Below are 57214 nucleotides of genomic sequence, written 5' to 3'. Positions count from 1 at the left end.
AGGGCGCCGGCCCAGGCGGGGAGGACGCTGGTACGGGCGGGGAGGGCGCTGGCACCGCGGGGAAGGCGCCGGCCCAGGCGGGGAGGACGCCGGCCCAGGCGGGGAGGACGCCGGCTTAGGCGGGGAAGGGTCGCCGGCACGTGGCGGGAAGGCCGTGCTGTGGATACGCGGAATCGCGCCAGGGGGAGCCTGGCGCGATTCCGGATGAGACTCAGGAGGCGGCGGGCGCCTTTGTGGTCGTCGAAGACGAAGACGAAGACGAGGACGACGACGTCGAAGATGACGACGACGAGGTCGAGGTCGAGCTTGCGGACGAGTCGCTCGAGGAAGCCGGCGTGTCGGACTTCTTCGTGGCCTCGCCGTTGCTGGTGGAGGACTTCTCGGCGCTCACGTTGCCGGAGCGGGAGTCGTTGCGGTAGAAGCCCGAACCCTTGAAGACGATGCCGACCGAGTTGAACACCTTGCGCAGCTTGCCGTCGCAGTCGGGGCACTCGGTCAAAGCCGGGTCGGAGAACGACTGCACGGCCTCGAGCTGGTGGCCGCATTCGGTGCAGGCGTACTGGTAGGTAGGCACGGCTCCTCCGGATCTTTCGGCTGTTGGCACTCGCCAACTCCGAGTGCCAATGTTGCGCCATCGGAGGTCATTTCGTCCACTCGAACGGCGGGTTGAGCGTTGGGCGGACGTCACTTCCGGGTCAGGAATAGACCGCCGTGTGGCGTGATGACCCCGTGCACCGGCCGATCGTGCGGCTCCGCCGGCACCTCGTCCAGCAGTTCGCCGTCGTGCAGCAGCGCCACGATCAGCGGCCCCGGGGAGATGCGAGCCAGGGCCCGGTCGTACGACCCTCCGCCGCGCCCCAATCGCAGGCCCTGGCGATCCACCGCCAGCGCGGGCACCAGCACCAGGTCGGCCTGCCGGATGCCCTCCACGCCCAGCCGGGGGCCGGTCGGCGCGAGGAGGCCGCGTGGCCCCCGTTCGAGCGAACCGGAGTGCAGGGCCCAGTCCAGATCTCCGTCCGGCAGCAGCACCGGGAGCAGGACGCGCGCGTGCGCCGCCAGCGCGGTGATCAGTTCCGGTCCGCCGGGTTCCGTGCCGATCGGGACGTAGGCGGCGATGGTGGCCGGTTGCTCACGCCGTACCAAAGCAAGCACTTGATCGTGGAGAAGAGGGGCCGCCGAGGCGGGCGCCTGACGCCGGGCGGTGAGCAGGCGACTGCGGAGTGCGATCTTGGCGGCGCGAGATCCTTCCGCGTCACCGGTTAAATCGGGCATGCAACACCCCCTTTTGAAAAGCGGCAAACGGTGCACACTATGTCAGCATCGCTCCAAAGAGGGCCACTTCCGGGAGGATGCGTGACGCTACGTGGCCGACTCACTACCGCCTTCTTGGTGGTCGTGCTCGGTCCGGTCCTGCTCGGGTCCATCTTCGTCGCCCTGACCGTCACCACGGTGAACCGGGATCGGACGGCCGAGCGGCTCGACCGGGCCGCGACCACCGTGCGTACCAGTGTCTCCGCCGCCTGCCGGCAACTTCAGACGGCGGCCGACGCCGTGGCCGTGGTGCCCGAAAGTGATCGGGCCGCGGTGGCCGGCCAGCTGATCGCGCGCGGTCTGGCCACCGGCATCGACATCGGCGCCCCGGAGACCACCGGGCCGAGCTGCTCGGCGAACGGGCGCGGCGCCCTCACCGCCGCGTCGGTCGTCGGCGACACCACCATCGCCGCCTCGCAGACCGTCGACGGCATGTTCCTCGACCGGCTCAGCGCCGCCAGCCGCACCCGCGTGACGCTGACCGGCCCGAACGAGACCGGGCAGACCCGGCGCGTCGCTCCGGAGCCGGGCCAGCCCCTGCCGCTCACGATCACCGTGCCGACGAACCGGCCCACTTTCCTGTACGCCGTACTCCCGGCCCTCGTGCTGGCCGCGGCCCTGGCCGCCGTCCTGGTCGCGCGCTGGCTCGCCCGCACCACCACCCGCCCGCTCGGCGACCTGGCCTGGGCCGCCGACCGGGTGGCCGACGGCGACCTGGACACCCGGGTGCCGATCCCGCGCCCGGACGAGCTCGGCCGGCTCGCCGCCACCTTCAACCGCATGACCCGCGAGCTGCAGGCCTACGTCCAGGCCCTCACCGCCAGCCGCGACCAGCTCCGCGGGCACCTGGCGATCCTCGGCGAGACGCTTTCCAGCACCCATGACCTCCAGCGGATACTGCAGGTCATCCTGCGCACGGCGCTCGCCGCCACCGGCGCCCGGGCCGGTCTCGTCCTGCTCATCGACCCGGTGAGCGGGCAGCTCGTCCCGCAGTGCGGGGTCGGCCTGGCCGGCACCTGGGACCTGCCCGACGCCGACCTGCCCAAGCAGCGCCTGCCGGTCGGCGAGGGTGTGCTGGGCGGGGTCGCCGCCAGCGGGGAGTCACGCCGCGGGCGGGGCGAGCTCGCCACGGCCGAACCGCCCTGCCTGAGCTACGTCGCCGTGCCGATCCGCGCGCCCGCCGACGCCGAGGACGGACCCGGCACCCTCGGCGTCCTCGCCCTCTACGACCGGGTCGGCGGTGACTGTTTCGACGACGCCGACCTGAGCACCCTGCGGACCTTCGCCGGACAGGCCGGGGTGGCCGTGCACAACGTGCGGATGCACGAGGAGGCGCAACGGCTCTCGTTGACCGATCCGCTCACCGGCCTGTGGAATTACCGTTACCTGCGTGAATCGTTGCGCCGGGAGGTGGAGCGGGCCAGCCGCTTCGGGCGGATGTTCACGGTTCTCGTGCTCGACCTGGACCACTTCAAGGACGTGAACGACACGTACGGGCACGCGGCCGGCGACGCGGTGCTGAGCGAGTTCGCCCGGCGCATCCGGATCGGGCTCCGCGAGGTGGACGTGGCGTTCCGGCAGGGCGGGGAGGAGTTCGTGGTGCTGCTGCCGGAGACCGACGCGTACGGCGGGGCGATCGTGGCCGAACGCCTCGGCGCCGCCGTGCGGGACCGGCCCGTGCCGATCGATCCCCTGCGACCCGACGACATGCTCATCCCGGTCACCGTGTCGATCGGCGTCGCCGTCTTTCCCGAGCATGGCGCCGCCGCGCCGCAGGTGCTGGCCGCGGCCGACGCCGCCCTGTACGCCGCCAAGCGGGCCGGCCGGGACACGTATCGCCTGGCCGAGGCCGCAGATGTGACCAATTCGCGGGTTTCCCCCACAGTTCATGAAGGAAACTTGGATCCCCAGACGGCCGTGCCGACCGGGCCACGGCCGCCGGGGCACAGACATGGCCGATAGTCTCGCTGCATGTCACGGGCTCGATCGACTTGAAGGTGCGGTGATTCGATGACCTCGAACGCGCAAGCGTCCGGCCGCCGGGCGGTGAAGGCTGTCATCCCCGCGGCGGGTCTGGCTACGCGATTCCTGCCCGCCACCAAGGCCGTACCCAAGGAATTGCTGCCCGTCGTCGACCGTCCCGTCCTTCAGTACATCGTGGAGGAGGCGGCCGCCGCCGGCATCACCGACGTCCTGCTGGTCACCGGCCGTGGCAAGACCTCGATGGTCGACCACTTCGACCGCCGGCCCGACGTCGAGGCGCGTCTCGAGGAAAAGGGCGACAAAGAGAGGCTTGCGGCCGTACGCCGTACGAGTGAGCTCGCGGACATCTACACCGTCCGTCAGGGCGAGCCGCTGGGTCTCGGCCACGCGGTCGGCACCGCCGCCTCGCACGTCGGCGACAACGCGTTCGCCGTCCTGCTGGGCGACGAGTTCCTGGAGGAGGACAAGCCGCTCCTGCCCGCCATGCTCGACCTGCAGGCCCGCACCGGCGGCATCGTGCTCGCCCTGGGCGAGGTCAAACCCTCAGAGACTTCGCGGTACGGCATCGCCTCCGTGCAGCCGTCGGACGAGGGCGACGACGTCGTACGGATCACCGGCCTGGTCGAGAAGCCCGCGCCGGACGAGGCGCCCAGCAACCTGGCCGTCCTCGGCCGCTACGTCCTGCCCGCCTCGATCTTCGAGGCGATCGCCGACACCAAGCCCGGCAGCGGCGGCGAGATCCAGCTGACCGACGCCATGGCCCAGCTGCTGGCCGACGGCACCCCGGTGCACGGCATCGTCTACCGCGGCCACCGGTACGACACCGGCATGCCGCTCGGCTACCTCCAGACGGTCGTCATGCTGGCGGCCAAGCGCGACGACCTGGGCGAGGAGTTCCGGAGCTGGCTGGCCGAGTTCGTCGCCGGCGGTGCGAGGGGATGACGGCCACGGCCGATGCCGAGGCGGCCGCCAACGAGCTGAAGCCTCTCGCCGAATACCTGGGCAGCGTGCTGCGCAGGCTCCGGCCGCTGCCTCCGCTCGACCTCGACCTCACCCAGGCACACGGCAACACCCTGGCCACCGACGTGCTGGCGCCGCACCCGTACCCGGCGTTCGACCAGGCGGCGATCGACGGGTACGCGGCGCGCTGGGAAGACCTCGGCGGCGCGGGCCGGGTCGGCTCGCACCCCTCCTCCTTCGGCCGGGTCGAGGGCCGGCCGGTCCGGCTCAACGTGGTCGGCGACCTCGGCGCGTCCAGCTGGCGCCCGGTCCGGCTCTCCCCGGGCACGTGTTTCTCGGTGGCGGCCGGCGCGCCGCTGCCGATCGGCGCCGACGTGGTGGTGCCGGTGCACTGGACCGACCAGGGCATGGCCGCCGTGGAGATCCTGCACGCGCCGAAAAGGGGCTCGGGTGTACGCCGGGCCGGCGACGAGATCGCCGTCGGCCAGGTGCTCGCCCCCAAGGGCGCGTACGTCACCCCGGCCATGGTGGCGACGTTCGCCGCCTCCGGCATCGGGCACGTCGTCGTCCGGCCCAGCCCCCGCGTGGTGGTCGTGGCCACCGGCGACGAACTGGTCGACGTGGGCCGCCCCAGCCAGCCCGGGCAGATCGTCGACGCGAACTCGCACGCGCTGACCGCCGCCGCGGTCGAGGCCGGCGCCCTGGCGTACCGCATCGGCATCTGTGACGACGACCCGGAAGGCCTCCGCGGCCTCCTGGAAGACCAGACCCTGCGGGCCGACCTGATCATCACCACCGGCGGGACCGGCACCGGCCCGGGCGACATGCTGCGCCGGGTGCTCTCCCGCCGCGATCCCGGCCGCGGCGCCGTCGAGTTCACCGACGTGGCCCTCTGCCCCGGCAGCACCCTCGGCTTCGGCACGGTCGGCGGCGAGGAGGTGCCGGTGATCTGCCTGCCGGGCGAGCCCGGCTCCGCCCTGATCGGCTTCGAAGTGCTGGCCCACCCGGTGATTCAGCTGCTGGCGGGGGCCGAGCCGGTGTTCCGCCCGAGCGTCAAGGCCCACCTGCTGGAGACCATCTCCTCGCCCGGTGGCCTGCGCGAGTTCCGCCCCGCGTTCGTCACCGAACGGCGCGGCGGGGGACACACGGTACAGCCACTGGCCGGTGGGCCGTACACTCTCTCCGGCCTTGCCGAGGCCAACGGCCTGCTGGTCCTCGGTGAGCGCGTCACCACGGCGGCCGCCGGCTCGACCGTGGACGTGTTGCTCCTCGACCGGAGGCGATGATGCTGGGGTCCACGCCCGGATGGCCTGCCGTCCTGGCGGACGGACCCGTCGTGCTGCGCCCCTACAAGCGCAGCGACGGCCGCGCCTGGTCCGAAGTGCGCACGGCCAACCAGAAGTGGCTGGCGCCCTGGGAGTCCGCCCCGCCCGGCCCGTGGGCCGAGATGAACTCGGCGCGCGCCTTCGGCTACGTCTACCAGGACATGAAACGCTCGGCCCGGCGCGGTGAGAGCATGCCGTTCGCGGTCTGCCTGCAGGAGAACGGCCGGGAAAGCCTGGTCGGCCACCTCAACCTCGGCAACATCGTCCGGCGGGCGTTCAGCTCGGCCTACGCCGGCTACTGGGTCGACCACCGCGTCGCCGGCCGCGGCGTCATCCCGACCGCGCTGGCCCTCGCGGTCGACCACGCCTTCGGCCCCGGCGGACTGCACCGCATCGAGGTCAACATCCGGCCGGAGAACAAGCCCTCCCGCCGCGTCGTCGAAAAGCTCGGCTTCCGCGAGGAGGCCTACCATGAGCGCTACATGCACATCGACGGCAGCTGGCGAGACCATCTCGGATATGCCCTGACCAGCGAGGAAGTGGCCGCCGAGGGCGGTCTGCTGGCCCGCTGGCGCCGCGTGCGCGCCTGAGGAGGCCCCTGACACGCCCGGCGCGCCGTGACCATTTCCGCAGCTCGCGCCCGTAGCCTCGGGGAGATTGGGTCTTGCGGTCCGTGGCCGGGAGTTGTAAAGCGGACCGCCCGTAGCTGACGGGAGGGGTGAGGGTGCCGACCTCGGTGCTCCTCGCCGTCCTCACCGCGGCCGGTCTGCTCGCCCTCGCGCCCGCGCTCGTGCGCCGGTACGACGCCACCGAGCGACTGGCCGCGGAGCGGGCGTCGTCGACGGCGAGGGTGCTCCAGCGCCACCGCCGTCGCCGCACCGTGCCCGGACGCCGACCGATCAACCCGGGCCGGCTGGTCTCGGTTACGGTCTCGCCCTCCTCTTCGCCCCAGAAACCCAAGCTGCGCCTGGTCAAGCCGGGCCGCCGCCCGGTCCGGCGCCCGCCGGCCCGCCGGCACACCCCAGCGGTCGTCCGCCGCCGCCGGGTCTTCGCGGCGCTGATCCTGCTCAACCTGATCGAGCTGATCGGCGTGCTCGCGGTCGGCCCCGGCTTCTGGATCGGCTTCGCGGTCACCTTCACGCTCCTGGTGATCGACCTGTTCCACCTGCGCAACCGAGCGATAGCGGACCGCCGACGCCGCCGCGAGGAGGCCCGCGAGGCAGCGTGGCTGGCGGCCCGCCAGGCCGAGGTACGCCGCGAACAGGCCCGCCGCCAGGCGGCCCGCCGCGAGGCCCAGCGCCGCTTGGCGGCCCAGAAGGAGGCGGTACGCCGCGCGGCGATGGGCCTGGACCAGGACCTTCCCCCGGCCGCGACAGCGTCGGTCTCCTACCGCCGAACGGGCGGCCTGCGGGGCCGGGCCTACGAGGCGGGCGGCCGCCACCACACCGCCTGAGCGGCGTTGTGGGGGTCGGTTCGCGGGAAGCCTGCGCAACCTGTTAGCCTTGCTGCGGTTCCACGGACAGCTGTCCGAGGGATCGGTAAGGGGCTGTGGCGCAGTCTGGTAGCGCACCTCGTTCGCATCGAGGGGGTCTGGGGTTCAAATCCCCACAGCTCCACGAGACGCTGGGCGCCCTCTGTCCGCTGAAAAGCGCGGACCGGGGGCGTCTCGTCATATCTGCTCCGGGGCCGAGCCCCGGAAACCCCACGGTGTCGGCGTTGCGGTTACCGGTTTCGTCGCGGTTCTGTTCGTGAAGGCTTCCGCTGGTTCTCGGCCGGGTTGCGCGGTCGGGTTGCGCTTCCTTTGCCCCTGGCTCTGCGGATGGCTCGGCGTCGTCGCCAGTCCCGATAGAGCGGCTGCACGGATGGGGCCAATCTCCGCCATGGCGCCAACTCCAGGGCGAGGATCATGAGGGAGCCGGCCAGACCGGCCGCGATCCCCGCGATGAAGAACGAACCCTGGTCGGTGACCGCGAGCGCGTCCGCCGTGAAGATGGCGCGTGCTGCCAGACGATCGTTCGCCTCCCACTGAAGTGTTGCCGTGTCCTCGAACTCGGGGACCGCCTCTTCGGTTCTGGCCCCTTCCAAGCGGGTCCCCTCGGTGCCGGTGATCCGCAGTCGTTTAGGCCCGGACCCCTTCAGGTCCACGCACGATCCACAGTCCCGTTCCCGACTGCGTTCGAGCTCCTTGAGGTCGACCTGACCTTCGAGAAGCCGAACGTCGACGGTACGGATTCCGGAGTCAGTACGAGGGCGGACCGGCTCTTGCCGTATGACCAGATGCTGTCGACATCCGATCCCTCAGCGGAGACTTCCCCAGGTCGACCACGGCGTCGGCGGTGACATTGCCGATGAGGGAGCTGGTGATGACCGAGATGACCGGTGGGTCGGAGGGAAGTGAGTAGTTGGCGGCGCTCGACTGGGAATAGACCGCCGCGCTGTACCAGAAGAGGATCAGCGCCGCGGTGAAGGCAGCCGTTGCCGCAGCCGCTCGTCCTCGCCAGTTGCCCGACTCGCGGGCGCGTCGCGGTTGCTTTGCTCCCCGACCCGGCAAGGGCTCCCCCTGTCGCGTGGCGCGTCCACACTGGTGTGCTCTTCGCCAGTCTCCGCGGCAGTGACTCTGCGGGAAGGCGGTCGGGGCACTGGGCCGAAGTGGCCGGCTGTCAGGCGGCGGGGGCGTTGGTCCTGGGGCAGATGATCAGTAGGCAGGGGTCCACCCGGACGTCGTCGATGACGGGGCCGTAGCCGGCTGGGGTGGTTGTGCTGGCGAACTCCAGGGTGAAGGACGTGCCTTTGGCCAGGACGTACGCCGTACGTCGGACGAAGCCCATGTTTGTCGCCGTTTTGCCTGTCGTGTCGAAGGACAGGGGCTGGATGAGCTTGCCGTTGACGCGGAGTTCGCCGGTCTTGACCGCCGGTGGGCCCGCGTAGTTGCCGGCCAGGTCGTAGGAGATGCGGTAGGTCAGCAACGGCTCGGTGGGGAAGGTGGTGGCCACCGCGCCGTGCTGGCCGCCGTCCAGGTCGAGGTTCTGGCGGCCCTCGGTGACCTGCCAGAGGGCGTTGCTCGCCAGGTCGACGTCGCCTCTGGTCACCGTCCACGGGCCTAGTTGGGTGCCCGCGGCGTACCGGTAGTAGGCGCCGTCGACGTACGGCTGCTCGAAGCCGCCTGCGAAAGTCGCCGCCAGCAGGACGGCCAGGAGAGTGTGCACAATCATTCAACGGGCATATCGGACAAAAGGTGTGTTACCAGGCAGTCCAGCCGCCGTCGACCACGACGTTGGTTCCGGTGGTGAAGCTGGAGCGCGGGGAGGCCAGGTACAGCACGGTGGTCGCGATCTCGGCGGCGTCGCCGACGCGGCCCAGCGGGGTCTGCTGAGCCAGGCGTGCCACCAGTTCCCGGTCGCCGCCCTCGCCGGGGAACGGGCCGGGCGTCACGCAGTTGACCCGGATGCCGGCCGGGCCGAGCTCGACCGCGGCGTAGCGCGTGAGCTGCACGATCCCGGCCTTCACGGCGCCGTAGTACGGCGGGTTGCCCGCCTCCGGGTTGGCGTAGAGATGCGGCTTGGGGCTGACCACGCCGTACATCGAAGCGACCGTGATCACCGAGGGTGAGCTGTCGGCGGCCGCCGTCTCCAGCAGGTCGCGGGTCGAGCCGAGCAGGCGCTGGAACGCGCCGAGGGCCAGGTCGGCGGCCTCGATGTAGTCGGACGGGCGGGCGGTGCGCAGCGAGCCGCCGCGGCCCACGTGGGCGTTGTGCACCAGCACGTCGAGCCGGCCGCCGGCCTCGCGCAGCCGGTCGCCGAGCGCCGCCACGTCGTCGTCGGAGGTGACGTCGCAGCGGGCCGGCACGCACTCGCCGTCCAGACTCGACGCCAGCGCGTCGAGCCGGCCCTGGTCGCGGCCCACCAGCCAGGTCGTCGCGCCGGCGCCGGCCAGCGCCGCCGCCATGACCTGGCCGAGGCGCCCGGTCGCGCCGGTCAACACGGCCACCTTGCCGGTCAGTCCGAAGAGGTCGTTCGGCGTGATCACGCGGACCACCGGCTCGGGTCGAGCAGATCCACCGGCATCTCGGGCAGCTCGCGCAGCACCTGGTCGCGCTCGTCGCCGGTCAGCGGCTTGCGGGCGATCAGGTCGGCGTTGCGCCGCAGCTGCTCCTCGGTCTCGGCACCGACCACCAGCGAGGTCACCCACGGCAGCGACAGCAGGTAGGCCAGGCAGAGGTCGGCGCGGTCCTCGCGCACGAGGTCGGTCGCCAGCCGGTCCAGAAGGGACACCACCGCGTCCCGCCGGTCGTCGGAACAGTGCGGCCAGCGCACGCCGCTTCCGGCGGCGAGCAGACCTTGGAGGTACGCACTGCGCACGGTCACCACGAGCTCGGGCCGCTCGGCGAGGGCCGCGGCGAGGTCGCCGGCCAGCCAGCGCCGGTCGAGGATGTTGCAGGGCAGCTGCACGTAGCCGAGGTCGGGAAGCGTGAGCACCTGGCGCAGTTCGTCGGGGGACTGCACCGACACGCCGACCCGGTCGGCCTCGCCCGTCTCCAGGCAGCGGCGCAGGTCGTCCCAGCCGGCCGGAGCGTCGGCCGCGCGGTGCAGCAGGATCGTCAGCGGGCCGGCGACACGCAGGGCGGCCCGGCTCGCCTCGACGCTCTCCGGGACCGCGCCACCGGGCGCGATCTTGGTGATGACGGCCAGATCAAGGTCGCCCAGCGCCGCGCCGATCCGCCGCTCGCTCTCGCCGTAGGCGCGCGCGGTGTCCAGGTGGGTGACGCCCAGGTCGCGGGCCGTGGCCAGCATGCGGGCCGTGGCGTCGTCGTCCGGCACACCGGTGCGGTTGGCGATGCCGTACGCCCCGCCGAGCTGTGCCGTGCCCAGCACCAGCGCCGATTGGCGGTACGCGCCGCGCCGGCGGACCGGCACGACCGGTCCCGCGTGGTCCTTCATCGGTTGCCCTTCGTCGCTTGTGGCGGTGCTAGGCTTGCGCCCCGACCGACCGTATTAGATCCGTCGTCGCGCGAAATCACAGGGTGGACATGCACCACGCCAATTACTACTACGGCCACGCTCACGTGCTTGCCCGTTACGCCCAGCTCGACGACTGGATGCACCCCCCGCGCATGCAGGGATACCTCCAGCACGGCTGGAACATCGGCGACGGCCTGGCCCCCGGTGTGCCGTTCGTCGAGGGCAGTCGCCTGTGGGTCTGGTCCGAGCAGGTGCGGCGCCGGGCGTGGTCGCAGGGCCGCCGTGACGTGGTCGCCATCGGCTCCCCGTTCGCGTACCTGCTCGAGATGAACGAGGCTCCGGTCGACGAGTCGAAGCGCGAGGGCACCATCTTCTACCCCTTCCACGGCTGGGAGGGGCAGCAGGTGATGGGCGACCACCAGCGCCTGATCGACGAGCTCAAGGCGCACGAGACCGGCCCGATCACCGCGTGTCTGTACTTCAACGAGCACAAGGTCCGCAAGATCCGCAAGCTGTACGAGGACGCCGGCTTCCGGGTCATCTGCCACGGCTACCGCGGCTTCTGGTGGCGTGACCACGACCGTGACTTCCTGGTCCGCCAGCTGGCCGAGCTGCGCCGCCACAAGCGCGTGGTCTCCAACCGCCTGTGCAGCGCGATCTGGTACGGCCTGCTGGCCGGCTGCCAGGGCGCCGTCTACGGCGACCCGATGGTGCTCGAGGGCGCCGACCCCACCTTCGGCGGCGAGCCGCGGCTGCGGCGCCAGTGGCCCGAGGTGTACGGCTACGACCCCGACCCGGTGGCCGCCCGCGAGATCGCCACCATCGAGCTCGGCGCGGACATCCTGGCCACCCCCGAGGAACTGCGGACGCACCTGGGCTGGCCGGTCGCGACCAAGCCGCTCCGGTCATGGAAAAAGTCCGAAACGGTCGGGTAGCTACTTTCGGGTGGTACCTCTGAAGCAAGTCTTCGGAGGTGACGGCATGAAAGCTCCCCTGCCCGACAACGAGATCGACCGGCTCACCGCGCTCTACGCGCTCGACATCCTCGACAGCGCGCCCGAGCAGGATTTCGACGACATCGTCGCGCTCGCCTCGAACGTGTGCGGCACGCCGATGTCGCTCGTGACCCTGGTCGACACCGACCGTCAGTGGTTCAAGGCGAAGATCGGCACCGAGGCGACCGAGACGGACCGGGAGATCTCGTTCTGCTCACACGCGATCCTCGGCCGTGACCTGCTCGTGGTGCCGGACGCGACCAAGGACCCGCGGTTCGCCGACAACCCGACGGTGACCTGCGACGACGGCGTCCGCTTCTACGCCGGGGCGCCGCTGGTCACCACCGACGGCTTCGCGCTGGGCACGCTCTGCGTGGTCGACAACGAGCCCCGCAAGCTCGACGTGGAGCAATTGCAGGCCCTGCGCGCGCTGGCCCGGCAGGTCACCTCGCAGATGGAGCTGCGCCGGCACGCGATCGCGCTGGCCAACACCACGGCCCGGCTCCAGGAGCTGGAGCGCCGCAAGGACGACCTGGCCGGCCTGGTCGGCGGGGATCTGCGGGCGCCGCTGCGGCTGATCTCGCAGTACCTGGGCAAGCTCGGCAAGACCGGGTACCACGACGCCGAGTTGGCCGACCTGGTCGGTCACGCCGTGTCCGGTCACATCCGCGGCTTCATCGACCTGCTGCACCACCTGACGACGATGGCCGACGCCGGGTTCGGCAGCGAGAGCCTGCACATGCGGCAGATCGACCTGACCCGGATCACGCAGCGGGCGGTCGAGGCGGTACGCCCGATCGCCGCCACCAAGCAGATCTGGATCCTCAACCAGGCCGGCGGGCCGGCTCTGCCGATCATCGCCGACCCGGTGCGGCTCGAGCAGGTGCTCACCCACCTGCTGTTCGCGGCCGTGAAGTACACGCCGTCGGGCGGGCGGGTCCGCGTCGGCACCGAGATCGAGTCGGGCCCGACGGTGCGCCTCGACGACATGGACATGCCCGACGGCATGCGCCCCGACCTGTTCCCGCACCTGTACTACGGCGCGATCGCCAACCCGTCGACCTCGCCCGGCCCCGACCGCGGGCTCGCCGTCGCCAAGAAGATCCTGGACGCGCACCACGCCACCGTGGCGCTGTCGGACCGGCCCGGCGACGGCACTTCCCTGCACGTGGTGTTCCCGTTCGCCGACCTCACCCCGACCGACACGATCGAGGATCTGATCGCGGCGTAGAGGTCAGCCCTTCAGCTTCTTCTTCACCGCGCGGGCGAACTGCTTCGGGTGGCGGATCTTCGCGACCTTGCGGGCCGTGTCGTGCAGCTTGAGCACCGGCGAGTTGCGGTACTGCCGCAGCTCGTCGCGGAGCTTGCGCAGCTGCGCCTCGCGGGTCTTGAGGCTCTGGTCGCGGAAGCGCAGCGTCCGCTCGAGGCCGAAGACCTTGCCGGCCAGCTCCTTGATCCGCTTCTTGTCCTCGTCGACGTCGGCCAGCGCGGTGGCCACGTCGGGACCCTCGGCGGCGGGCGGTGCGAACCCGTCGGCCAGCTCCCGTCCCCGCGCCAGCAGCTCGGGGGTGGCCTCGACGCCGGACATGCCGAGCCAGGTGGTCACCAGGTCGTCGCTCTCGACCATCCACGGCGGCCACGGGTGGCGGCGGTGCGCGGCGATGAGGCGGTCGCGGAACCGGAACCAGGAGGCGGCCAGCAGCTCCTCGCGGCTCGCACCCTCCGGCGCCTCGGTGAGGCCCCGGACGAAACCGTCGGCCGCCGGGTAGAGGTCGTCCAGCGGGAAGCTGTCGACCCGGGCCGCGTACTGCCGGAAGCCGGGCACGTCCTCCGCCGCGGCCAGCCGGAACAGCTCGGCCTCGGCCGAGACCGAGTCGGGGATGACCCGGTCGCCGACGGTCCAGCCGGCGTCGCCGAGCTCGAGGCTGTGGGTGGCCGTGTACGCCGTGCGGGTCGCGCCGGCCGGGCCGAGCACGGCCAGCCAGCCGGGAGCCACCGCGCCGAGCAGGCCGGCCCGGGCCGCGGCGTCGGCGCCGGTGGCGATCGGGGCGACCAGCGGGGTGTGCGCGGCCGTGGCGGCCAGGCCCTCCAGGGCCAGGCGGGCGCCGGGCCGGCCGGGGCGGGTGCCCGCGGCGGCGGCCGCGTCGAGCAGCGTGTGGGTCTCGCCGGCGGCGTCGAACGAGGCGTACAGGCGAGCGCCCGGAAGGGCGGCCAGCACCTGGTCGGGCGAGGTCGGCCGCTCGGGGTCGTCGTGCAGCGGGCGCCACTCGTCGTCGCCGTGCCGGGCGTCGACCGGGCGCCGGTCGTAGAGGCCGGTCAGCCCGAACTCGTTCTCGACGCCGATCAGCACCACCGCGTCCGGGCCGGCGAGCCCGGTGACCAGGGCGGCCCGCTGCGGCCAGTCGAGCGCCGGCGAGTCGTAGCCGAGGACCCGGTCGAGGCCGTCGGCCGCCACCACCAGGTCGTACGGCCCGTTGGCCAGGCCGTCCAGCGCGCCGGCGATCACGGTGATCTCGGCGCCCGGGAACGCCTCACGCAGGTCGGTGGCGTCGCTGACCGAGCGGATCAGCACGGTGACGTGCTCGCTGCGGGCCGCCACCAGCTGGATCAGCTCGCGGCTGTGCGGGCCGGCGACCAGCGCGCGCGCCGCCTTCGCGGGCAGCGCGTCGGCGAGGAAGGCCAGCAGCGCGTCACCGCCCGCGGGCTTGCGGTAGCTGGCGTAGTCGGTCCAGGGCTGGATCTCGCCGCGGACGACCTCGATGTCAGTCATGGTGGTTCCAATCGAAGAGAGACCGCATCTCGGCGGGCGACATCATCCAGGCTTTGCCGAGTTCGTCGTCGGTGATCGCGCGGGCGGTGGCGAGATCGATGTCCTTGCCCAGCATGTCGGGCCAGAGCCGGGCGATGCGGGACTGGCCGCCGAACAGCGGGTTGTCACCCTCGAGCGCCATCGCGTCGCCGTAGACGGCCGGCTCGCACCCGGCCGCGACACCGTAGAAGATCGCCGTGGCGAGCCGGTTGGAGGCCACCCGCTTGAACCGGCGGAACGCGGCCAGCTGCTTGTAGAGGAACTTGCGGTCGGTGCCCTCGTAGTTCCATCCGCGCTTGCCGAAGCAGATGACCTTGAAGCCGGCCTCCTCGTACGCGCGGCGCACGTCCGGCCGCTCGTACTCGGTGTAGTACAGGCTGATCGTGACCGGCTCGGTCTCGGTCTCCTTGATCTCGCTGATCAGGCGGGCGTGATCGCCCTCGATCTTGGCGCCGAGGCCGCCCGGCGCGTCCCAGCCGTGGAACAGGAACCAGAGCGTGCCCTCGCGGTCCTCCTCCTTCACCTTGCCCAGGTCGGGCTCGAGATCCATGAGGTAGAGCATCGGGGCGCCGGTGACCGCGTAGTTGCGGCGGCTCAGCGCGTGGCCGCGCCGCCGGGGGGCGTCGCTCCAGACGAACCGCCAGGCGCCGTCGAAGAACTCGTGCACCGGGTTCCAGCCACAGCCCACGTTCCAGCCGTGCTGAAGGTAGCCCGGGATGCGCGGCGGGAACTCGTCGTCCAGGCCGCAGTGCCGGGCCAGGATGTGCGTCAACCCGTAGTAGTGGTTGTGGTGATGCATGGGATCAGTCCATCTCCAGGTGCAGGATGCCACTGCGGGCCCGCAGGATCAGCTTGCCCAGCCGGCGGGGGAGCCGGCTCACCAGGAAGCTGTCGGCCTGTACGGCGTACGGCGTACCGCCCTCCGGCGAGGCGAACAGGGCCCAGTTCAGATCCTCACCCTCGGACAGGTCGTCCAGTCTCGTCGACACCGTCCATCGCTCGTCATCGAGGGTGACCTGTGCCGGCGCGTCGATCCCGTCGTCCGAGTTCGGCAGGAAGCGGCGCCAGGTGATCCGGCTGTAGTCGGTGCCGGCCCAGCGCGGACCGGACACGCTCAGATAGGTGGCGTCCGGAACCGCCACGACGTCGTCGGCGAAGACCTGCGCCGGCGCCTCGATCAGGTTGAGGTACATGCCGGGGGAGCGGCTCACCGCGACCACCCGGCCCCCGCGCTCGGCCAGCACACCCCGGTCGAGGCCGGTGATCGACATCATGAACTGGTTCTTGCCGTCGTGCATGCGGGGCACCAGGACCGTACGCAGCAGGAACGGGTCATCGGGCTCGGTCACGCCGATCAGCTCGTCCAGCGGCACCCGGGCCGTGAAGTCGTCCATGGCGCTCTGCCGGACCCGCTGGATCGGCACGTTGATGGCGCCGAGCGAGTGGCTCAGGCGCAGCTCGGGCTCCTCCAGGCGGGAGGCCAGCCGGCCGGTCAGCACCAGCTCGTCGTCCTCGACCTCGGCCGTGGTCAGCTCGACCGTGTTGCGCCGGAACTCGAGGAAGACCCGGCCGTCGCCGCCGTTGAGCGGCTGCACCCACACATCGCCGACCCAGTCGCCGACCGGGTACTGGAGGCCGCCGGCGGACAGGGCGCCGCGGCGCTTGAGGCCGTGCGAGCGGACCTCGACCGTGATCTGCGCTTTCTTGACCGAATCGGCGAGCGAGGCGAGCAGCTTGCGGGGGATCTGGGTGATGAAACCGACGGGGCGGTCGTCGCCGTGGGTGTCGTGCTCGACGAGCCGCTCCACCGGCAGGTCCCGCGAGTTCCGGCCCCAGGTCAGCGCGACCCGGATCTCCGACTTGGCCGTGCTGGGCAGGTGGGCGATCTCGGCCGTGCCGTGCAGCACCAGCGCGTCGTCGGTCCAGGAGAGGTCGCGCACCGCGGTGCGGACGTCGAGCTCGGCCCGGGGCAGCGTGTAGAGCGACGGGTCGACCTTGGAACCGTCGCGCAGGCCCGGGTACTGACCCTCGTACCGCCAGGGGAGCCGGGGGTGCCGGCGGGCCCGGACACCGCCGCGCAGGCCGCCGTCGGCCCGGAAGCGGGCCAGGCTCTGGAGCAGTTCGGCGTCGCCGGCCTGCAGGGCCTCGTACTCCAGCCGGGCGAAGGTCGACGACTCGGCCAGCACCGCCGGGTCGAGCCGGCCGCTGAGCCGCTTGCCCAGGGCGAGCAGCGGGGTCATCTCGTGGTCGGCCGCCGAGGCGAACGACTGCACGATGGTGGTCAGGTCGACCGTGGCCAGGTGACGGTGCACCTCGCCGCGCAGTTCGGGAGCGCGCTTGTCGACCAGGTCGAGCACCATCTCGGCCGAGACGACCCGGTCCTCGATGTTGGCGAACTGGAACTTGAGCTGGGTGATCGACTCGCCCGACTCGCGCTCGCGCCAGTAGTAGACCGGCACGGCGAGGCAGTCGACGGTCACGGCGTCGAGGTGGGCGCGCAGGGTGACCGGGTAGTCCTCGTAGCGGATCGCCGGGAACTCGTACTTGAACTGGTCCCAGAAGCTGCGGCGGTAGACCTTGTTCCACACCATGCGGTCGATGGCCAGGCCGGGGTGGTCGAAGATGTGCGTGGCCGGGCGCAGCTTGCCGTAGCCGGCGCGGTGCACGTACGACTGGCGTACGCCGTAGGTGTTGTTGAACCGCCGCGCGTTTCCGCCGGCCAGCGACGAGGCGGTCTCGTCGAGGGAGCGGACCATGATCTCGTACGCGTAGCGGGGGATCAGGTCGTCGCTGTCGACGAACGTCAGGTACTCGCCCTGCGCGTGCTTGACGCCCGTGTTGCGCGCCGGGCCGAGACCCTGGTTCTCCTGGGTGACGATCCGGAATCGGGGGTCAGCCTCGCAGTGTGCCCGCGCGATCTCGGCGCTACCGTCCGGTGAGCCGTCGTCGACGAGGATGACCTCGAAGTCGGTGAAAGTCTGCCGGGACAGCGAGTCCAGGCAGTCCCCTATGTACCGCTCGACGTTGTAGAACGGGACGACGATGCTCAGCCGCGGAGTCACCTCGCTCCCTCACCGGGACGTGACAGAGACGGTGAGCAGAGGAGCGGCAGCATGACACCAGTTCCTGCGAGGAGCGCGGGGGACTTGGCGATGTTGCCTGGCCCAGCCGGACAGAAACAGGGCCTGAAGATGAATTCTGAATGAACTTGTACCGTACGGCAGGCGAAGTGAGGCGTACATATCCATAAACATCCGATACGTCTGGTTTGTGGATCAGCGAACCCCCCGTCTGATTCGGTCGTTCTGTGAGCACATCGGCTCGTGCCCCGCCCGGCTGCAGATCCAGCGGGGCACGAGCCGACGATCACCCGGTGCGTACCGGGCCCGAGCCGCCACCCGGGGGCGAGCCGGCTGACGGAAGATCGCGGGGGTCGAGCTCGGCCGTACGGGCCGGCTGCGACGGGACCACCGGACGGGCGAGCGCGCGGCCCGACGCCGGATGCTGGTCGCCGCGACCCTGGCCGAGCGTGGACGGCCAGGTGTCCACGACCGGGGCGACGTCCCGGCCGGCCGGCACCACCACCGCGTCGGCCCGGGCGCCGAGCCCGGCCCGGTGCAGCTTGTGCCAGCGCAGCCGGCCGCCGGTCAGCGCGGTGGTCGCCGACTGCATCAACACCAGATACATCAGCTGCCGGTAGGCGAACTGCTGAAGGGGCAGCCGCCATAGCGGTTTGAGCGACTCCCGGTCGAAGCGGAACGCCACCGCCGCGGTGAACAGCTGGAGGGCGAGCATGCCGAGCCAGGCGACCACGGTCTCCTCGAGCTCCCAGAAGACCAGGCCGTAGACGAGCATGATGTCGACGACCGGGGCCAACATCGGCAGAGCCACCCCGAACAGCGCCAGGAACGGCAGGCCGACCCGCCCGAAGCGGCCCGACGGGCCGGAGTCCCACAGCGCCCGGCGGTGCTTCCACATCGCCTGCATGGTCCCGTAGCTCCACCGGTAGCGCTGGCGGTAGAGCTGCTCCAGCGTGGCCGGGGCCTCGGTCCAGGCCTTGGCCTTCTCGGCGTAGACGACCTTCCAGCCGGCCCGCAGCAGCGCGATGGTGACGTCGGTGTCCTCGGCCAGCGTCTCGTCGCTGATCCCGCCGACCTGGGCCAGCGCCTCGCGGCGGAACGCGCCGATCGCGCCCGGCACGGTCGGCATGCAGCCCAGCACCTCGTACAGCCGCCGGTCCAGGTTGAAGCCGATCACGTACTCGATGTGCTGCCAGGCCGCGACCATCCGCTCCCGGTTGCCGACCTTGACGTTGCCGGCGATCGCGCCCACCTTCGGGTCGGCGAACGCCTGGACCAGCTCGCGGATCGAGTCCGGCTCGAAGATCGTGTCCCCGTCGACGGTCACGATCAGGTCGTGCTTGGCCAGTGCCACGCCGGTGTTCAGGGCGTTCGACTTGCCGCCGTTGGGCACCCGGACGACCCGGACGTTGGGCAGCCGCATCTGCTCGACCAGGGCGGCGGTGCCGTCGGTCGAGCCGTCGTCGACGACCACCACCTCGATGTCCGGGTAGTCGCCACCGGCCAGCGAGCGGACGGCGGCCTCGATGCCCTCCTTCTCGTTGTACGCGGGCACGATCACCGACACCGGCTCGACGACCGGCGGGCCCCAGCTCCAGCCGGGCTTGCGGCGCTGCCGGGCATGCCGGGTCGCAAGCAGCAACAACAACGCCGTACGGCCGATGGTCAGCGTCCCGACCAGCAGGAACAGACCCGCGATGACCCAGACCAGCCCGTCCGCGAGGCGGACCGTCCAGATCACCGCCAGGCCGCGCCAGACGTCGGTGCCGGGGGCCTCGGGGTTCTCGGCCAGCAACGGCACCGGAGCGGCCTTGGCGGCGGCGGACTTGTTGCTCTCGGCGATGGTCCCGTTGAGGCCCTCGGTGACAGTGGTGAAGCGGTAGCCCCGGGCCTGCATCATCGGGATGTAGCGCTCCAGCGCCTGAACGGTCTGCGAGCGGTCGCCGCCGGCGTCGTGGAAGAGCACGATCGCCGACGCGCCGCCGCTCGGCGTCGCGTTCTTGACGATCGCCGGCACGCCCGGCCGCTGCCAGTCCTCGCTGTCCAGGTCGTTGACGACCACCAGGTAGCCCTGCCGGCCGGCGTCCTTGACGATCCTCCAGTTGGTCTCGTCGATCGCCGCCGTCTTCGACGAGTAGGGGAAACGGGCCAGGTTGGTGTGCACGCCGGTGGCGCGGGCGATCGCGACCTGCGTCTGCGACAGCTCCAGGGTGCGCCGCCACGGCGCGATCAGCTGCAGGTTGGGGTGGGTGAACGTGTGCAGGCCGAGTTCGTTGCCCTCGTCGGTGACCCGCTTGGCCAGCGCCGGATGGCGGGACACCTCGGAACCGACCACGAAGAACGTGCCGTGCGCGTCGTACCGCTTCAGCACGTCGAGGACCCGGGGCGTCCAGGTCGGGTCGGGGCCGTCGTCGAAGGTCAGCGCGATGGTCTTGGCCGGCATGCGGCTGGTGCTCTCCTGGCCGCCGGTGGTGTTGATGACCGGCCCGCCGCCGAGGATCTCCCGGGGTACGCCGGCCTGGTCGCCGACCTCGGACTCGGCGTGGTCGCCCTTGAACTCGGCGTTCACGTACGCCTGCACGATGAGCACCGCGATGAAGACGCCGAGCAGCAGCGTGCCGAGCAGGACGCGGGGCGCGGGCAGCAGCCGGCGGCGGACGGGGCCGCGAGCGCGGCCGCGGCCGCGCCGGGTGGGCATGGCGGGAGGGGTCACGAAGGCACCTTGGGAGTGAGTACGTCGGAGGGGGGTTCCGGCGCCGAGGTCGTGGCGCCGCCCGAGGAGGTGCCGGATCCGCCACCGCTCGTGCCCGACCCCCCTCCGCTGCCGCCCGAAGTCGAGCCGCCGGAAGTGGAGCCACCGGAAGCGGAGCCGCCCGAGGACGAGCCGCCCGAGGATGAGCCGCCCGAGGATGAGCCGCCGGAAGTGGAGCCGCCGGAAGTGGAGCCGCCGGAAGTGGAGCCGCCGGACGACGAGCCGGAACCGGAGCCGGAGTTGGACGAGCCCGAGCCGGTCTGGCTCGGGCTCGGGTCGTCCTTGACGGCGCTTCCGCCGCCGCCACCGCCGGTCCCGCCGCCCCCGGTGCCCGTGCCGCCCCCGGTGCCCGTGCCGCCACCGGTTCCGCCGCCGGCGCCTGTGCCGCCGCCGGTGTTCGGGGCGGGGGGCTCGGGCGCGGCCGGCGGCTTGGTGGACGGCGGCGGAGTGGTGGGGCCGGGGCCGGTGGTGGTCGGCGTCGTCGGCGGGGTCGTCACGACGCCCGACTCGAGCGGCCGCGAGGTCGTCGGCTTCGGCTTCGGCGCCGGCTTGGTGGTCCGGGCCGGCTTCGAGGTGGCCGACGGCGGCCGGGACGACGCCGTCGGCACCCGGGCCGACTCGAGTCGCGGCGCGAGGCGGCGCTCGGGGGTCCGGCGGGCCTCGGCCACGAAGACGGCCGTCGCCTTCGGGCTCGGCGTCGGGCTGGGCGCCGGTGGCGCCGGGGCCGGCGCCTTGGTCTCCTTCTCCTCGGGTTCCAGGCCGGGAAGGGGCAGCACCGCGCTGGAGCGGACCGGACCGCCGGCCAGGCTCACGCTGATCAGGCCGCCGTACACCATGACCAGCGCGCCGAAGGCGTAGGCGAGCCGCCGCAAGAACCTGCTGCGGCGCCCGGTGCTGTCCACGAACACCGGGGCGGGCTGCGAAACAGAGATCACCTCGGTGTCGGGGATTTCGTTCGCGGCGAATTGCGGGTTTTCTGGCTCGTGCGAAGTCACGCGGCGAGCTTAAAAATATTTATGGCGATCTTGAGGGCCCTCACTCTTGAGGGTGACGGATGATCGCCGTACAAGAATCAGCCGAAATGATGAGCGTCTACGTTTGACCAGATGGGGGCTGGTATGTGCCGCTGGAAAAGGCAACGCTCTGAGCAGCGGTGCAATGGCGAATGAATTGAGGTTACGCGAGTTCGGACAACTGTTAACTGTCGCTTTGACGACAGTGAAAGAGGCTAAAAGCCGAAGCCTATTCGCGAGTCGATATGCCGTACTAAATAAGCTTATTGGCCTTTGTCCGGTTTGTCCAAACGGCTTGATCGAAATTTGAAAGTTCGGCACGCGACCCGTTGTGCCTGACATCGGAGGTCGTTAAGCTTTGAGGTGCGCGCCCCTATCGCCCGCTTCCCCCGTGGCAGGCGATCGGGGCGCGCTCTTGCTTTCTCTCTGTTCCGGCGCTTGAGACGACTCGCGCCGGCAGTGTCGAGCACTACCGGCGCGGTGGCGAGGTCCGGACGACCGCCTAGATCCAGCGGCCGCCCAGCCACATTCGTTGCGACCAGCTGTCGTACGGAAGAATGTGGCCCACGAAGATCGGATAGAAGTAGGCGAAGCAGACCGCCACCAGGACCACGTACGCCGTGACCGCGATCGTGCCGATCAGCTGCCGGTCCGTGCGGCCCCGACCGGTCGCTATGCCCTCCCGTGGCGTCATGATGGCGCCGAGCACGTAGACGACCGCCAGGATCAGGAACGGCAGGGCGGGCAGGACGTAGAACGAGAACATCGTCCGGCCGTCCTTGATGGCGTAGTAGAACCAGGGCAGGATGCCGGCCACCGCGCCGGTGCCGATCGCCCAGGCCCGCCAGTCGCGGCGGGCGAAACCGAACCAGACCAGGGCGGCCAGCGCCGGCAGGAACGACCACCACAGGATCGGCGTGCCCAGCAGCAGCACCTCGCGGGCGCAGCTCGGCGCACCGCAGTCGCCGCCGTTGTTCCAGTAGAAGGCGACCGGCCGGCCCAGCAGCAGCCACTGCCACGGCCACGACTGGTAGACGTGCCGCTCGGTGAGCCCACTGTGGAACTTGTACGCCTCGGAGTGGTAGTGCCACAGGTTCATCAGCGCGCCCAGGAACGGTGGTTCGCTGAGCCCGTTCGCCTCCCGGTAATGCCGGAAGTAGCCGTCGTCGGTGACGAACCAGCCGGTCCAGGCGGCCAGGTAGATCACGAAGCTGATGACCAGGCTCAGGAGCAGCCAGCCGAGATCACCGATGATGCCGGCCAGGAACGGGCCCTTGATCCCGGCCGAGCGGCGGCCCTGCACCCGCCAGACGATCACCAGCGCCGCGAAGAACGGCGCGAAGGCCAGGGCGCTCCACTTCACGCCGCAGGCCATCCCGAAGGTCACCCCGGCCACCAGCAGCCACCACGGCACGATGCGGGGCACCGCCGCCGTCTTCTCCGGATCGAACCCGTTCTCCAGCGCCCGCAGCAGGCTCCGCCGGTAGTGGTCGCGGTCGAGCACCATCGCGGCGAAGGTCATCAGCACGAACAGGCCGAGGAAGATGTCGAGCAGCGACGTGCGCGAGAGGACCAGCTGGAAGCCGTCCAGCGTCATCAGCAGCCCGGCCAGGCCGGCCAGCAGCACCGAGTGGAACAGCCGGTAGGCGACGCGGATCAGCACCAGGATCATCAACGTGCCGGCGATCGCCGGCATGAGCCGCCAGCCCAGCTCGTGGTTGCCGTAGATCATCTCGCCGACGGAGATCAGCCATTTGCCCAGCGGTGGATGCACCACGTACGCCGGGCCGTTGGTCTTCTCGTCCCACTCGACGCCGTGCTGGAGCATGTCCCAGGCGTCGGTCGGGTAGTACACCTCGTCGAAGATGTACCCCTTCGGGCTACTGATCCCGTTGAGCCGCAGGATCGCGGCGATCACCACGATCACGCCGGTGACGATCCACGAATGCGGATTGAGCCAGTTGTCGAGCGTGGCCAGCCGCCGCCGGACGACCTCGGGAACCGCGCGCACGCCACCGGACTCGGGGGCCGCAACGGGCGGTTCCGGGGTGATCTGTTTCTCCGCTGTCGCCGCCGTAGTCACCCCAGGATCGTAGAAGGTACGTCTGAGAGTCGACGCCCGCCGTCGCCGCGGCGCGTCATGTGATGGACTTTCCGTCGTGTCATCCGCAGAGAACGCTTCCGGCCGGGTCGTGCTGCTCGGCGCGCCGCTGGGCAACGTCGGCGACGCCTCCACACGACTGCGCGAGGTCCTCGCCACGGCGGACGTGATCGCCGCCGAGGACACGCGCCGACTGGCCCGGCTCACCCGCGATCTGGGCGTCACGGTCTCCGGGCGTGTCGTCTCCTATTTCGAGGGCAACGACGAGAGACGTACGCCCGAACTGGTCGAAGCCCTGGCCGGCGGCGCCGTCGTCGCGGTGGTCACCGACGGGGGCATGCCCAGCGTCTCCGACCCGGGCTTCCGGCTGGTCCGCGCGGCCCTCGACGCCGGCTACCCGGTGACCGCGGCGCCCGGGCCGAGCGCGGTCACCACCGCTCTGGCGCTCTCCGGCCTGCCCAGCGACCGCTTCGTCTTCGAGGGCTTCCTTCCCCGTACGGGCTCGCACCGTCGCTCCCGGCTGCGCGAACTCGCCGGCGAACCGCGCACGCTGGTCCTGTTCGAGGCGCCGCACCGCATCGCGGGCACCCTGGCCGACCTGGCCGCGATCTTCGGCGCGGATCGGCCGGCGGCGGTCTGCCGCGAGCTGACCAAGACGTACGAGGAGATCCGCCGCGACACGCTGGGCGCCCTGGCCGAGCACGCGGCCCGCGACGAGTTCCGGGGCGAGATCACCCTGGTCGTGGGCGGCGCGCCGGCCGGGCCCGCGGAACGCCCGGCCGACGAGGACCTGCGCGCGGCGGTGGCCGCCCACGAGGCCGCCGGCCAGTCGCGCCGGGACGCGATCCAGGCCGTGGCCGACGAGTACGGGGTGAAGAAGCGCGAGGTGTACGCGCTGGTGCACCAGTAGGCCTCTTAGTACGCCGCCGCGAGGAAGCCGGCGAGCAGGGCGAGGGGTCCGGCCAGGCTGAGCAGGATGGCGGCCCGGCGCGCCCGCGCCGACGGCAGCTGACGCGCCCGGGTGACGCCGGCGATGGCGTACCCGCAGAGAAGCACCAGGGCGAAGCCGAGCAGCCAGCGCAGTTGCAGCAGGGCCCCGGTGCCGCCCAGGTAGGCCTGCTGGCTGTCCGGGCTGACCATCTTGGCCGGAGTGACAGCGCCCGGTTGCCGGCCGGTGCCCTCCACGCCGAGCAGGGTCACCCGGGCGATGGTGTAGCTGCCGTCCTCGGCGGTGAACTGGCCGGCGCAGCGCTGGGTGACGCCGGTGCCGGTGCAGACGGTGGTGGTGGCGTGGCCGAGGTCGCCGTGGCCGACGGCGAGCCAGAACGGTTCGGCGCTGACCCAGGCGAAGAAGGCGGCGACCAGGCCCAGAGCGACCAGGGAGACCTGGGCCGAGAGGGGCAGACCGGCCGAGCGGCGGCTGTGCCGGGGCCGGCCGGGAAGGCGGCGGGGCTCCTCGGGCATGACCTCGATCGTGTCGTCGACCCGGTCGTGCCAGAAAGGCGAGTTCTCGAGCCGTTCCAGCCGCGCGTCGGTGGCCGGCGACCCGGTCGGCGGCGGCAGCGGTTCGGTCGGCCGGACATGGGCGCCACCCTGCCGGGGCCGCCGCACAACCGGCGGCCGGGCGGGCGCGGCCCCGGGCTCGAGCGGCACGGTGGGCCGGTTGCGCGCGCTCGGCTCGGGCAGAACCATCACATCCTGATCGGCGGGCGGCGGCGTCACGGTGCCCGGGGCCCGGGCACCGGACGGCCCGGCTTCGGCAGCGGGGGGCGCGGTGGCAGCATCGGCCGCGGGCGACCCGGCTTCCGCCGCGGAGGACGCCGTCGCAACGTCGGCCGTGGGCGACCCGGCCTCGACACCGGCGGACGCCGGCTCGGCGGCAGCGGGCGGCTGCTCCACTACGGCAGCGGCCGCCTGTGCCGCTGAGCCGGTGGACGGCTGTGTGATGGCGATGTCAGGTTGCTGCCCCACGGCGGCGCCCGGCTGCTCCGCCGCCGTCTCGGCGGACGGGAGAGTGCCGGCGGCCGTCCTCTTGGGGGTGTAACCGGCGGGCGGGCGCAGCGGGTCGTAGCGGTGCGGGTCCGGGCGGTCGTGGTCCCGCTCGACGGCGACGAAACGGGCGACTGCCTCGGCCGGCGGACTGGCCGACGCGACGACGGGCGCCGGGGCGGCCGAGGGTGGGGCCTCGAGGGGCGGGTTCTCGACCGGTGGAAGCAGGGCCGCGGCGGTCGCTGGCGCGGTGAGTTCCGCCGCGGGTGTGGTGGGGCGAGGGGACGCGGTCGGGTCCAGCGCCTCGGCTACGTCCTGGGCGGCGGCCGCGTGGGCGTCGGCTGCCTCGCCGGTGTGGGTCTTCGTGCCTGGTGGCTCGAGGACCCCCGTACCGCCGGAACTCTCTTGGTCCTTGGTGGCGGACGGAGGGCGGCGGCGCGGGTGGCGGGGGCGGGAAGGCCGGTCGGTCTCGCCGCGCCACCAGGCCGCGTCGGGATCGGCGAACGACCACGGGTCGCCCTCGCTGCGCGGCGTTTCCCCAGGCTGTGGCGTGTCTCCGAGCACGTTTCCATTGGACTACGAGGGCGAGCGGTGATCGCGTTCAAATTCGGGCGTGTCGTAATAAATAAGGATCTCGCTGAGGGCGGAGCGAATCCCGTCGCAGTGTGATGGGGCGGCTCACTACGCTTGTACCTCATGAGTCACGTTCTCGCCGCGGTCGCCTGGCCCTATGCCAACGGCCCGCGCCACATCGGTCATGTGTCCGGCTTTGGGGTGCCCTCCGACGTCTTCAGCCGTTACATGCGCATGGCCGGTCACGACGTGCTCATGGTCTCCGGCACCGACGAGCACGGCACGCCCATCCAGGTGCAGGCCGACGCCGACGGGGTGACCCCGCGCGAGCTCGCCGACCGGTACAACCGGGTCATCGTCGAGGACCTGCACGGCCTCGGTCTGTCGTACGACCTGTTCACCCGCACCACCACGCGCAACCACTACGCCGTGGTCCAGGAGCTGTTCGGCGCGCTGCACCGCAACGGCTACATCGTCGCCCGGACGACGCTGGGTGCGAAGTCGCCCTCCACCGGCCGTACGCTGCCCGACCGCTACATCGAGGGCACCTGCCCGATCTGCGGCTACGAGAGCGCCCGCGGCGACCAGTGCGACAACTGCGGCAACCAGCTCGACCCGGAGCAGCTGATCAACCCGCGCTCCAAGATCAACGGCGAGACCCCGGAGTTCGTCGAGACCGAGCACTTCTTCCTCGACCTGCCGGCCTTCGCCGAGGCGATCGGCAACTGGCTCGACCAGCGGGAGAACTGGCGGCCCAACGTCCTGAAGTTCTCCCGTAACCTGCTCGACGACCTCCAGCCCCGGGCCATCACCCGCGACCTGGAGTGGGGCGTGCCGATCCCGCTCGACGGCTGGCGCGACCGCAACGACAAGCGCATCTACGTCTGGTTCGACGCCGTCATCGGCTACCTGTCGGCCTCGATCGAGTGGGCCCGCCGCTCCGGCGACCCCGAGGCGTGGCGCAAGTGGTGGTCGGCCGACGGCGCCGGCAAGGACTCCCTGGCCTACTACTTCATGGGCAAGGACAACATCGTCTTCCACTCGGTGATCTGGCCGGCGCTGCTGCTCGGCTACTCGGGCGAGGGCGACAAGGGCGGCGAGCCGGGCGAGCTGGGCCGGCTCAACCTGCCGACCGAGGTGGTCAGCAGCGAGTACCTGACCATGGAGGGCAAGAAGTTCTCCTCCTCGCGCCGGGTCGTCATCTACGTGCGCGACTTCCTGGAGCGCTACGACGCCGACGCCCTGCGCTACTTCATCGCCGCCGCCGGCCCCGAGTCCAACGACACCGACTTCACCTGGGCCGAGTTCGTCCGCCGCAACAACGACGAGCTGGTGGCCGGCTGGGGCAACCTGGTCAACCGGTCGATCTCGATGGCGGCCAAGAACTTCGGGGCCATTCCCGAGGCCGGCGAGCTGACGGCCGAGGACGAGGCGCTGCTGGCGGTGGCCCGGGCCGGTTTCGGTACGGTCGGTGAGCTGATCGCCAAGCACAGGCAGAAAGCGGCCATCGGCGAGGCGATGAAGGTCGTCGCCGAGGCGAACAAGTACCTCTCCGAGCAGGCGCCCTGGAAGCTGAAGTCCGAGGAGGACAAGCCCCGCCAGGCCACCATCCTGCACGTGGCGCTCCAGGTGGTCAGCGACGCCAACACGATCCTGACCCCGTTCCTGCCGCACTCCGCGCAGAAGGTCTTCGAGCTGCTCGGCGGCGAGGGCGTGCACGCGCCGATGCCGCGCATCGACGAGGTGGACGACCTGGACGGCGGCCCGTCGTACCCGGTCCTGCGGGGCGACTACACGGTCGGCGCCCGCTGGGAGTCCGTCCCGCTGGTCGCCGGCACCCCGCTCAGCGCGCCGAAGCCGGTCTTCAAGAAGCTCGAGCCGTCAGTAGTCGAGGAAGAGCTGGCCCGTCTGGGCTAGAGGGCATAGGGGATGTCGGCGATGTGGTGGTCCGCCAGCTCGCCGACCGGGGCCCAGGCCTCGTACACGCCCCGTTCGTAGCAGCGGGCGCCGGTGTTGTTGAGGGCATCGGCGTCCGGGCGGATCAGGCGCAGCCGGGCCCACGCGTCGTCGCGCTGCAACACCCAGCAGGGCACGCCGCGCCACAGGGCCTGCTCGGCGCGGCGGCTCAGCGTCGACACCGGGTAGCGGGCGGCGCGGGTCAGCGCGCGGACGCGGAACTCGTTCGGCGGATCGGCCACCGCCTCGTACTCCTTGTCCTTTATCGTGCCGACCAGCTTGGCCGAGCCGGGCGTCGTGCAGGGCACGTACTCCCGGTCCGGGCTCACCCCGGGCAGGTTGTCGAGCAGGCCCCGCCAGCGCGGGCCGGCCAGGCGCAGCCACCCGTGCTGCTCCGGCTGATACGTGTAGAGCAGCACCTCCTCGCCGCCCGGCACGTACGCGATGATCTGCGCGTTGGCCGGCATCGGCAGGTCGGCGAAACCGGCGGTGACGTACTCCGGTACAAGATCCTCATTGCTCGGCGTGAAGCCGGTGCCGAGAACCATCGCCCCGACGCGCGAGTGCGCCGGCAGCATCGGCAGCCCCGGCTGGGCCGGCCCGGCCGGCACCTCGTAGTCGATCGGGTCGGTGGCCCGCCAGCGCAGCGCGAACGCCACCTCGTCGTCGGCCGTGCCGTCGGTGCGCAGCAGCGCCAGGTCGCGCGGATCGCTGAGGTGGGCGATGTCGCAGGAGCGGTGGCAGAAGCCGTACGGAAGCCAGCCGCCGAGATGACCGGCGACCTGAGCCGCAGACAGCACCTTGGTCATCCGGGTGCCCCGGTGGATGGCGGCCGTCGCCCGGATCTGGCGCAGCAGCGGGTCGTTGCGGTGGTCGGCCGACTGGGCCATCCGCAGAACCTGCTGCCAGCTGAGGTCGCGGCGCAGCGGTGCGGACAGGGGCGGCTCGAGCGGATCAGAGCCGATCACACTGTCCTCGCCGGTCACAGTCACGGTCAGTGAAGGTAGGGGACACCGGTTGACCCCAGGTGAACAAACGGTGTCGCCCGGGTCCAAGTGCAGAATGTCTCACATGTCAACGTCACCGTCAGAATCCCGCCGGAAGAAGGCCGCCCGGCGCGCCGGCGAGTTCCCCGCCGCCCCGGAACCGCTCGCCGTCCCGGTCTTCGACAGCCACACCCACCTGGACATCACGATCCAGGAGGCGGGCGTGCCCGGAGGTCCCGGCGCCGACCCGGTCGAAGCCCTGATCACCGCGGCGGCCAAGGCGGGCGTCGACCGGATCGTGCAGGTCGGCGTCGACGAGGCGTCCTCCCGCTGGGGCGCCGAACTGGCCGCCCGCCACCCGTCGGTGCTGGCCGCGGTCGCGCTGCACCCCAACGACGCGCCCCTGCTGGCCGACCTGGACGAGTCGCTGCGGGTGATCGAGGCGCTGGCCGCCGAGCCGCGGGTGCGGGGCATCGGCGAGACGGGGCTGGACACGTTCCGTACGGGCGAAGAAGGTCGCGAAGCGCAGGAGAAGAGCTTCCGGGCGCACATCGCCATCGCCAAGCGGTACGGCAAGGCGCTGATCATCCACGACCGGGACGCCCACGACGACGTGCTGCGGGTGCTCGACGCCGAAGGAGCGCCGGACACGGTGGTCATGCACTGCTTCTCGGGCGACGCGGCGTTCGCCGGCGAGTGCGTACGGCGAGGCTTCTACCTGAGCTTCGCGGGCACGGTGACGTTCGCCAGCGCCGGCAACCTGCGCGAGGCGGCCGCGTTGACCCCGCCTGGGCAGATCATGGTGGAGACGGACGCGCCCTACCTGACGCCGGTCCCGCACCGGGGCCGCCCGAACGCCTCGTACCTGATCCCGCTGACGGTCCGGGCCCTGGCCGAAACCCGCGGCGACGACGTGGACGAGCTGTGCGCCGCCATCTCCGCCAACGGCGACCGCGTCTTCGGCCCGTGGAGCTAGTCGACCCAGGCCTTGGCGTTGAGCTCGGTGCCCAGGCGGGTGAGGAGGGCGGCGAATTCACGCGGGGCGGCGTTGATCGGGCCCCGGGAGACGAAGCGGACCGCCCAGCCGTTGCCCTGAGCGATGTTGAACATGCGGAAGCGGACCAGGCTGCCCCGGTCGTCCGGCTCGACCGAGGTGACCCCTCGGTACCACCAGGCGCCCTCGATGGTCACCGAGCGGGCCGCCCGGTCGACCGCCACGGTGATTTTGCTGCCGTCCTGAACGACCTCGAACTGGTCCCCGATGTCCGTCTCCTCGATCGTGCCCGTGACGGCGATCGGGGAGCGGCCGCCCGGGCGCACGTCGAGCAGGACCGCGGACACCGCCTCAGGGGTGGCTTCGACCACCCCGCGTAACGCCAGCAACTCGCTCATGGCTCGTTTGTACCCCGCGGCGGCCTTCCCCGTACGCTCTGAACCCATGGCTGACGCACTTCTCGGCCCGGCGGAGATCCGGGACCTGGCCGCCCGTCTCGGCGTGGCGCCGACCAAGAAGCTCGGCCAGAACTTCCTGCACGACCCGAACACGATCCGGCGCATCGTCGCCGCGGCCGGTCTGCGGCCCGACGACGTGGCGCTCGAGGTGGGTCCGGGGCTGGGTTCGCTCACCCTCGGCCTGGTCGGCGCGGTCCGGCACGTGCACGCCGTGGAGATCGATCCGAGGCTGGCCGCCGCGCTGCCGGAGACCGTCTCGGACGCGCACCTGTCCGTGCACCAGGCCGACGCCCTGCATGTGCGGGCCGCGGATTTCGAGCCGGCGCCGACGATGCTCGTGGCCAACCTGCCGTACAACGTGGCGGTTCCGGTGGTTCTGCACCTGCTCGCCGAGCTGCCGACACTGCGCGGCGGCCTCGTCATGGTGCAGAAGGAGGTCGCCGACCGGCTGGTCGCCGGTCCGGGTTCCAAGGTGTACGGGGTTCCGTCGGTGAAACTGGCCTGGTACGCCGAGGCCCGGCCGGCGGGCAAGGTGCCACCGGCGGTGTTCTGGCCGGTGCCCAATGTGGACTCCGGGCTGGTCGCCTTCAGTGCGCGCACTCCTCCGGGTGACATCGATCGGCCGGCGGTCTTCGCAGTCGTGGACGCGGCGTTCGCCCAGCGGCGCAAGACCCTGCGGGCCGCACTGTCGGGCTGGGCCGGCGGCGCCGACCGGGCCGAGAAGCTGCTGGTGGCGGCCGGGATCAGCCCGCAGGCCCGCGGCGAGTCGCTGACCGTCGAGCAGTTCGCCGCGATCGCCGGGGCGGCGAGACAGTCGCCCTCCGGCGGTAAGCTCAGCCCGACCGACGCACAGGCCGAGGAGGTGGACTCATGAGCGCCGAGCCGACGGGTCATGTCATGTGGTCGCCCGACCCCATCAGGCAGCGTTTGGCCAATCACTACCTCGAGGACGTCCTTGCCCTGCCGGACGACGCCCCCCGTGTCGAGCTCCGCGACGGAGTCATGATCGTGGTCCCTTCCCCGACCTTCGGTCACCAGACCATCGGGAACCTGCTGTGGATGTGGTTCCGGCAGAATGCTCCCGCTGACATGTTCATCCCCGGCACAGCCGTCGGCGTCGCTGTCGGTCTACGGGACAGTCTCGAACCGGATGTCCTGTTGCTGCGGCATCCCGTTCCGACCGTCAATCATTTCTTCCTTCCCGAGCAGGTGGTCATCGCGGTCGAAATCGTCTCGCCCGGTACCAAGCGACGGGATCGATTCGAGAAGCCTTCGGAATATGCGGCGGCAGGTGTCTCGCATTTCTGGCGTATCGAGCAGGATCCGGTCCATGTGTACGCCTACGACCTCGTCGACGGCCGTTATGAGTTGGCTGCCGACTCGGACACCGAGCTGGAGCTCACCATGCCGTTCGAGATCAAGCTTCCTATCCGGGAAATCACTCCGTGACGGAGGCATGGGGGCCGGACGATGACGAGCCGCGGCGGCATCACGGGCCGGTGCGGGTGCGGGTTCCTGCGAAGATCAATCTTCATCTCGGGGTCGGGCCGCTGCGGACGGACGGGTTCCATGAGCTGAACACCGTCTATCACGCGATCAGCCTGTTCGATGAGCTGACGGCGCGGGCCGGGGACACGCTCACCCTCACCATGGAGGGGGAGGGCACCGGCGCGCTGGAGCTGGACGAGAGCAACCTGATCATTCGGGCGGCCAAGGCGCTCGCGGCGCGGACGCGGATGCCCGCGTACGCGCGGTTGCATCTGCGGAAGACCATTCCGCTCGCCGGTGGGCTGGCCGGGGGCAGCGCCGACGCGGCGGCCGCGCTGATCGCCTGTGATCTGCTCTGGGGGACCGGGCTGTCGCGTGACGAGCTGGCCGAGGTCGGTGCCACTCTCGGGTCCGACATTCCCTTCCTTCTGCACGGCGGTACGGCGCTGGGCACCGGGCACGGTGAGACCGTCAGCCCGATCCTGGCCCGGCCCACCACCTGGCACTGGGTCGTCGCCATCGCCGACGGGGGTCTCTCCACGCCGGCCGTCTACCGCAAGCTCGACGAGCTGCGCGACAGTTCCTTCCCGCCGAAGGCGCTGGGCGATCCGGACGAGCTGATGACCGCCCTGCGCCAGCGTGACCCGGCCGTGCTCGGCGCCGCCCTCGGCAACGACCTTCAGCCGGCCGCGCTCGCGCTGCGGCCCGAGCTGACCGAGGTGCTTCAGGCTGGTCAGCGGGCCGGGGCGGTCGCCGGCCTGGTTTCCGGGTCGGGACCCACCTGCGTCTTCCTGGCCACCGACGCGAAGCACGCGGCTCAGGTCGCGGCCGCGATCAACGCGGCCGGGGTGTGCCGGGAGGCGGTCACCGCGCGGGGGCCGATGCCGGGCGCGCGGGTAACCTAGACCGCATCGTGGCAAACATCATCAACCTCGACCGGGTCTCCAAGGGCTATGGCGCCGCCGGTCAGCTGCTCACCGACGTCTCTCTCGGCCTCGACGACGACGCCCGCGTCGGCATCGTCGGCCTCAACGGGGCCGGCAAGTCGACCCTTCTCCGCATGCTCGCCAAGAGCGAGGAACCCGACTCGGGCCGGGTCACCCACCGGCGCGACGTGCGGGTGGCCACCCTTCCGCAGACCTTGACGCTCGCCGCCGAGGCGACCGTGCGCGATGTCGTGCTCGGCACCGCCTGGCTGTCCGAGGGCATGGGCGCCGAGCACGAGTGGGCCGGCGACGCCGGGGTGCGTGCCATCCTCGACGGCCTCGGCATGGGCTATCTCGGCCTCGACACGCCGGTCGGCCCGATGTCCGGTGGCGAGCGCCGCCGGGTCGCGCTGGCCGCGCTGCTCGTGCGCGAGAGCGACCTGCTGATCCTCGACGAGCCCACCAACCACCTCGACGTGGCCGGTGTCGACTGGCTCGCCCGCTACCTGCTGTCGACCCACCGCGGCGCGCTCGTCGTGGTCACCCACGACCGCTGGTTCCTCGACGCGGTCTGCACGGCGACCTGGGAGGTCGTCGACGAGCAGGTGCACACGTACGAGGGTGGCTACGCCGCCTGGACCCTGGCCCGGGCCGAGCGGCAGCGGGTCGCCGCCGTCGTCGAGGCCCGGCGGCAGAACCTCCTGCGCAAGGAGATCGCCTGGCTGCGGCGGGGCCCGCCGGCCCGTACGTCGAAGCCGCAGTTCCGCATCGACGCCGCGAACGCGCTGATCGCCGACGTGCCGCCGGTGCGTGACACCGTGAGCCTGCAGAAACTGGCCACCAGCCGGCTCGGCAAGCAGGTGTACGACCTCGAGGACGTCACCCTCAACGCCGGCCCCAAGCCGATCTTCAAGGGCCTGACCTGGCAGGTCGGGCCGGGTGACCGGTTCGCCATTCTGGGCGCCAACGGCGCCGGCAAGACCACGCTGCTGCGCCTGCTGGCCGGGGTCACCAAGCCGGACGGCGGGCGCCTGGTCACCGGCTCGACCGTGCGGGCCGCCTTCCTGTCGCAGGAGCTCAAGGAGCTGCCGGGCGAGCTGCGCCTGCTCGAGGCGGTCGAGGAGGTCGCCAAGCGGGTCAAGCTCGGCGACCGGGAGCTGTCGGCCGGTCAGCTGGCCGAGGTGTTCGGTTTCACCGACAAGCGGATCTGGACGCCGGTCAGCGACCTGTCCGGCGGTGAGCGCCGGCGGCTGCAGCTGCTGCGCCTGCTCGCCACCGAGCCGAACGTGCTGCTGCTCGACGAGCCGACGAACGACCTCGACACCGACACCCTGGCCGCGCTGGAGGACCTGCTCGACTCCTGGCCGGGCACGATGATCGTGGCCAGCCACGACCGCTACCTGGTCGAGCGGGTCACCGACACCGCGTACGGGATGTTCGGCGACGGCCGTCTGGTGCACCTGCCCGGTGGCATCGACGAATACCTGTCGCGGGCCGCGTCCGGCCTGGGCCCGGCGGCGGGCGTGGCCACCGGCGTACCGCAGAAGAGCGCGGAAAGCGCGAGTGGCCTCTCCGCGGCCGAGGTGCGCCAGGCTCGCAAGGACCTGGCCAAGCTGGAACGGCAGCTGGCCAAGCTCGACGAGCGCGTGCTGAAGATCAACGAAAGCCTGGCTCAGCACGGCAGCGACTACGGCAAGATCGTAGAGTTGGACGCGCAGCTCAAATCGGTACAAGAGGAGCGCGCCGCGGTCGAGGAGGCCTGGTTGGAGCTCGCGGAGCAGGTGCCCGGTAACTGATCCGGGGGGTGTGCCTGCGCCGCTTGACCGGGATACGCGAGAATCGGCGTGTACAACACCTGACCTTGGAGACGGACACCATGGCGCACACCCCGGTAAACCACCCGCTGCGGCCGCTGTACCGCGCGCTCGGCCTCCTGGTCGGCGCGTACCTCGTGGTGTTCGCGATCGTCGGGTTCATCCAGACCTCCGGCGAGAGCTTCACCGGTGACAACACCGAGCGGGCCCTCGGGCAGGGCACCAACCTGCTGTGGTCGATCATCTCGCTGATCCTGGGCGCGATCGTCCTGGCCACCAGCGCGATCGGCCGCAACCTCGACGTCGAGGCCGACAAGTACGTCGGCTGGACGCTGCTGGTGATCGGCAGCTACGAGCTGGCCGCCAGCCGTACCGACGCCAACTTCTTCGGCTTCACGGTGTCCACGGTCGTCGTCACCTACCTGGCCGGCGTCATCCTCATCACCGCCGGTCTGTACAGCAAGGTGGCCGCGCCCAGCAAGGCCGGCGCCCCGCGCCAGGTGCGCGAGGGCCGTACCGCCTGATCTTCGCCGGAACAGAAGGCCCGCCGATCGGCGGGCCTTCTGTCATTTCACCTTGCGGGTGATCAGGGCCGGTTTCGGCTCGAGGTTGGACAGGCCGTTCCAGGCCAGGTTGACCAGGTGGGCCGCGACCATCTCCTTCTTCGGCTTGCGGGCCTCACGCCACCACTGGCCGACCAGCGCCACCATGCCGACCAGCGCCTGCGAGTAGAGCTCGGCGAATTTCGGGTCGAGGCCGCGGCTGCGGAACTCGTCGCCCAGGATGTGCTCCACCTGGTGGGCCACGTCGTTCATGACACTGGAGAAGGTGCCGGCCGGGGCGAGCACCGGCGACTCGCGCACCAGCACCCGGAAGCCGTGCGGCTCGTCCTCGATGTAGTCGAGCAGGGCCAGCGCGGCCTGTTCCAGCAGTTCGCGCGGGTGGCCCGCGGTCAGCGCGGCCGTGATCCGGTCGAGCAGGGCGCGGACCTCGCGGTCGACGACCACCGCGTACAGCCCCTCCTTGCCGCCGAAGTGCTCGTAGACCACCGGCTTGGAGACCTTGGCCCGGGCCGCCACCTCTTCCACGCTGGTCGCGTCGAAGCCACGCTCGGCGAACAACTGGCGGCCGATCGCGATCAGCTGCTCCCGCCGCTGCGCGGCCGACATGCGGACCCGGGGGGCCGCCGGCGGCCGCTGGCGGCGGGTGCGGGGGCGCTCGTCGTCGAGGGGATCCGTCACCCGGCCATCCTGCCAGCCTTCAGTCCGGTCAAGGGTGCGGTGGCGGGGCGGTCGGATGGGGACTGTCGGGATTGCGGCCGATGAGCATCGCGAGCGTGCCGCTAAGATGTGACCGGTGGATGGATCCCCAGTGGGAAAAGTCCGAATGGTCCCGGATCGTCTAATGGTAGGACCGCGGCTTTTGGTGCCGTTTATAGGGGTTCGAATCCTCTTCCGGGAGCAGTCTCTCCGCGGCTGTGTTTGGCGCCGCCTCTCTGCGTAAATCTCTCTACTGCGAGCAATGGAGTACCGCGTGAGCCAGGCCCCTCGTCGTACCGTCGTCGTTCTTGCCGCCGGTGAAGGTAAGCGGATGAAGTCCGCGACGCCCAAGGTCCTGCACCCGATGCTGGGCCGCACCCTGGTCGGGCACGTGCTGGCCGCCGCCGAGCCGGCCGGCGCCGAGCAGGTGATCGTCGTCGTCGGCCACAAGGCCGACCAGGTCAAAGCGCACCTCACCGAGATCGCCCCGAGCGCCGTGCCGGTGCTGCAGGCCGAGCAGAACGGCACCGGTCACGCGGTGCGCATCGCCCTCGAGGCCGTGCCCGAGGCGACCGGAACGGTCGTCGTGCTCAACGGTGACGTGCCCCTGCTGCGCCCCGAGACGGTGTCCAACCTGATCGAGGCGCACGAGGCCGGTGAGCGCGGCGCGACCGTGCTGGCGGCCGAGGTGCCCGACCCGACCGGCCTGGGCCGCATCGTGCGCGACGCCGCCGGCAACCTGGAGCGCATCGTCGAGGAGCGCGACGCGTCGGCCGAGGTCAAGGCGATCCGCGAGATCAACGCGGGCATCTACGCGTTCGACGTGGTTTCCCTGCGCGAGGCGCTTTCGAAGCTGTCCACCGACAACGACCAGGGCGAGGAATACCTCACCGACGTCTTCGGCCTGCTGGCCTCGGCCGGCGACCCGGTCGGCGTCTTCGTGGCGCCCGACGCGCAGGAGACGCTGGGCTGCAACGACCGGGCCGAGCTGGCCAAGCTGCGGGCCCTGCTGCGTGACCGGGTGAACGAGGCGTGGATGCGCCGCGGGGTGTCGATCCTCGACCCGTCGACGACCTGGATCGACGTGACGGTGACGCTCGAGCCGGACGCCGAGATCGACCAGAACTCGCAGCTGCTCGGGGCCACCACTGTGGCCGCCGGGGCGATCGTGGGCCCGGACACGACGCTCATCGACACGACAGTGGGCGCGGGCGCGGTGGTCCTGCGTACCCACTCGATCGGCGCCCAGGTCGGCGACGAGGCGACGGTCGGCCCGTTCTCGTTCCTGCGCCCGGGCACCCGGCTGGGCCGCAAGGCCAAGGTCGGCGGCTTCGTCGAGACCAAGAACGCCGAACTCGGCGACGGGGCCAAGGTGCCGCACCTGTCGTACGTGGGTGACGCCACGATCGGCGCCAAGTCCAACATCGGCGCGGGCACGATCTTCGCCAACTACGACGGCGTCAACAAGCACCACACGACCGTCGGCGAGGCCGCGTTCGTCGGCTCCGACTCGGTGCTGATCGCGCCGGCCACGATCGAGCCGGGTGCGTACGTGGCCGCGGGCAGCGCGATCTCGGGCACGGTGCCGGCGGGCAGCCTGGCCGTGACCCGGGCGCCGCAGCGGGCCGTGGAGGGCTGGGTGGCGCGCCGCCGGGCCGGCACGGTGTCGGCCGAGGCGGCCGAGCGCTTCGAGGCGGCCCAGGCCGGCGAGGGTGAAATCTCCGAGGCGGAGTAAAGAGGCTTGAGACGTACGGCCCGGGCGGCATCCGCCCGGGCCGTCGCTGTGCAAAGTCCGGGCGGTTCCTGTGCAAAAAGCGAACGCCGTGCGGCCGCGCGGTAACTAGGGGAGGCTGGTGGGTACACCGGCCGGTGGCGGCTATCCGACAGGACGGTCCGTCGGCGCGCTCGAACGGTGATGATCCAGGTGCGCTCGGTGGTGCGGTAACGGCCGGGTGAACCCGTTCTGACCAGGAGTGATCCGCTGGGGGTGAGGCATCCCACCCGGTGCCCGCGTAACGTGGCGCTTCGGTGGCCCCGGGGGATACTTCACTCGATCACATCCCCACCCCCTCGATCCAACGGGAGTAGCGAGCCGATGGGCAGCATCGTCGCGGAGAACCGTAAGAGTCTGATGCTTTTCTCCGGACGTGGTTTCCCGGAGCTGGCGGACGAGATCGGCCAGGTGCTCGGCGTCGCGCCGACCCCCGCCGACTCGTACGAGTTCGCCAACGGTGAGATCTTCGTCCGGTTCAAGGACTCGGTCCGTGGTTCGGACGCGTTCGTCGTGCAGTCGGTGACCGAGGGCGTCAACCGCTGGGTCATGGAAACCCTCATCATGATCGACGCGCTGAAGCGCGGGTCGGCCAAGCGCATCACCGTGGTGCTGCCGTTCTACCCGTACTCGCGGCAGGACAAGAAGCACCGCGGCCGCGAGCCGATCTCGGCCCGCCTGGTGGCCGACCTGCTGAAGACCGCGGGTGCCAACCGGATCCTCACGGTCGACCTGCACACGGCGCAGATCCAGGGGTTCTTCGACGGTCCGGTGGACCACCTGTTCGCGATGGACATCCTGGCCGAGCACGTGCAGAAGAAGTACGCGGGCCGGCCGATGACAGTGGTCGCGCCCGATTCAGGTCGCGTGCGCGTGGCCGAGCGGTGGACCGACCGGCTGGGCGGCTGCCCGCTGGCGTTCATCCACAAGACCCGTGACCCGCTCAAGCCCAACCAGGTCGTGGCCAACCGGGTGGTCGGCGAGGTCGAGGGCCGGGTCTGCCTGATCGTCGACGACATGATCGACACCGGCGGCACGATCACCAAGGCGGCCGACATCCTCTGGGACGAGGGCGCGGCCGACGTGATCGTGGCCTCGACGCACGCCCTGCTCTCCGACCCGGCGACCGAGCGGCTGAAGAACAGCCGGATCAGCGAGCTCGTGGTGACGAACACGTTGCCGCTGCCGCCGGAGAAGCGGCTCGACAAGATCACTGTGTTGTCCATCGCCCCGCTGCTGGCCCGGGCGATCCGTGAAGTCTTCGACGACGGCTCCGTGACCACGCTTTTCGGTGGCCTGAGCTGAAACCTCTTCCGGGTGAAGTTCGCACGGAGCGGCGCAGCGGACCGGACCCGCTGAGGAGTGCGCTCAGGCTGTGGGTAAGATAGTGCGGTTGCCACGGCGAGGGTGCCCCGCGGTCTGCTGAGGTTCGCAGCCATTCGGGGGCACCGTCATCGACGCGGTGCTCCGGGCCTGTGCCCAGCGCGCCCCCTTGCCCGGCAGCGCCGACGACGGCCTCCAGCACTTTCCGGTGGCCGATCAGCACTGCCGCAGCCCGCCGACTTAGACGCAGCCCGATCGAAGAGTTTCAGGAGTTTCCCCGTGTCCGAGGTAAAGATCAGCGCCGAGCCCCGCACCGAGTTCGGCAAGGGTGGTGCCCGTCGCACGCGCCGGGCCGGTTTGGTGCCCGCCGTGCTTTACGGCCACGGCGAGAAGCCGCAGCACATCGCGCTGCCGGCCCGTGAGTTCGCCGCCGCGATCCGGCACGGCGGTCTCAACCAGGTTTTCACCATCGACATCCAGGGCGCGTCCGCCGCGACGCTCGCCCTGCCCAAGGCGATCCAGCGTGACCCGATCAAGGACACGTACGAGCACGTGGACCTGATCATCGTCAAGCGCGGCGAGAAGGTCCAGGTCGACGTTCCGATCAACCTGACCGGCGAGGCCGCCCGCAACACGCTCGTCGTGCACGAGTCCAACACCCTCGCCGTCGTGGCCGACGCGCTGCACCTGCCGAGCGGCCTCGACGTCTCGATCGAGGGCCTCGAGGCCGGCGCGCAGGTCACCGCCGGCGACGTGACCCTGCCGAACGGCGTCGAGCTGGCCGTCGAGCCCGACTTCGTGCTGGCGATCGTCTCGCAGGCGCAGACCGCCGAGCAGCTTGAGGGCGAGTCGGCCGAGGGCGCCGAGGCGTCGGCCGAGGGCGAAGAGGCTCCCGCCGCGGAGTAACAAAGTTCGGGCTGTGATCGGGGAAAGTGCCATGGCACTTTCCCCGAATTGCGTTGTCTTCAGTCCGATCTAGGGCGGCGGGCGGGGCGGTCGGATGGATGTGGGGAGAAACGTGACTGAGGACGCGCCGTGGCTGGTCGTCGGGCTGGGTAACCCGGGCAAGGAGTACGCCGGGAACCGTCACAACGTGGGCTTCATGGTGGCCGATCTGCTGGCGTCCCGGGTGGGGGCCAAGTTCGGCCGGTCCAAGCGCGCGCAGGGCGAGGTGGCCGAGGGACGGCTGGGCTTCGGCGGTCCCAAGCTGGTGCTCGTCAAGCCGCTGACCTTCATGAACCTGTCCGGCAACGCGGTGGTCTCGCTGGCCCAGTTCTTCAAAGTGCCGGTGTCGAACGTGATCGCCGTGCACGATGAGCTTGATGTGCCTTTCGGTCAGGTACGGGCTAAGCGTGGCGGTGGTGAGGGTGGCCACAACGGTCTGCGATCCATGTCGAAATCGCTGTCGAGCAAGGAGTACGCCCGGGTCCGTTTCGGGGTCGGCCGTCCGCCCGGACGGCAGGATCCGGCGGATTTCGTGCTCTCCGACTTCTCCGGCGTGGAACGCAAGGAGCTGGACTTCCTCATCGACCGGGCGGCCGACGTGGTGGAGGCGATCGTCCTCGAAGGCGTGGAGTGGGCGCAGAACAAATACCACGGCGGTTGATCTCACGGGGCTGGAACGGATAGATCATTTGGGCGGTTTTGTCCGCCTCGCGGTCCCGTGACGCCTTCCGCCGTCCGTCCGTTGGTCACACGTACGCACCGGTTCGGTGCGTTTTGACCGGCGTACGGGGGAGGATTGGTATGCGGCAGGACCTGTCCGCGCACCAGGAGTCGGTGCTCACCGAGCCGACCGTGCTGCTGCCGACGGTGCTGCTCGAGGAGGGCCAGCCGCCGGAAGAATACGGCGAGGCCAACCATCCGCCGGCCAACCGCGGGCCGCACCCCGGGATCCGCAAGGCCAACTCGAAGATCCCGGCCCCCGTGGTGCCGCTGAGCCCGCCGCCCGCCGGCGCGGGCTCGCGCTCCCGCACGGAGTGGCCGGTGAACTCGGCCACGAAGCCGGCCCGGAAGCCCGCCCAGGCGCCGGCGGAGGCGGGTGGCGAAGGGAAGGTTCGGGCGCCCAAGCCGGACAACGCCCCGCCCCGCGCGGGACGGGAAGCGGCCGACCCCGGGCGGAACCAGGCGATCGACCGGCACTGGTCGCAGCGGCGCAACCGTTCGGCCGCGGCCCGGCCCGCGGCGCGGCCTTTCCTGCGGATCCGGGGCCGGCACGCGGCGATGTCCCGGCGGCAGCGCTGGGAGCGCAGCTACGTCCGCTCGCTGGTGCTGTGTGACCTGCTGGCCGGCACCGCGGCCGGCGTCACCGCCTTCGGGCTGCGCTTCGGCGACGAGGTGACCACCTACAACCGCGCCTACATCCTGCTCTCGGCTTTCCTGCCGGTCCTGCTGCTGGTCGTGCTCGCCGTGTCGCGGGCCTACGAGCGGCGCTATCTCTTCGTCGGGACCGACGAATATCAGCGCGTGCTCCGCGGCGGGGTCGGCCTGATCGCGGGGGCGGCCCTGGTGTCGTACGCCCTCGATCTCGATCTGGCCCGCAGCTATGTCCTGGCCGCCCTGCCGACGGCGATCGGCGCCTCGGCGGTGCTGCGTTTCGCGTTGCGCAAGCGGCTGCATCTGGCCCGCGCCCGGGGCGAGAACCTGCGCCGAGTGATCCTGGTCGGCCACGAGCTGTCGATCATCGGGATGGCCCGGCAGCTGCGGCGGGAGCGCTACCACGGGCTCGAGGTGGTCGGCGCCTGCCTGCCGCCGGGCCACGACGGCGCCGGGGTCAACGGTCTGGTCGTCTACGGCACGTTCGACGACGTGGCCGCCGCGGTCGAGCAGGCCGACGCCGACACCGTGGTGGTGCTGAGCTGCCCCGAGCTCGACGGCGAGCAGCTGCGGCGGCTGGCCTGGCGGCTCGAGCGGGACGAGGTCGACCTGGTGGTGGCCAGCGCCCTGGTCGACGTGGCCGGCGCCCGGACCACGATCCGGCCCTTCGACGGGCTGCCGATGCTGCACGTCGAGCATCCCCGTCTGCACGGCGGGTCGCGGCTGGTCAAGGAGGCGGTGGACCGGCTCGGCGCGCTGGCCCTGCTGGTGCTCTTCGGGCCGCTGCTGCTGGGCGTCGCACTGTGTGTGCGGGTCACCTCGCGCGGGCCGGTACTCTTTCGTCAGGTGCGGGTGGGTCGTGACGGCAGTCACTTCCGCATCTACAAGTTCCGCAGCATGTATGTCGATGCCGAGGCCCGCCTGGCCGAGCTGAAGCATCTCAACGAGCACGACGGCGTGCTCTTCAAGATTCGTGATGATCCGCGGGTTACCCCGGTCGGGCGATATCTGCGCCGGTTCTCCCTGGACGAGCTGCCTCAGCTGCTCAACGTGGTGCTGGGGCAGATGTCCCTGGTGGGGCCGCGTCCGCCGCTGCCGGCCGAGGTCGCGGCGTACGCCGACGACGTGCGGCGCCGGCTCGCCGTCAAGCCGGGCATGACGGGCCTGTGGCAGGTATCCGGACGTTCGGATCTACCGTGGGAGGAAGCGGTCCGGCTGGACCTGCGCTATGTGGAGAACTGGTCCCTCAGTTTGGACCTCGTCATCCTGTTGCGCACGATGACGGCTGTGGTGCGGTCGTCCGGGGCGTACTGAATCAATGGGGAGACAAGAGCATGGGCGAGCGGACAGAGACGTCGGCGCGCGTGACTTCGCAACGGGAGACCCTGGACCTGGGCCACGCGCCGGTGACCGACGGCGCCTTCGCCCGCTGGCTGGCCGACAAGGCCGGCCAGGTGCTGCTTCGGGTGCGCGACGAGATGGGGTACGGCGACGCCGCCGCCCTCAAGGCGGCCGGCGACAAGGCCGCGCACGACCTGATGCGGGCCGAGCTCGCGCGGTGGCGCCCGGCCGACGCGGTGCTGTCCGAGGAGGACGACCACGCGCGGGCGGCCTGGCGTGACGGCGAGCCGGGCAGCGTACGACCGGAGCGGCTGAGCGCGGGCCGGGTCTGGATCGTCGACCCGCTCGACGGCACCCGCGAGTTCTCCGAGGAGGGCCGATCCGACTGGGCCGTGCACGTGGCTCTCTGGACGGCCGACTGCGGGAGCCCGGCCTGCCTGGCCGCGGGCGCGGTCGCGATGCCCGCGCAGCACCGGACGATCGCCACCGACCACGCGCCGGCCTACCCGCCGCTGCCGCTGGAGTCGGCGACGGGCGGGCCGATCCGGATCGCGGCCAGCCGGACCCGGCCGCCGGCCTTCGTCACGGCCCTGGCCGAGGAGCTCGGGGCCGAGCTGGTGCCGATGGGCTCGGCCGGCGTCAAGATCGCCGCAGTGATCAACGGCGACGCCGACGCGTACGTGCACGCCGGCGGACAGTACGAGTGGGACTCGGCCGCGCCGGTCGCTGTGGCGCTGGCCACGGGTTTGCACGCTTCCCGTATCGACGGTTCTACGCTGAGATACAACGAGGCCGACCCTAAGTTGCCGGACCTGGTGGTGTGCCGTAAGGATCTCGCTCCTCGGTTACTTGCAGCGTTGCAGCGTCACCTTCCGTCACAATGACGGTTCCCCCTAGGTAACACTCTCAACCGCAAGCCCCGGAAAGGTCTGGATACCACCATGAGCCAGACGAAGCCGTACCGCGTCTCGCATCTGGATGCCCTCGAAGCCGAGGCCATCTTCGTGATGCGCGAGGTGATGGCCGAGTTCGAGCGTCCCGTCCTGCTCTTCTCGGGTGGCAAGGACTCGATCGTCATGCTGCGGCTGGCCGAGAAGGCCTTCGCCCCGGCCCGCATCCCCTTCCCCGTCATGCACGTCGACACCGGGCACAACTTTCCCGAGGTGCTGGACTACCGCGACACCCGGGTCGCCACCCTCGGCCTCAATCTCGTGGTGGCCAGCGTCCAGGAGGCGATCGACACCGGCCTGGTCCGCGAGCTGCCCGACGGCACCCGCAACCGCATCCAGACCCCGGTGCTGCTGGCCGCCGTCGAGAAATACCGCTTCGACGCCCTGTTCGGCGGCGCCCGCCGCGACGAGGAGAAGGCGCGCGCCAAGGAGCGCATGTTCAGCTTCCGCGACGAGTTCGGCCAGTGGGACCCGAAGAACCAGCGTCCCGAGCTGTGGGCGCTCTACAACGGCCGGCACCACCCGGGCGAGTCGATCCGGGTGTTCCCGCTCTCCAACTGGACCGAGCTGGACATCTGGCACTACATCGCCAAGGAGCAGGTCCCGCTGCCGAGCATCTACTACGCGCACGACCGTGAGGTCGTCGAGCGCAACGGGATGTTCTACGCGGTGAACGAGTTCATCCAGCTCCGTGACGGCGAGACCTCCGAGGTGCGCCGCGTCCGCTACCGCACGGTGGGCGACGCCTCGCAGACCGCCGCCGTGCTCTCCGAGGCCGACACGGTGGAAAAGGTGATCGACGAGGTCGCCGCGACCCGGATCACCGAGCGGGGCGCGACCCGCGGTGACGACAAGGTCAGCGAGGCCGCGATGGAAGACCGCAAGCGAGAGGGTTACTTCTGATGAGTCAGGCCGTCCTGGACACCGAGACGGCGCCCGCGGCGCGCATGGACCTGCTGCGGTTCGCCACCGCGGGCAGCGTGGACGACGGGAAGTCCACCCTGATCGGGCGTCTCCTGTACGACACCAAGACGATCTTCGCCGACCAGCTGGAGGCCGTCGAGGCGGCCAGCGCGTCGCGCGGCGACGAGTACACCAACCTGGCGCTGCTCACCGACGGCCTGCGGGCCGAGCGCGAGCAGGGCATCACCATCGACGTGGCGTACCGCTACTTCGCCACCCCGCGGCGCAAGTTCATCATCGCCGACACCCCGGGGCACATCCAGTACACCCGGAACATGGTCACCGGCGCCTCGACCGCCGACCTGGCGCTGATCCTGGTCGACGCCCGTAAGGGCCTGGTCGAGCAGTCCCGCCGGCACGCGTTCCTGACGTCGCTGCTGCGGGTGCCGCACCTGGTGCTCTGCATCAACAAGATGGACCTGGTCGACTGGGACAAGGCGGTCTACGACCGGATCGCCGACGAGTTCACCTCGTTCGCGGCCAAGCTCGAGATCACCGACCTGACGATCATCCCGGTGTCGGCGCTCAACGGCGACAACATCGCGTCGCGGTCGGAGAACAGCCCCTGGTACGACGGGCCGTCGCTGCTGCACCACCTGGAGCACGTGCACATCGCCAGCGACCGCAACCTGGTCGACGTGCGCTTCCCGGTGCAGTACGTGATCCGCCCGCAGTCGACCACGGTCACCGACTACCGCGGCTACGCCGGTCAGGTCGCCTCCGGTGTTCTCAAGCCGGGCGACGACGTGATGGTGCTGCCGTCCGGTCTGACCAGCAAGATCGCGGCGATCGACACCGCCGACGGTCCGGTCGACGAGGCGTTCCCGCCCATGTCGGTCACGGTCCGGCTGGCCGACGAGATCGACATCTCGCGCGGCGACCTGATCTGCCGCCCGCACAACGCGCCGGCGGTCGCCCAGGACATTGAGGCGATGGTCTGCTGGATGGACGAGTCGGCGCCGCTGCGCGTCGGCGGCAAGTACGCCATCAAGCACACCACCCGGTCGGCCCGGACGGTCGTGCGCGGTCTTCAGTACCGGCTGGACGTCAACACCCTGCACCGGGACGAGGCGGCGGGCGAGCTGAAGCTCAACGAGATCGGCCGGGTGCGCCTGCGTACCACCGTGCCGCTGCTCGCCGACGAGTACCGGCGCAACCGCACCACCGGCGGTTTCATCCTGATCGACGAGAGCACCAACCGTACGGTCGGCGCCGGAATGATCATCGAGGCTCAGTAGCGGCCCGAGGCGGCTGGAGCGTTGCCCACACCACCTTGCCGGTGCGGGTGGGTAACGCGCCCCAGGCCACGGCCGTCTCCATGACGAGCCGGAGCCCCAGCCCGCGCTGGTCCAGGGGCCGGCCGCGACGGATCCGGGCCGGCTTGATCAGGCGCGGCATCTCGGGGGACCGGTCGGCCACGCACACGTGCAGTCCCCGGCCACGCAGGCTGACCATCACCGTCATCTCGCTGCGGGCGTGCTCGACCGCGTTGGTGACCAGTTCCGAGGTGACGGTGCGGCTCGGGTGCAGCAGGTGGGCCAGGCCCCAGGCCAGGCAGGCGTCGCTGACCAGGTTGCGGGCGGCGCTGGGCGCCTCCGGTTCGGGGGGCAGGGTCAGCATCAGGCGTTCGACCAGCGGCAGGCGGCTCGCGATGGCGACCCGGGCCTGGCGCACCTTGGCGTAGACGGGCAGGAACCGCGGGGCGCCGAGGCGCTGCATCCTGTCGGCCAGGGGCAGATCGGGCGGGATGCACAGGGCCAGCTGAACCGGCGGGTCCATCTTGGCCGCCATGTCGCGGGCGGTCATCCAGGCCGGTGCGGAGCGCCCGGACGGGTCGTCGAGCCCGGTCAGGTCGACGATGAGCGCCTCGGGATGTTCGGCCAGGCATTTGCGCAGGGTCACGCTGGCCGTCTGCCAGAGCTCCTTGTCCCAGACACCGTCGACGGTGAGGAGCGCGACGGCGGCGTCGACGTCGCTCTCGATGCGGACGGACGCGGGAACCGGCAGACACGCTGCGCTCATGGACATGACGTCACGGTAACCGCGAACGCAGATCGACTAGTCGGGCCTTAGCTCCGCCGGGTGATCGGACTTAAGTACTGCAACGTTGTATAGTCCACATTCGTGCCGCCGGGCCTCAAGGATGTCGCCGCGCGGGCCGGTGTGTCGATCAAGACGGTCTCCAATGTCGTCAACGGTTATGTGCACGTGGCCCCGGCCACGCGCGCCCGGGTGCAGGCCGCCATCGAGGCGCTCGGCTACGTGCCCAACATGGCCGCCCGCCAGCTGCGCAGCGGCCGTTCCGGGGTGATCGCCCTGGCCGTGCCCGAGCTCCAGTCGCCCTACTTCGCCGAGATTGCGGGCCTGATCGTGCAGGCGGCCGAACAGCGTTCCTGGACCGTCCTGATCGACCAGACCGACGGGCACGCGGAGCGTGAGCGCAACCTGGTCGCCGGTCTGCGCCGGCACGCCATCGACGGGCTCATCTTCAGCCCCTTGGCCCTGGCCGGCGAGGAGCTGGCCGTCGAGAGCGGGACCCCGATGGTGCTGCTCGGCGAGCGGGTGTGGCACGGTCCGGCCGATCACGTGGCGATAGACAACACCGCGGCCGCGGCCGACGCGACCCGGCATCTGCGCTCGCTGGGCCGCCGGCGCATCGCCGCGATCGGCGTGCAGGACAGCCCCTCGGCCGTGACCTCGCACCAGCGGCTGGCCGGCTACCGGTCGGTGCTGGCCGAGGCCGGGCTGGAGAGCGTCGAGACGCCGGTGGAGAGCTTCCACCGGGCCGACGGCGCGGCCGCGATGGCCCGTTTGCTGGACGAGGGCGAGCCGCCGGACGCGGTCTTCTGCTTCAACGACCTGCTCGCCCTCGGTGCCATTCGCACGCTGCTGGAACGTGGCCTGAGCGTGCCCGGCGACGTCGCCGTGATCGGCTTCGACGACATCGAGGACGGCCGGTTCTCGACGCCGACGCTGAGCACCATCGCGCCGGACGCCCCGCGGATCGCCCAGCTCGCCGTCGACCTGCTGGCCGAGCGGCTCGGCGACGGCCCGGCCGCCTCCGGCGCGCCGCGGGAGCTGCGCGTCGACCACCGTTTGGTGGTCCGCGAGAGCACCACCGTCGCGTAACAAGTTACAGCCATATTTCGCAACGTCGACCGCGGTCTCTTTACAACGATGAATGCAACGTTGTAAAAACGTGGCATGGCAGTGGCGCACCTCACTCTCGATCCCGCCTTCTCCGTCGCACCGGTCGACCGCCGGCTCTTCGGCTCCTTCGTGGAGCACATGGGCCGCTGCGTCTACACCGGCATCTTCGAACCCGGTCACTCCACCGCCGACGACGACGGCCTGCGGGGCGACGTGCTCGAGCTGGTCCGTGAGCTCGGCGTCAGCACCGTGCGCTATCCGGGCGGCAACTTCGTCTCCGGTTACCGCTGGGAGGACGGCGTCGGCCCGCGCGGCGACCGTCCGCGCCGCCTCGACCTGGCCTGGCGCGCCCTGGAGAGCAACGCCTTCGGGCTCAACGAATTCATGCGATGGGCCGGCCTGGCCGGCGTCGAGCCGATGATGGCGGTCAACCTCGGCACCCGGGGCGTGGAGGCCGCGGCCGAGCTCGTCGAGTACTGCAATCTGGCCGACGGCACGGCCGCGGCCGATCTGCGCCGCAAGCACGGCGTGGCCCGGCCGCACGACGTGAAGCTGTGGTGCCTGGGCAACGAGATGGACGGCCCGTGGCAGATCGGCAGCCTCACCGCCCTCGAGTACGGCCAGCTGGCGGCCCGGGCCGGGCACGCCATGAAGCGGGTCGACCCGAGCATCGAGCTGGTCGCCTGCGGCAGCTCGAACTCGGGCATGCCGACCTTCGCGTCCTGGGAGGCGACGGTCCTCGAGCAGGCGTACGACCAGGTCGACTACATCTCGCTGCACAACTACTACGACCCGGAGAAGTACGACGAGGCCACCTTCCGGGCGTCCGCGGTGGACCTCGACGGGTTCATCGACGACGTCGTCGCCACTGCCGATTTCGTACGGGCGAAGCTGCGCCGCAGCAAGCGCATCAAGCTCTCGCTCGACGAGTGGAACGTCTGGTACCAGAGCCGCTTCACCGAGCCCGAGGACCGGGACATCGAGGAGCTGCCGGCCCTGATCGAGGACGACTACAACGACACCGACGCCATGGTGGTCGGCAACCTGCTGATCAGCATGCTGCGCCACGCCGACCGGCTGGCCGTCGGCTGCCAGGCCCAGCTGGTGAACGTGATCGCGCCGATCCGGACCGAGCCCGGGGGCCGGGCCTGGCGGCAGACCATCTTCCACCCGTTCGCGCACACCGCCCGGCTGGCCCGCGGCACGGTGTTGCGGCCCGCGCTGACCGCGCCGGCGATGACCACCGGCCGCTACGGCGAGGTGCCCGCGGCCGACGCCGTCGCCACCCACGACGAACAGACCGGCGACCTCACGATCTTCGTCGTCAACCGCGGCACCGAGCCGCTGCCGCTCAGCCTCGACCTGCGGGCCTTCCCGCGGCACCGCCTGGCGCGGCACTTCACGCTCACCGGCGAGACGGCCGTCTCCCCGGCGAGCGAGCTCGTCCTCCCGCCCGTCTCCTGGCACGCCCTGTGCCTCACTCCCGAGGAGTCATAGTGAATCTTCAGTTCTCTCGTCGAGGCCTGCTCGGCCTCGGTGCCGGCGCCGGTGGAGCCGTGCTCCTGAGCGCGTGCGGCGACAGCGGACCGAACGAGAAAGTCACCGGAGGCGGGCAGAACGCCGCGCCGGCGCCGACGGCGTACACCGGCCCGAACGTGGCCCTGGCCTTCTGGAACGGCTTCACCGGTGGTGACGGCCCGTTCATGAAGAAGCTGGTCGACCAGTTCAACACCGAGCACCCGAACATCAAGGTCTCGATGAACACCTACCAGTGGGCCGACTACTACCAGAAGGTGCCGGCCGCGGTCGCCACCGGCAACGGCCCCGACCTCGGCATCATGCACGTCGACAACGTGGCCACGAACGCTGCGCGAGGCGTGATCCTGCCCCTGGAGGACCTGGCCAAGGCGCTGAACTTCAAGGCCGAGGACTTCTCGCCGCCGGTGTGGAACGCGGGCGTCTACAACAACACCCGCTACGCGATACCGCTCGATGTGCACCCACTTGGCTTCTTCTACAACAAGACGGTCATGGAGAAGGCCGGCCTCGACCCGTCGAAGCCACCGGCCACCGACGAGGAGTACAAGGCCGCGCTGGAGCAGATGAAGGCCAAGGGCATCCAGGGCGACTGGGTCACCCCGTTCGAGTTCACCGGCAGCATGCAGTTCCAGTCCCTGCTCTGGCAGTTCGGCGGCAACCTCTTCGACGAGCAGGCGACCAAGGCGCTCTACGCCGAGCAGCCCGGAGTGCAGGCGCTGACCTGGATGACCGACCACGTCAAGAACGGCTGGAGCCCCAAGAACGTGGCCCAGGACGCCGACCTCGTGGCCTTCCGCAACGGCAAGAACGCCTTCAACTGGAACGGCATCTGGACCATCAACACGCTCAAGGAGGACAAGAACCTCCAGTGGGGTGTGGCGCCGCTGCCGCAGATCGGCACGCAGAAGGCGGCGTGGGCCGGCTCCCACCAGTTCGTGCAGTTCAAGCAGAAGGCCAAGGACGAGAACAAGCTGGCCGCGGGCAAGGTCTTCATCAACTGGATCAGCCAGCACTCGATCGAGTGGGCCAAGGGCGGCCAGGTGCCGGCCCGGGCCGAGATCCGCGACAGCGCCGAGTTCAAGGCGCTGCCGGAGCAGGCGGCGATCGGCTCGCAGATCGACGACCTGCACTTCCTGCCGCCGAAGCCGGGCATCGCGGACGCGATGGCCACCGTGGTCACCGCGATCAACGAGGCTGTCCTGGGACGTAAGGAGCCGGCCAAGGCGCTGTCCGACGGCGCCGCCAAGGCCAACCAGCTCCTGGAGCAGAACGCGAAGAAGTATGGCAGCTGACCTGGCAGTCAAGGAGCAGGCGAGGACGGAACCGCGTGCCGGGGGCCGGATCCGGCGTACCGGCACGCTCACCCCGTACCTCTTCGTCCTGCCGTACTTCGTGGTCTTCGCGACGTTCGTGCTGGCTCCGGCGGTCTACGGATTGTGGATCAGCCTGCACGACTGGGACTACCTGCTGCCGGGCAAGCCGTTCGTGGGGCTCGACAACTACAAGGCGCTGTTCGACTCGAGTTCGGCCGTCTTCAGCTTCTTCTGGGAGAGCATGTCGGCGACCGGGATCTTCACGGTCCTCAGCGTGCCGCTGCTGCTGACCGTGCCGCTGGCGATCGCGTTGATGCTCAACCGCCGCTTCCCGGGGCGAACCCTCTTCCGGGCGGTCTACTTCGCGCCGTACGTCCTGGGCGTGGCCGTGATCGGTGTGCTCTGGCGTTTCCTGCTCGACCCGAACCTGGGTGTGGTCAACGCGATCCTGCCCGGCGCGGCGCCGTGGACGACGGCGCTCCCGTGGGCCTGGGTCACGCTGGTCGGTGTCACGGTCTGGTGGACGCTCGGCTTCAACGCGGTGATCTACCTGGCCGGGCTCCAGGACATTCCCCGCGAGTTGTACGAGGCAGCCCGCATCGACGGCGGCGGCAAATGGGCCGAGTTCCGGCACGTGACGCTGCCCGGCCTGCGCCCGGTGCTGCTGTTCGTCACCGTCAACACGATCCTGGTGTCGGCCAACATGTTCGGGCAGTCGTACCTGATCACGCAGGGCGCGCCCGGCACCGAGACCCGCACGGCGATCATGTACATCGCCCAGGTCGGCCTGGCCGACTACAAGATGGGCAGCGCCGCCGCCATGAGCTACCTGCTCACCGTCGGCCTGCTGCTGATCAGCGCGATCGTGTTCCGCCTGTTCCGGGAGAAGGACGCATCATGAGACGCGTACGGCCCATCGCCTGGTACACCGTCCTGATCGGACTCAGTCTGGTCTTCATCGCGCCCCTGGTGTGGATGCTGCTCACCGCGTTCAAGACGCCCGGCGAGGCGACCCGGGTACCGCCGACGGTGTTCCCGCAGGAGCCCACCACCAGCGCCTTCGACACGCTGATGGGCAACGACCAGACGCCGGTGCTGCGCTGGTTCCTCAACAGCGTGCTGGCCGCGACCGGGCAGGCGCTGCTCGTGCTGGCGATCGCCTCGATGGCCGCGTACGCCCTGGCCCGCCTGGAGTTCCGGTTCAAGCGGCTGATCTTCGGCATGATCATCGCGACGCTCTTCATCCCGAGCTTCGTGCTGATCATCCCGAACTTCCTGATCGTCGACCGGTTCGGCATGCTCGACACCCTCTGGGCGCTGATCATCCCGGGGGCGGCCGGCGCGTTCGGCGTCTTCTTCCTGCGGCAGTTCTTCCTGGGCCTGCCCCGGGAGTTGGAGGAGGCGGCCGTGCTCGAGGGGGCCAACTCCTGGCAGATCTTCACCCGGGTGGTGCTGCCGCTGTCGAAGCCGGCCCTGGCCACCCTCGCGGTGATCAGCTTCCTGACCAACTGGAACGACTTCATCTGGCCGATCTACGTGCTGTTCAGCCCCGACCAGTTCACGCTGCCGCCCGGCCTGGCGATCCTGCAGGGCGCCTACACGATCAACTACCCGGTGATCATGGCGGGCGCGCTGATCGCCAGCATTCCGGTGCTGCTGCTGTTCGTGGTGGCGCAGCGCTACGTCATCGAGGGTGTCTCCCGCTCCGGCCTGAAAGGATGACCATGCGACGCCTGGTCGCCGCGGTTGCGGCGCTGCTGCTCCTGCCCGCTCTGACGGCCGCCGGAAAGCCCCGGCCGCAGAACCCCGTTTCCGCCTCCTTCGCCGACACCTTCGCCGACCCGGTCATCGTCCGGGGAGACGACGGGCTCTATTACGCGTACGGCACCTCCGACCCGTTGCGTGAGGGCGAGCGCACGCCGCATCGCATCCCGATGGCGCGTTCGGCCGACCTGGCGAACTGGAAGTACGTGGGCGACGCCTTCACCGGCCTGCCCTCCTACGCGGCGGAGGGCGCCTCCCTCTGGGCTCCCGACGTTCGCAAGATCGGTGGCCGCTGGGTCATGTACGTGACCGTGACCGAGACGTCCCCGGGGGCGTCGGCGATCGGCGTCGCCACCGCGCCCACGCCGACCGGACCGTGGACCTTCACGGCCGAACCGGCCGTGCCGCCGCGCGCGGCCCCCGGCGGCGGCTGGTGGTGGACCTTCGACCCGGCCCAGCTGACCACGCCCGACGGCCGCAAATACCTCTACTACGGCAGCTACTTCGGCGGCATCTGGGTCAGCGAGCTCACCGCCGACGGCCTGCGGATCACCGGCACGCCGACGCGGGTCGCGATCGACAACAAGTTCGAGGGCGCGTACGTCGTCCGGCGCGACGGCTGGTACTACCTGTTCGCCTCCTCGGCCAACTGCTGCGCCGGCCCGACCACCGGATACTCGGTCTCGGTGGGCCGCTCGCGCAGCCCGCTCGGCCCGTTCACCGACCGCGACGGCCTGCGGCTCGATGTCTCCCGGGCCGGCGGCACCCCGGTGGTCGCGCCGAACGGCGACCGCTGGGTCGGCACCGGCCACAACGGACTGATCACCGACCGCTCCGGCCGGGACTGGCTGGTCTACCACGCGATCGACCGCGACGATCCGTACCTCGACGAGCCGTTCGGCATCAACGAGCGCCCGATGCTGCTCGACCGGCTGTACTGGGTCGACGGCTGGCCCACCGTCGACCGCCGGCCGGTGCCGCGGCCCGGACGGCCGCTGCCGGCGTACTCCACCGAGTTCGCCACCCTCGGCACGAACTGGGACTTCGTTCGGCCCGACCCGGCCGTCACGGTCAGCGGGGGAGCGCTGCGCTGGCCGGTGCAGGGCGCCGACCTGACCGGCACGTCGAACAACGCGGGCGTGCTGCTGCGCGACCCGCCGCCGGGATCGTGGATCGCGGAGACGAAGCTGACGCTTCCGCTGGGCGAGGACACGGTGCGCAACTACCAGCAGGCCGGCCTCATCGCGTACGCCGACGACGATCTTTTCGCCCGGCTCAGCGCGGTGGCGATCTGGAACACGCGGCAGGTCGAGTTCGGCAAGGAGATGCCGTACGCGGGCGCGCTGTCCTACGGGGGCACGATCGCCGGCACTCCGGGACTCGAGACGACGTGGCTGCGCCTGGCCCACCGGATCGACCCGGCCAACGGCGAGCACGAGTACCGGGCCGGGGTCAGCCGCGACGGCAAGCGCTGGACGTGGGGCGGGACCTGGACCCTGCCCGCTGACAGCTCGCCCCGCCTCGGGCTGGTGGCGCACGGCGGGGCCGAGCCGGCGGTCACGGCGTCGTTCGACTACCTCCGGTTCTACCGGTGGTGAGATTTTGGTTGGTGGCGTCGCTCGTACTGCTGGCCGCGTGCGGCGCCGACCCGCCTCCGGAGGGGAACAAAGTGGACACCTTCACCAATCCGGTCTTCGACCAGAACTTCCCCGATCCGGGCGCTCTTCTCGTGGACGGAACCTGGTACGCGTACGGAACCAACAATGAGACCCAGAACGTACCGATCCTGACCTCGGCCGATCTCGTGCACTGGACCGCCGCGGGCGATGCCCTGCCGCGGGTGGGCAAGTGGGCCGAGCGCGGGCACACCTGGGCGCCCGAGGTGATCGAGGGCCCGGGCGGCACCTACCTGCTGTACTACACGGCCCGGGCGACCGCGACCGGACGGCAGTGCGTCGGTGTCGCCGTGGCCGGCGCGCCCGCCGGCCCGTTCGCCGACGACTCGGACGAGCCGCTGGTCTGCCAGGCCGACGAGGGCGGGTCGATCGACGCCAGCCCCTATGAAGACGAGTCCGGCGGCCGCTGGCTTTACTGGAAGAACGACGGCAACGCGATCGGGCAGCCGACCTACCTGTACGGCGCCCGGCTCGACGACTCCGGCCGCGCGATCGCCGGCGAGAGCAAGCGCCTACTGCGCAACGACGCCGACTGGGAGGCGCACGTCATCGAGGCACCCCAGATGGTGCGCCACGACGGAAAGCTCTACCTCTTCTACTCGGCCAACGCGTTCGACGCCGACGCGTACGCCCTGGGCTACGCGATCTGCGACGGCCCGCTCGGCCCGTGCCGCAAGGCGCCGGAGAACCCGATCCTGCGATCGTCGGCCGCCGCGGCCGGACCCGGCCACGGCTTCCTCGTCACCCTGCCCAGCGGCGCGACCTGGATGCTCTACCACGCCTGGCCGGACGGCGCGGTGGGCAGCGTGGTCCCCGGCCGGCAGCTGTGGCTCGACCGGGTGGAGTGGATCGACGAGCGCCCGGTGGTCAAGGGGCCGACCGCCGAGGCGCAGCCGGTGCCCTAGGACTCGTCCTGGTGGTGGTGGCGGCCCTCCGCCGCCTCCTCGATCGCTTCGACGATCGAGCCGGTCAGGTCACCGGCCGGAACGGCGATGCTCTCGCCGAAGCCCTCGGCGGGCTCCCGCTCGGGCTGCGGTGCGGTGCCGGCCCCGGCGAAGCCGAACTCGTTCGGCTCGTTCTGCTCTGTTTCCCGTGGAGTGGTCATGCCCCCGCACATACCCGCGGGGGCATGACCTGAAGCGTTCCTAGGCGGTGATCGCGGTCGCGCCGGGCCCGGCCGTGACGGTCCAGCAGGTGGGCGCCTGGAAACCCCGTTCGGCGTACGCCGCCTCGACCGCCCCGGTGGTCACATCGGCCCGGCCGGCCTCGATGAGGGCCAGGACGCAGCCGCCGAAACCGCCGCCGGTCATCCGGGCGCCGAGAGCGCCGGCCGCGATCGCGGCCTCGACCGCGACGTCGACCTGGGCCACGGTGATCTCGAAGTCGTCGCGCATCGAGGCGTGCCCGGCGGTCAGCACCGGGCCGATCTCGCGGACGCGCCCCTCGCGGAGCAGGGCGACCGTGTCGAGCACCCGCTGGTCCTCGGTGACGATGTGGCGCACCCGGCGGCGCATCACCTCGTCGTCGAGGCGGGACAGGGCGGTGTCGAGGTCGGCCACCGAGATGTCGCGCAGCGCGGGGACGCCCAGGATCGCGGCGGCCTCCTCGCACGACTTGCGGCGGGCGCCGTACTCGCCGTCGACGTGCTGGTGCGGGGCGTTGCTGTTGATGACCAGGATGGCCAGGCCCTCGGCGGCCAGGTCGAACGGGATCTGGTCGACCTCGAACGAGCGGCAGTCGAGGAAGAGGGCCTTGCCCTCCTGGCACCGGATCGAGGCCGACTGGTCCATGATGCCGGTGGGCGCGCCCACGTAGACGTTCTCGGCCCGCTGGGCGATCGACGGCCGCCGCTCGAGCGGCACGTCCAGCCGGCCCAGGTCGATCAGCGCGGTCAGCACGGCCGACTCTAGGGCGGCCGACGACGACAGGCCGGAGCCGAGCGGCACCTCGGAGGCGAGCGCGATGCGGGCGCCGGGCACCTCGTGGCCGTCCTCGGCCAGCGCCCAGACGACACCGGCCACGTAGGCGGCCCAGCCGGTGACCTCGCCGGGCCGGGTCAGCCCGAAGGAGACGGCCTCGTCGGTGAAGGTCGAGCAGACGGTCCACTCGCCGGCCGGGGCCGGGCTGACCGCGGCCACGGTGTGCTGCGGCAGCGCGAACGGCAGCACGAACCCGTCGTTGTAGTCGGTGTGCTCGCCGATCAGGTTGACCCGGCCGGGCGCGGCCCAAAGGCCTTGAGGTTCGGAACCGAACTGCTTGCGGTACGCCTCGACGGCGTCAGTCACGACACTCATGTCAGCCTTCAGTCCGGTTAAGGGCGGCGGTGGGGTGGTCGGACAGGACGTGCTTTCGGTAGAAGGTCCAGGCGTCGCCGATCATGTCCTGCAGGGTGTTCTTTTCCGGCACCCAGCCCAGGTCCTCGCGGGCGCGGGCGGACGAGGCGACCAGGGTGGCCGGGTCACCCTCGCGGCGCGGGGCGATCTCGATCGGCAGCTCGGCCCCGGTGACCTCGCGGGCCGCCTCGACGACCTGGCGGTTGGAGAAGCCGTTGCCGTTGCCCAGGTTGTAGATGCGGTGCTCGCCGGGGGTGGCGGCGTCCAGCGCGAGGAGGTGGGCGCGGGCCAGGTCTTCCACGTGGATGTAGTCGCGCACGCAGGTGCCGTCGGGCGTCGGGTAGTCGTCGCCGAACAGCTGGAGCTTGTCGCGCTTGCCGGCCGCGGCCTGCAGCGTGATCGGGATCAGGTGGGTCTCGGGGTCGTGCCGCTCGCCGATCTCGTGGCCGTCGCGGATGTAGGCTCCCGCGACGTTGAAGTACCGCAGGGAGACCGCCGCCAGGTTATGCGCGAACGTCTCCGAGGTGAGCGCGTAGTCGAACGCCAGCTTGGTCGCGCCGTACGTGTTGGTGGGCGCCTTGGCCGCGTTCTCGGTGATCGGCAGCTCGACCGGGTTGCCGTAGACGGCGGCGGTGGAGGAGAAGATGACCCGCGGCACCCGGGCGGCGCGGATCGCGTCGAGCAGGGCCAGCGACTTCACCACGTTGTCGTGCCAGTACAGCTCGGGCTTGCTCATCGACTCGCCGGCCTGGATGAGCCCGGCGAAGTGCAGCACCGCGTCGAAGCCGGCCTCGGGGGTCAGCACCTGGGCGGCGTCGGCGATGTCGGCCTGGACGAAGGTGGCGTCGGGCGCGACGGCCTCACGGAAGCCGCGGACCAGACTGTCGAGGGCGACAACCTCGTGTCCGGCGTCGAGCAACAGGCGGCTGGTGATGCTGCCTACGTAGCCGGCACCCCCGGTGACGAGCAGTTTCACGGTGCGGTTCCCCCTAGCTGGGCTTTTCAGTCAAGCCTACGTTCCACCACTTTCGATCAAAAGTCAACA

The 57214-nt window shown here is 70.8% G+C and carries 50 protein-coding genes and 2 tRNA genes; 32 read left to right on the top strand and 20 right to left on the bottom strand.

Annotation, left to right across the window (positions count from 1 at the left end):
* Window positions 1–211 precede the first annotated feature (211 nt).
* Both ACGFJ7_RS05405 and ACGFJ7_RS05400 read right to left on the bottom strand, forming a co-directional pair.
* Window positions 212–574: an FmdB family zinc ribbon protein gene (locus tag ACGFJ7_RS05405; RefSeq protein WP_392641019.1), complete on the bottom strand. Its 363-nt coding sequence runs from the start codon at window positions 572–574 to the stop codon at window positions 212–214.
* A gap of 110 nt (window positions 575–684) precedes the next feature.
* Complete coding sequence (locus ACGFJ7_RS05400; RefSeq protein ID WP_392641018.1) at window positions 685–1272, bottom strand: 5-formyltetrahydrofolate cyclo-ligase; 588 nt, start codon at window positions 1270–1272, stop codon at window positions 685–687.
* Between the two features lie 81 nt (window positions 1273–1353).
* Here ACGFJ7_RS05400 and ACGFJ7_RS05395 point away from each other — a divergent pair, with 81 nt between their 5' ends.
* The 6 genes from ACGFJ7_RS05395 to ACGFJ7_RS05370 all read left to right on the top strand — a co-directional run bounded on the left by ACGFJ7_RS05395 (window position 1354) and on the right by ACGFJ7_RS05370 (window position 7195).
* Complete coding sequence (locus tag ACGFJ7_RS05395) at window positions 1354–3273, top strand: diguanylate cyclase (protein WP_392641016.1); 1920 nt, start codon at window positions 1354–1356, stop codon at window positions 3271–3273.
* A gap of 48 nt (window positions 3274–3321) precedes the next feature.
* The gene (locus ACGFJ7_RS05390) at window positions 3322–4236 is read left to right on the top strand and encodes a UTP--glucose-1-phosphate uridylyltransferase (RefSeq protein ID WP_360246761.1); all 915 of its coding nucleotides are present in this window, start codon (window positions 3322–3324) and stop codon (window positions 4234–4236) included.
* On the top strand, window positions 4233–5540 hold the full coding sequence (glp, locus tag ACGFJ7_RS05385; RefSeq protein WP_392641014.1) for a gephyrin-like molybdotransferase Glp: 1308 nt from the start codon (window positions 4233–4235) through the stop codon (window positions 5538–5540). Before ACGFJ7_RS05390 ends, glp begins: the two co-directional genes overlap by 4 nt.
* Complete coding sequence (locus ACGFJ7_RS05380) at window positions 5537–6169, top strand: GNAT family protein (protein WP_360246757.1); 633 nt, start codon at window positions 5537–5539, stop codon at window positions 6167–6169. The genes glp and ACGFJ7_RS05380 overlap by 4 nt, the downstream gene beginning before the upstream one ends.
* A gap of 134 nt (window positions 6170–6303) precedes the next feature.
* The gene (locus ACGFJ7_RS05375) at window positions 6304–7032 is read left to right on the top strand and encodes a hypothetical protein (protein ID WP_360246755.1); all 729 of its coding nucleotides are present in this window, start codon (window positions 6304–6306) and stop codon (window positions 7030–7032) included.
* 89 nt (window positions 7033–7121) lie between these two features.
* Window positions 7122–7195: transfer RNA gene (locus tag ACGFJ7_RS05370), tRNA-Ala, on the top strand.
* Window positions 7196–7301: 106 nt separating this feature from the next.
* On the opposite strand, the gene ACGFJ7_RS05365 is transcribed toward ACGFJ7_RS05370, so the two are convergent.
* From ACGFJ7_RS05365 to ACGFJ7_RS05350, 4 genes are all read right to left on the bottom strand, one after another.
* Window positions 7302–7724: a hypothetical protein gene (locus ACGFJ7_RS05365; RefSeq protein ID WP_392641012.1), complete on the bottom strand. Its 423-nt coding sequence runs from the start codon at window positions 7722–7724 to the stop codon at window positions 7302–7304.
* Between the two features lie 515 nt (window positions 7725–8239).
* Complete coding sequence (locus tag ACGFJ7_RS05360) at window positions 8240–8791, bottom strand: DUF642 domain-containing protein (protein ID WP_392641011.1); 552 nt, start codon at window positions 8789–8791, stop codon at window positions 8240–8242.
* A gap of 28 nt (window positions 8792–8819) precedes the next feature.
* On the bottom strand, window positions 8820–9605 hold the full coding sequence (locus ACGFJ7_RS05355) for an SDR family NAD(P)-dependent oxidoreductase (protein WP_392641009.1): 786 nt from the start codon (window positions 9603–9605) through the stop codon (window positions 8820–8822).
* Complete coding sequence (locus ACGFJ7_RS05350; protein WP_392641007.1) at window positions 9602–10516, bottom strand: aldo/keto reductase; 915 nt, start codon at window positions 10514–10516, stop codon at window positions 9602–9604. Before ACGFJ7_RS05350 ends, ACGFJ7_RS05355 begins: the two co-directional genes overlap by 4 nt.
* Before the next feature lie 89 nt (window positions 10517–10605).
* On the opposite strand from ACGFJ7_RS05350, the gene ACGFJ7_RS05345 reads away from it, so the two are divergent.
* Both ACGFJ7_RS05345 and ACGFJ7_RS05340 read left to right on the top strand, forming a co-directional pair.
* On the top strand, window positions 10606–11472 hold the full coding sequence (locus ACGFJ7_RS05345; RefSeq protein ID WP_360246747.1) for a hypothetical protein: 867 nt from the start codon (window positions 10606–10608) through the stop codon (window positions 11470–11472).
* Window positions 11473–11518: 46 nt separating this feature from the next.
* Window positions 11519–12763, top strand: a complete 1245-nt coding sequence (locus tag ACGFJ7_RS05340) for a GAF domain-containing sensor histidine kinase (protein ID WP_360246745.1) — start codon at window positions 11519–11521, stop codon at window positions 12761–12763.
* 3 nt (window positions 12764–12766) lie between these two features.
* On the opposite strand, the gene ACGFJ7_RS05335 is transcribed toward ACGFJ7_RS05340, so the two are convergent.
* From ACGFJ7_RS05335 to ACGFJ7_RS05310, 6 genes are all read right to left on the bottom strand, one after another.
* Window positions 12767–14302 (bottom strand): hypothetical protein, encoded by a 1536-nt coding sequence (locus tag ACGFJ7_RS05335; protein WP_392641005.1) that lies wholly within the window; start codon window positions 14300–14302, stop codon window positions 12767–12769.
* Complete coding sequence (locus tag ACGFJ7_RS05330) at window positions 14295–15140, bottom strand: hypothetical protein (RefSeq protein WP_392641003.1); 846 nt, start codon at window positions 15138–15140, stop codon at window positions 14295–14297. The genes ACGFJ7_RS05335 and ACGFJ7_RS05330 overlap by 8 nt, the downstream gene beginning before the upstream one ends.
* A gap of 4 nt (window positions 15141–15144) precedes the next feature.
* On the bottom strand, window positions 15145–17403 hold the full coding sequence (locus ACGFJ7_RS05325) for a glycosyltransferase family 2 protein (protein ID WP_360246740.1): 2259 nt from the start codon (window positions 17401–17403) through the stop codon (window positions 15145–15147).
* A gap of 304 nt (window positions 17404–17707) precedes the next feature.
* Entirely contained in the window at window positions 17708–20119 is a 2412-nt protein-coding gene (locus tag ACGFJ7_RS05320; protein ID WP_360248223.1) for a bifunctional polysaccharide deacetylase/glycosyltransferase family 2 protein, read from the bottom strand.
* Window positions 20120–20130: 11 nt separating this feature from the next.
* Complete coding sequence (locus ACGFJ7_RS05315; RefSeq protein ID WP_392641001.1) at window positions 20131–21168, bottom strand: hypothetical protein; 1038 nt, start codon at window positions 21166–21168, stop codon at window positions 20131–20133.
* Window positions 21169–21688: 520 nt separating this feature from the next.
* Window positions 21689–23269, bottom strand: coding sequence for a phospholipid carrier-dependent glycosyltransferase (locus tag ACGFJ7_RS05310; protein WP_360246736.1), 1581 nt, complete (start codon window positions 23267–23269; stop codon window positions 21689–21691).
* 76 nt (window positions 23270–23345) lie between these two features.
* On the opposite strand from ACGFJ7_RS05310, the gene rsmI reads away from it, so the two are divergent.
* Entirely contained in the window at window positions 23346–24197 is an 852-nt protein-coding gene (rsmI, locus tag ACGFJ7_RS05305) for a 16S rRNA (cytidine(1402)-2'-O)-methyltransferase (RefSeq protein WP_392640999.1), read from the top strand.
* Window positions 24198–24202: 5 nt separating this feature from the next.
* Here the strand turns inward: rsmI and ACGFJ7_RS05300 are convergent, their stop codons facing one another.
* A complete protein-coding gene (locus tag ACGFJ7_RS05300; protein ID WP_392640997.1) occupies window positions 24203–25840 on the bottom strand; it encodes a hypothetical protein in 1638 nt (545 codons plus the stop codon).
* 132 nt (window positions 25841–25972) lie between these two features.
* Between ACGFJ7_RS05300 and metG the strand changes: the two genes are divergently transcribed.
* A complete protein-coding gene (gene metG, locus ACGFJ7_RS05295) occupies window positions 25973–27766 on the top strand; it encodes a methionine--tRNA ligase (protein WP_360246730.1) in 1794 nt (597 codons plus the stop codon).
* On the opposite strand, the gene ACGFJ7_RS05290 is transcribed toward metG, so the two are convergent.
* Complete coding sequence (locus ACGFJ7_RS05290) at window positions 27763–28797, bottom strand: hypothetical protein (RefSeq protein ID WP_360246728.1); 1035 nt, start codon at window positions 28795–28797, stop codon at window positions 27763–27765. The genes metG and ACGFJ7_RS05290 overlap by 4 nt on opposite strands.
* Window positions 28798–28867: 70 nt before the next feature.
* On the opposite strand from ACGFJ7_RS05290, the gene ACGFJ7_RS05285 reads away from it, so the two are divergent.
* A complete protein-coding gene (locus ACGFJ7_RS05285) occupies window positions 28868–29767 on the top strand; it encodes a TatD family hydrolase (protein WP_360246726.1) in 900 nt (299 codons plus the stop codon).
* On the opposite strand, the gene ACGFJ7_RS05280 is transcribed toward ACGFJ7_RS05285, so the two are convergent.
* Window positions 29764–30183, bottom strand: a complete 420-nt coding sequence (locus ACGFJ7_RS05280; protein WP_392640995.1) for a hypothetical protein — start codon at window positions 30181–30183, stop codon at window positions 29764–29766. The two genes, ACGFJ7_RS05285 and ACGFJ7_RS05280, sit on opposite strands and share 4 nt — an antisense overlap.
* Before the next feature lie 46 nt (window positions 30184–30229).
* Here ACGFJ7_RS05280 and rsmA point away from each other — a divergent pair, with 46 nt between their 5' ends.
* The 5 genes from rsmA to ACGFJ7_RS05255 all read left to right on the top strand — a co-directional run bounded on the left by rsmA (window position 30230) and on the right by ACGFJ7_RS05255 (window position 34995).
* Window positions 30230–31117 (top strand): 16S rRNA (adenine(1518)-N(6)/adenine(1519)-N(6))-dimethyltransferase RsmA, encoded by an 888-nt coding sequence (rsmA, locus tag ACGFJ7_RS05275; RefSeq protein ID WP_392640993.1) that lies wholly within the window; start codon window positions 30230–30232, stop codon window positions 31115–31117.
* Entirely contained in the window at window positions 31114–31692 is a 579-nt protein-coding gene (locus ACGFJ7_RS05270; RefSeq protein ID WP_360246720.1) for a Uma2 family endonuclease, read from the top strand. The genes rsmA and ACGFJ7_RS05270 overlap by 4 nt, the downstream gene beginning before the upstream one ends.
* Window positions 31689–32636 carry a 4-(cytidine 5'-diphospho)-2-C-methyl-D-erythritol kinase gene (locus ACGFJ7_RS05265; RefSeq protein WP_360246718.1) on the top strand — a complete coding sequence of 316 codons (948 nt, stop codon included), beginning with the start codon at window positions 31689–31691 and terminating at the stop codon, window positions 32634–32636. The genes ACGFJ7_RS05270 and ACGFJ7_RS05265 overlap by 4 nt, the downstream gene beginning before the upstream one ends.
* A gap of 8 nt (window positions 32637–32644) precedes the next feature.
* Window positions 32645–34453, top strand: a complete 1809-nt coding sequence (locus tag ACGFJ7_RS05260; protein WP_360246716.1) for an ABC-F family ATP-binding cassette domain-containing protein — start codon at window positions 32645–32647, stop codon at window positions 34451–34453.
* Window positions 34454–34518: 65 nt separating this feature from the next.
* Complete coding sequence (locus ACGFJ7_RS05255; protein WP_360246715.1) at window positions 34519–34995, top strand: DUF4383 domain-containing protein; 477 nt, start codon at window positions 34519–34521, stop codon at window positions 34993–34995.
* 42 nt (window positions 34996–35037) lie between these two features.
* Here ACGFJ7_RS05255 and ACGFJ7_RS05250 read toward each other — a convergent pair whose 3' ends face one another.
* Window positions 35038–35640 (bottom strand): TetR/AcrR family transcriptional regulator, encoded by a 603-nt coding sequence (locus ACGFJ7_RS05250; RefSeq protein WP_360248221.1) that lies wholly within the window; start codon window positions 35638–35640, stop codon window positions 35038–35040.
* Between the two features lie 221 nt (window positions 35641–35861).
* On the opposite strand from ACGFJ7_RS05250, the gene ACGFJ7_RS05245 reads away from it, so the two are divergent.
* The 9 genes from ACGFJ7_RS05245 (at window position 35862) to cysN (ending at window position 45632) form a co-directional block, all read left to right on the top strand.
* A tRNA-Gln gene (locus tag ACGFJ7_RS05245) sits at window positions 35862–35932 on the top strand.
* Between the two features lie 72 nt (window positions 35933–36004).
* A complete protein-coding gene (gene glmU, locus ACGFJ7_RS05240; RefSeq protein ID WP_360246713.1) occupies window positions 36005–37465 on the top strand; it encodes a bifunctional UDP-N-acetylglucosamine diphosphorylase/glucosamine-1-phosphate N-acetyltransferase GlmU in 1461 nt (486 codons plus the stop codon).
* Window positions 37466–37825: 360 nt separating this feature from the next.
* Window positions 37826–38806 (top strand): ribose-phosphate diphosphokinase, encoded by a 981-nt coding sequence (locus ACGFJ7_RS05235; protein WP_203768357.1) that lies wholly within the window; start codon window positions 37826–37828, stop codon window positions 38804–38806.
* 297 nt (window positions 38807–39103) lie between these two features.
* Window positions 39104–39730 carry a 50S ribosomal protein L25/general stress protein Ctc gene (locus ACGFJ7_RS05230; protein WP_360246711.1) on the top strand — a complete coding sequence of 209 codons (627 nt, stop codon included), beginning with the start codon at window positions 39104–39106 and terminating at the stop codon, window positions 39728–39730.
* Between the two features lie 112 nt (window positions 39731–39842).
* Window positions 39843–40430, top strand: coding sequence for an aminoacyl-tRNA hydrolase (pth, locus tag ACGFJ7_RS05225; RefSeq protein ID WP_392640989.1), 588 nt, complete (start codon window positions 39843–39845; stop codon window positions 40428–40430).
* 140 nt (window positions 40431–40570) lie between these two features.
* Entirely contained in the window at window positions 40571–42454 is a 1884-nt protein-coding gene (locus ACGFJ7_RS05220; RefSeq protein WP_392640987.1) for an exopolysaccharide biosynthesis polyprenyl glycosylphosphotransferase, read from the top strand.
* 77 nt (window positions 42455–42531) lie between these two features.
* Complete coding sequence (locus tag ACGFJ7_RS05215) at window positions 42532–43365, top strand: 3'(2'),5'-bisphosphate nucleotidase CysQ (protein WP_392641304.1); 834 nt, start codon at window positions 42532–42534, stop codon at window positions 43363–43365.
* A 57-nt stretch (window positions 43366–43422) separates the two neighbouring features.
* Complete coding sequence (cysD, locus tag ACGFJ7_RS05210; RefSeq protein WP_360246703.1) at window positions 43423–44334, top strand: sulfate adenylyltransferase subunit CysD; 912 nt, start codon at window positions 43423–43425, stop codon at window positions 44332–44334.
* The gene (gene cysN, locus ACGFJ7_RS05205) at window positions 44334–45632 is read left to right on the top strand and encodes a sulfate adenylyltransferase subunit CysN (RefSeq protein ID WP_360246702.1); all 1299 of its coding nucleotides are present in this window, start codon (window positions 44334–44336) and stop codon (window positions 45630–45632) included. The genes cysD and cysN overlap by 1 nt, the downstream gene beginning before the upstream one ends.
* Here the strand turns inward: cysN and ACGFJ7_RS05200 are convergent.
* Window positions 45616–46422 carry an ATP-binding protein gene (locus ACGFJ7_RS05200; protein WP_360246700.1) on the bottom strand — a complete coding sequence of 269 codons (807 nt, stop codon included), beginning with the start codon at window positions 46420–46422 and terminating at the stop codon, window positions 45616–45618. The genes cysN and ACGFJ7_RS05200 overlap by 17 nt on opposite strands.
* Window positions 46423–46518: 96 nt before the next feature.
* Between ACGFJ7_RS05200 and ACGFJ7_RS05195 the strand changes: the two genes are divergently transcribed.
* From ACGFJ7_RS05195 to ACGFJ7_RS05165, 7 genes are all read left to right on the top strand, one after another.
* Complete coding sequence (locus ACGFJ7_RS05195; protein WP_392640984.1) at window positions 46519–47523, top strand: LacI family DNA-binding transcriptional regulator; 1005 nt, start codon at window positions 46519–46521, stop codon at window positions 47521–47523.
* 75 nt (window positions 47524–47598) lie between these two features.
* Window positions 47599–49041, top strand: coding sequence for an alpha-N-arabinofuranosidase (locus tag ACGFJ7_RS05190; RefSeq protein WP_392640982.1), 1443 nt, complete (start codon window positions 47599–47601; stop codon window positions 49039–49041).
* Window positions 49041–50375, top strand: coding sequence for an ABC transporter substrate-binding protein (locus ACGFJ7_RS05185; RefSeq protein WP_360246694.1), 1335 nt, complete (start codon window positions 49041–49043; stop codon window positions 50373–50375). The genes ACGFJ7_RS05190 and ACGFJ7_RS05185 overlap by 1 nt, the downstream gene beginning before the upstream one ends.
* Window positions 50365–51297 (top strand): carbohydrate ABC transporter permease, encoded by a 933-nt coding sequence (locus ACGFJ7_RS05180; protein ID WP_392640980.1) that lies wholly within the window; start codon window positions 50365–50367, stop codon window positions 51295–51297. The genes ACGFJ7_RS05185 and ACGFJ7_RS05180 overlap by 11 nt, the downstream gene beginning before the upstream one ends.
* Window positions 51294–52118: a carbohydrate ABC transporter permease gene (locus tag ACGFJ7_RS05175; protein WP_360246690.1), complete on the top strand. Its 825-nt coding sequence runs from the start codon at window positions 51294–51296 to the stop codon at window positions 52116–52118. The genes ACGFJ7_RS05180 and ACGFJ7_RS05175 overlap by 4 nt, the downstream gene beginning before the upstream one ends.
* Before the next feature lie 2 nt (window positions 52119–52120).
* Complete coding sequence (locus tag ACGFJ7_RS05170) at window positions 52121–53758, top strand: family 43 glycosylhydrolase (protein WP_360246688.1); 1638 nt, start codon at window positions 52121–52123, stop codon at window positions 53756–53758.
* A gap of 11 nt (window positions 53759–53769) precedes the next feature.
* Entirely contained in the window at window positions 53770–54741 is a 972-nt protein-coding gene (locus ACGFJ7_RS05165; RefSeq protein WP_360246686.1) for a glycoside hydrolase family 43 protein, read from the top strand.
* On the opposite strand, the gene ACGFJ7_RS05160 is transcribed toward ACGFJ7_RS05165, so the two are convergent.
* From ACGFJ7_RS05160 to galE, 3 genes are read right to left on the bottom strand one after another with little or no spacing between them, the layout of a single operon-like run.
* Window positions 54738–54941 (bottom strand): hypothetical protein, encoded by a 204-nt coding sequence (locus ACGFJ7_RS05160; protein WP_360246685.1) that lies wholly within the window; start codon window positions 54939–54941, stop codon window positions 54738–54740. The two genes, ACGFJ7_RS05165 and ACGFJ7_RS05160, sit on opposite strands and share 4 nt — an antisense overlap.
* A gap of 40 nt (window positions 54942–54981) precedes the next feature.
* On the bottom strand, window positions 54982–56130 hold the full coding sequence (galK, locus tag ACGFJ7_RS05155) for a galactokinase (RefSeq protein ID WP_392640977.1): 1149 nt from the start codon (window positions 56128–56130) through the stop codon (window positions 54982–54984).
* Between the two features lies 1 nt (window position 56131).
* Window positions 56132–57145, bottom strand: a complete 1014-nt coding sequence (galE, locus tag ACGFJ7_RS05150; RefSeq protein ID WP_392640975.1) for a UDP-glucose 4-epimerase GalE — start codon at window positions 57143–57145, stop codon at window positions 56132–56134.
* Between the last annotated feature and the right edge of the window lie 69 nt (window positions 57146–57214).

This window comes from Actinoplanes sp. NPDC048988 (genome assembly GCF_043197815.1).
Lineage (GTDB): Bacteria > Actinomycetota > Actinomycetes > Mycobacteriales > Micromonosporaceae > Actinoplanes.
This window is presented reverse-complemented; position numbering and strand designations above follow the sequence as displayed.

Coding starts and splice junctions, on each gene's coding strand:
- ACGFJ7_RS05280 (WP_392640995.1), bottom strand. CDS start 30,183: ATGAGCGAGTTGCTGGCGTTACGCGGGGTGGTCGAAGCCACCCCTGAG.
- ACGFJ7_RS05350 (WP_392641007.1), bottom strand. CDS start 10,516: ATGAAGGACCACGCGGGACCGGTCGTGCCGGTCCGCCGGCGCGGCGCG.
- ACGFJ7_RS05200 (WP_360246700.1), bottom strand. CDS start 46,422: ATGTCCATGAGCGCAGCGTGTCTGCCGGTTCCCGCGTCCGTCCGCATC.
- ACGFJ7_RS05335 (WP_392641005.1), bottom strand. CDS start 14,302: ATGACTGACATCGAGGTCGTCCGCGGCGAGATCCAGCCCTGGACCGAC.
- ACGFJ7_RS05220 (WP_392640987.1), top strand. CDS start 40,571: ATGCGGCAGGACCTGTCCGCGCACCAGGAGTCGGTGCTCACCGAGCCG.
- ACGFJ7_RS05340 (WP_360246745.1), top strand. CDS start 11,519: ATGAAAGCTCCCCTGCCCGACAACGAGATCGACCGGCTCACCGCGCTC.
- galK (WP_392640977.1), bottom strand. CDS start 56,130: ATGAGTGTCGTGACTGACGCCGTCGAGGCGTACCGCAAGCAGTTCGGT.
- ACGFJ7_RS05170 (WP_360246688.1), top strand. CDS start 52,121: ATGCGACGCCTGGTCGCCGCGGTTGCGGCGCTGCTGCTCCTGCCCGCT.
- ACGFJ7_RS05180 (WP_392640980.1), top strand. CDS start 50,365: ATGGCAGCTGACCTGGCAGTCAAGGAGCAGGCGAGGACGGAACCGCGT.
- ACGFJ7_RS05330 (WP_392641003.1), bottom strand. CDS start 15,140: ATGCATCACCACAACCACTACTACGGGTTGACGCACATCCTGGCCCGG.
- ACGFJ7_RS05175 (WP_360246690.1), top strand. CDS start 51,294: ATGAGACGCGTACGGCCCATCGCCTGGTACACCGTCCTGATCGGACTC.
- cysD (WP_360246703.1), top strand. CDS start 43,423: ATGAGCCAGACGAAGCCGTACCGCGTCTCGCATCTGGATGCCCTCGAA.
- rsmA (WP_392640993.1), top strand. CDS start 30,230: ATGGCTGACGCACTTCTCGGCCCGGCGGAGATCCGGGACCTGGCCGCC.
- cysN (WP_360246702.1), top strand. CDS start 44,334: ATGAGTCAGGCCGTCCTGGACACCGAGACGGCGCCCGCGGCGCGCATG.
- ACGFJ7_RS05235 (WP_203768357.1), top strand. CDS start 37,826: ATGGGCAGCATCGTCGCGGAGAACCGTAAGAGTCTGATGCTTTTCTCC.
- ACGFJ7_RS05285 (WP_360246726.1), top strand. CDS start 28,868: ATGTCTCACATGTCAACGTCACCGTCAGAATCCCGCCGGAAGAAGGCC.
- ACGFJ7_RS05390 (WP_360246761.1), top strand. CDS start 3,322: ATGACCTCGAACGCGCAAGCGTCCGGCCGCCGGGCGGTGAAGGCTGTC.
- glp (WP_392641014.1), top strand. CDS start 4,233: ATGACGGCCACGGCCGATGCCGAGGCGGCCGCCAACGAGCTGAAGCCT.
- metG (WP_360246730.1), top strand. CDS start 25,973: ATGAGTCACGTTCTCGCCGCGGTCGCCTGGCCCTATGCCAACGGCCCG.
- ACGFJ7_RS05345 (WP_360246747.1), top strand. CDS start 10,606: ATGCACCACGCCAATTACTACTACGGCCACGCTCACGTGCTTGCCCGT.
- ACGFJ7_RS05250 (WP_360248221.1), bottom strand. CDS start 35,640: ATGTCGGCCGCGCAGCGGCGGGAGCAGCTGATCGCGATCGGCCGCCAG.
- ACGFJ7_RS05380 (WP_360246757.1), top strand. CDS start 5,537: ATGATGCTGGGGTCCACGCCCGGATGGCCTGCCGTCCTGGCGGACGGA.
- ACGFJ7_RS05360 (WP_392641011.1), bottom strand. CDS start 8,791: ATGATTGTGCACACTCTCCTGGCCGTCCTGCTGGCGGCGACTTTCGCA.
- ACGFJ7_RS05160 (WP_360246685.1), bottom strand. CDS start 54,941: ATGACCACTCCACGGGAAACAGAGCAGAACGAGCCGAACGAGTTCGGC.
- ACGFJ7_RS05190 (WP_392640982.1), top strand. CDS start 47,599: ATGGCAGTGGCGCACCTCACTCTCGATCCCGCCTTCTCCGTCGCACCG.
- ACGFJ7_RS05270 (WP_360246720.1), top strand. CDS start 31,114: ATGAGCGCCGAGCCGACGGGTCATGTCATGTGGTCGCCCGACCCCATC.
- ACGFJ7_RS05320 (WP_360248223.1), bottom strand. CDS start 20,119: ATGCCCACCCGGCGCGGCCGCGGCCGCGCTCGCGGCCCCGTCCGCCGC.
- ACGFJ7_RS05400 (WP_392641018.1), bottom strand. CDS start 1,272: ATGCCCGATTTAACCGGTGACGCGGAAGGATCTCGCGCCGCCAAGATC.